Annotated in this window: 48 protein-coding genes (1 of these 48 running past the window's edge); 22 read left to right on the top strand and 26 right to left on the bottom strand. The window is 69.7% G+C overall.

The window, feature by feature from the left end; translation table 11 throughout:
* The 4 genes in view from M3M54_RS14115 to metH are tightly spaced (at most 34 nt apart) and all read left to right on the top strand, a layout consistent with a single transcriptional unit that may run on beyond the window.
* Nucleotides 1-279, top strand: partial view of a metalloregulator ArsR/SmtB family transcription factor gene (locus tag M3M54_RS14115; protein ID WP_249019676.1) — the 3' portion only. Its footprint begins 726 nt before the window's first position; only the last 279 of its 1,005 coding nucleotides appear in the window; its start codon lies beyond the left edge, outside the window; the stop codon is at nt 277-279.
* Nucleotides 279-1,139 carry a methylenetetrahydrofolate reductase gene (locus M3M54_RS14110; RefSeq protein WP_249019675.1) on the top strand — a complete coding sequence of 287 codons (861 nt, stop codon included), beginning with the start codon at nt 279-281 and terminating at the stop codon, nt 1,137-1,139. The genes M3M54_RS14115 and M3M54_RS14110 overlap by 1 nt, the downstream gene beginning before the upstream one ends.
* Entirely contained in the window at nt 1,136-2,230 is a 1,095-nt protein-coding gene (locus M3M54_RS14105; protein ID WP_249019674.1) for a homocysteine S-methyltransferase family protein, read from the top strand. The genes M3M54_RS14110 and M3M54_RS14105 overlap by 4 nt, the downstream gene beginning before the upstream one ends.
* A gap of 34 nt (nt 2,231-2,264) precedes the next feature.
* On the top strand, nt 2,265-4,907 hold the full coding sequence (gene metH / locus M3M54_RS14100; protein WP_249019673.1) for a methionine synthase: 2,643 nt from the start codon (nt 2,265-2,267) through the stop codon (nt 4,905-4,907).
* 69 nt (nt 4,908-4,976) lie between these two features.
* On the opposite strand, the gene M3M54_RS14095 is transcribed toward metH, so the two are convergent.
* On the bottom strand, nt 4,977-6,050 hold the full coding sequence (locus M3M54_RS14095) for a G1 family glutamic endopeptidase (protein WP_249019672.1): 1,074 nt from the start codon (nt 6,048-6,050) through the stop codon (nt 4,977-4,979).
* 91 nt (nt 6,051-6,141) lie between these two features.
* On the opposite strand from M3M54_RS14095, the gene M3M54_RS14090 reads away from it, so the two are divergent.
* Nucleotides 6,142-7,650, top strand: a complete 1,509-nt coding sequence (locus M3M54_RS14090) for a CoA-acylating methylmalonate-semialdehyde dehydrogenase (protein ID WP_249019671.1) — start codon at nt 6,142-6,144, stop codon at nt 7,648-7,650.
* 43 nt (nt 7,651-7,693) lie between these two features.
* On the opposite strand, the gene M3M54_RS14085 is transcribed toward M3M54_RS14090, so the two are convergent.
* The 4 genes from M3M54_RS14085 to M3M54_RS14070 all read right to left on the bottom strand — a co-directional run bounded on the left by M3M54_RS14085 (nt 7,694) and on the right by M3M54_RS14070 (nt 12,994).
* Complete coding sequence (locus M3M54_RS14085; RefSeq protein WP_249019670.1) at nt 7,694-8,638, bottom strand: nitrilase-related carbon-nitrogen hydrolase; 945 nt, start codon at nt 8,636-8,638, stop codon at nt 7,694-7,696.
* A 9-nt stretch (nt 8,639-8,647) separates the two neighbouring features.
* The gene (locus M3M54_RS14080) at nt 8,648-9,622 is read right to left on the bottom strand and encodes an agmatine/peptidylarginine deiminase (RefSeq protein WP_249019669.1); all 975 of its coding nucleotides are present in this window, start codon (nt 9,620-9,622) and stop codon (nt 8,648-8,650) included.
* Nucleotides 9,623-9,721: 99 nt separating this feature from the next.
* Entirely contained in the window at nt 9,722-10,939 is a 1,218-nt protein-coding gene (locus M3M54_RS14075; RefSeq protein WP_249019668.1) for an MFS transporter, read from the bottom strand.
* A gap of 258 nt (nt 10,940-11,197) precedes the next feature.
* On the bottom strand, nt 11,198-12,994 hold the full coding sequence (locus M3M54_RS14070) for an MFS transporter (protein ID WP_249019667.1): 1,797 nt from the start codon (nt 12,992-12,994) through the stop codon (nt 11,198-11,200).
* Between the two features lie 72 nt (nt 12,995-13,066).
* On the opposite strand from M3M54_RS14070, the gene M3M54_RS14065 reads away from it, so the two are divergent.
* From M3M54_RS14065 to M3M54_RS14050, 4 genes are all read left to right on the top strand, one after another.
* Nucleotides 13,067-13,525, top strand: coding sequence for a MarR family winged helix-turn-helix transcriptional regulator (locus M3M54_RS14065; protein WP_249019666.1), 459 nt, complete (start codon nt 13,067-13,069; stop codon nt 13,523-13,525).
* Nucleotides 13,526-13,589: 64 nt separating this feature from the next.
* A complete protein-coding gene (locus M3M54_RS14060; RefSeq protein WP_249019665.1) occupies nt 13,590-14,006 on the top strand; it encodes a MarR family winged helix-turn-helix transcriptional regulator in 417 nt (138 codons plus the stop codon).
* Nucleotides 14,003-15,904: an ABC transporter ATP-binding protein gene (locus M3M54_RS14055; protein ID WP_305883086.1), complete on the top strand. Its 1,902-nt coding sequence runs from the start codon at nt 14,003-14,005 to the stop codon at nt 15,902-15,904. The genes M3M54_RS14060 and M3M54_RS14055 overlap by 4 nt, the downstream gene beginning before the upstream one ends.
* Nucleotides 15,901-17,838, top strand: coding sequence for an ABC transporter ATP-binding protein (locus tag M3M54_RS14050; protein ID WP_305883085.1), 1,938 nt, complete (start codon nt 15,901-15,903; stop codon nt 17,836-17,838). Before M3M54_RS14055 ends, M3M54_RS14050 begins: the two co-directional genes overlap by 4 nt.
* An 18-nt stretch (nt 17,839-17,856) precedes the next feature.
* On the opposite strand, the gene M3M54_RS14045 is transcribed toward M3M54_RS14050, so the two are convergent.
* The 10 genes from M3M54_RS14045 to M3M54_RS14000 form a co-directional block, all read right to left on the bottom strand.
* A complete protein-coding gene (locus M3M54_RS14045; protein WP_249019664.1) occupies nt 17,857-20,121 on the bottom strand; it encodes an EAL domain-containing protein in 2,265 nt (754 codons plus the stop codon).
* 95 nt (nt 20,122-20,216) lie between these two features.
* Entirely contained in the window at nt 20,217-20,465 is a 249-nt protein-coding gene (locus M3M54_RS14040) for a hypothetical protein (protein WP_249019663.1), read from the bottom strand.
* A 98-nt stretch (nt 20,466-20,563) separates the two neighbouring features.
* A complete protein-coding gene (locus M3M54_RS14035) occupies nt 20,564-21,022 on the bottom strand; it encodes a hypothetical protein (protein ID WP_249019662.1) in 459 nt (152 codons plus the stop codon).
* Nucleotides 21,019-22,176 (bottom strand): histidine kinase, encoded by a 1,158-nt coding sequence (locus tag M3M54_RS14030; protein WP_249019661.1) that lies wholly within the window; start codon nt 22,174-22,176, stop codon nt 21,019-21,021. The genes M3M54_RS14035 and M3M54_RS14030 overlap by 4 nt, the downstream gene beginning before the upstream one ends.
* 22 nt (nt 22,177-22,198) lie before the next feature.
* A complete protein-coding gene (kdpB, locus tag M3M54_RS14025; RefSeq protein ID WP_249019660.1) occupies nt 22,199-24,301 on the bottom strand; it encodes a potassium-transporting ATPase subunit KdpB in 2,103 nt (700 codons plus the stop codon).
* A 30-nt stretch (nt 24,302-24,331) separates the two neighbouring features.
* The gene (locus tag M3M54_RS14020) at nt 24,332-24,982 is read right to left on the bottom strand and encodes a potassium-transporting ATPase subunit C (RefSeq protein ID WP_249019659.1); all 651 of its coding nucleotides are present in this window, start codon (nt 24,980-24,982) and stop codon (nt 24,332-24,334) included.
* Between the two features lie 19 nt (nt 24,983-25,001).
* A complete protein-coding gene (gene kdpA, locus M3M54_RS14015) occupies nt 25,002-26,801 on the bottom strand; it encodes a potassium-transporting ATPase subunit KdpA (protein ID WP_249019658.1) in 1,800 nt (599 codons plus the stop codon).
* Nucleotides 26,801-26,905 (bottom strand): potassium-transporting ATPase subunit F, encoded by a 105-nt coding sequence (locus M3M54_RS14010; protein WP_249019657.1) that lies wholly within the window; start codon nt 26,903-26,905, stop codon nt 26,801-26,803. The genes kdpA and M3M54_RS14010 overlap by 1 nt, the downstream gene beginning before the upstream one ends.
* 208 nt (nt 26,906-27,113) lie before the next feature.
* Nucleotides 27,114-27,815 (bottom strand): response regulator transcription factor, encoded by a 702-nt coding sequence (locus M3M54_RS14005; protein WP_249019656.1) that lies wholly within the window; start codon nt 27,813-27,815, stop codon nt 27,114-27,116.
* Entirely contained in the window at nt 27,812-29,173 is a 1,362-nt protein-coding gene (locus M3M54_RS14000) for an ATP-binding protein (RefSeq protein ID WP_249019655.1), read from the bottom strand. Before M3M54_RS14000 ends, M3M54_RS14005 begins: the two co-directional genes overlap by 4 nt.
* 24 nt (nt 29,174-29,197) lie before the next feature.
* Here M3M54_RS14000 and M3M54_RS13995 point away from each other — a divergent pair, with 24 nt between their 5' ends.
* Both M3M54_RS13995 and M3M54_RS13990 read left to right on the top strand, forming a co-directional pair.
* On the top strand, nt 29,198-30,577 hold the full coding sequence (locus M3M54_RS13995; protein WP_249019654.1) for a chorismate-binding protein: 1,380 nt from the start codon (nt 29,198-29,200) through the stop codon (nt 30,575-30,577).
* Between the two features lie 25 nt (nt 30,578-30,602).
* Nucleotides 30,603-31,214 carry an aminotransferase class IV gene (locus M3M54_RS13990; RefSeq protein ID WP_249019653.1) on the top strand — a complete coding sequence of 204 codons (612 nt, stop codon included), beginning with the start codon at nt 30,603-30,605 and terminating at the stop codon, nt 31,212-31,214.
* Between the two features lie 6 nt (nt 31,215-31,220).
* Here the strand turns inward: M3M54_RS13990 and M3M54_RS13985 are convergent, their stop codons facing one another.
* The gene (locus M3M54_RS13985) at nt 31,221-33,281 is read right to left on the bottom strand and encodes a protease pro-enzyme activation domain-containing protein (RefSeq protein ID WP_249019652.1); all 2,061 of its coding nucleotides are present in this window, start codon (nt 33,279-33,281) and stop codon (nt 31,221-31,223) included.
* A gap of 150 nt (nt 33,282-33,431) precedes the next feature.
* Nucleotides 33,432-34,763, bottom strand: coding sequence for a hypothetical protein (locus tag M3M54_RS13980; protein ID WP_249019651.1), 1,332 nt, complete (start codon nt 34,761-34,763; stop codon nt 33,432-33,434).
* A gap of 209 nt (nt 34,764-34,972) precedes the next feature.
* Here M3M54_RS13980 and M3M54_RS13975 point away from each other — a divergent pair, with 209 nt between their 5' ends.
* Nucleotides 34,973-35,233 (top strand): MoaD/ThiS family protein, encoded by a 261-nt coding sequence (locus M3M54_RS13975; protein ID WP_249019650.1) that lies wholly within the window; start codon nt 34,973-34,975, stop codon nt 35,231-35,233.
* Nucleotides 35,234-35,237: 4 nt separating this feature from the next.
* On the top strand, nt 35,238-36,317 hold the full coding sequence (locus tag M3M54_RS13970; RefSeq protein ID WP_249019649.1) for a hypothetical protein: 1,080 nt from the start codon (nt 35,238-35,240) through the stop codon (nt 36,315-36,317).
* A gap of 79 nt (nt 36,318-36,396) precedes the next feature.
* Here M3M54_RS13970 and M3M54_RS13965 read toward each other — a convergent pair whose 3' ends face one another.
* Nucleotides 36,397-37,584, bottom strand: coding sequence for an NAD-dependent epimerase/dehydratase family protein (locus tag M3M54_RS13965; RefSeq protein WP_249019648.1), 1,188 nt, complete (start codon nt 37,582-37,584; stop codon nt 36,397-36,399).
* Between the two features lie 385 nt (nt 37,585-37,969).
* Between M3M54_RS13965 and M3M54_RS13960 the strand changes: the two genes are divergently transcribed.
* Nucleotides 37,970-38,833 (top strand): aldo/keto reductase, encoded by an 864-nt coding sequence (locus tag M3M54_RS13960; RefSeq protein WP_249019647.1) that lies wholly within the window; start codon nt 37,970-37,972, stop codon nt 38,831-38,833.
* A gap of 133 nt (nt 38,834-38,966) precedes the next feature.
* On the opposite strand, the gene M3M54_RS13955 is transcribed toward M3M54_RS13960, so the two are convergent.
* From M3M54_RS13955 to uxaC, 3 genes are all read right to left on the bottom strand, one after another.
* Nucleotides 38,967-39,500: an Hsp20/alpha crystallin family protein gene (locus M3M54_RS13955; protein WP_249019646.1), complete on the bottom strand. Its 534-nt coding sequence runs from the start codon at nt 39,498-39,500 to the stop codon at nt 38,967-38,969.
* A gap of 420 nt (nt 39,501-39,920) precedes the next feature.
* Nucleotides 39,921-40,700, bottom strand: coding sequence for a Crp/Fnr family transcriptional regulator (locus M3M54_RS13950; RefSeq protein ID WP_249019645.1), 780 nt, complete (start codon nt 40,698-40,700; stop codon nt 39,921-39,923).
* 141 nt (nt 40,701-40,841) lie between these two features.
* Nucleotides 40,842-42,254, bottom strand: coding sequence for a glucuronate isomerase (uxaC, locus tag M3M54_RS13945; RefSeq protein ID WP_249019644.1), 1,413 nt, complete (start codon nt 42,252-42,254; stop codon nt 40,842-40,844).
* Between the two features lie 31 nt (nt 42,255-42,285).
* On the opposite strand from uxaC, the gene M3M54_RS13940 reads away from it, so the two are divergent.
* Nucleotides 42,286-43,569, top strand: coding sequence for a mannitol dehydrogenase family protein (locus M3M54_RS13940; RefSeq protein ID WP_249019643.1), 1,284 nt, complete (start codon nt 42,286-42,288; stop codon nt 43,567-43,569).
* Nucleotides 43,570-44,799 carry a D-mannonate dehydratase ManD gene (manD, locus tag M3M54_RS13935; RefSeq protein ID WP_249019642.1) on the top strand — a complete coding sequence of 410 codons (1,230 nt, stop codon included), beginning with the start codon at nt 43,570-43,572 and terminating at the stop codon, nt 44,797-44,799.
* Nucleotides 44,800-44,934: 135 nt separating this feature from the next.
* Here the strand turns inward: manD and M3M54_RS13930 are convergent, their stop codons facing one another.
* On the bottom strand, nt 44,935-45,930 hold the full coding sequence (locus M3M54_RS13930; protein WP_249019641.1) for an SEC-C metal-binding domain-containing protein: 996 nt from the start codon (nt 45,928-45,930) through the stop codon (nt 44,935-44,937).
* Between the two features lie 179 nt (nt 45,931-46,109).
* Between M3M54_RS13930 and M3M54_RS13925 the strand changes: the two genes are divergently transcribed.
* Nucleotides 46,110-47,429 carry a transposase gene (locus M3M54_RS13925; protein ID WP_249019640.1) on the top strand — a complete coding sequence of 440 codons (1,320 nt, stop codon included), beginning with the start codon at nt 46,110-46,112 and terminating at the stop codon, nt 47,427-47,429.
* A gap of 374 nt (nt 47,430-47,803) precedes the next feature.
* Here the strand turns inward: M3M54_RS13925 and M3M54_RS13920 are convergent, their stop codons facing one another.
* Nucleotides 47,804-48,997 carry an IS30 family transposase gene (locus M3M54_RS13920; protein ID WP_249019639.1) on the bottom strand — a complete coding sequence of 398 codons (1,194 nt, stop codon included), beginning with the start codon at nt 48,995-48,997 and terminating at the stop codon, nt 47,804-47,806.
* A gap of 131 nt (nt 48,998-49,128) precedes the next feature.
* On the opposite strand from M3M54_RS13920, the gene M3M54_RS16820 reads away from it, so the two are divergent.
* Both M3M54_RS16820 and M3M54_RS13910 read left to right on the top strand, forming a co-directional pair.
* The gene (locus M3M54_RS16820; protein WP_305883084.1) at nt 49,129-50,019 is read left to right on the top strand and encodes a hypothetical protein; all 891 of its coding nucleotides are present in this window, start codon (nt 49,129-49,131) and stop codon (nt 50,017-50,019) included.
* Between the two features lie 158 nt (nt 50,020-50,177).
* Nucleotides 50,178-50,597 (top strand): cupin domain-containing protein, encoded by a 420-nt coding sequence (locus M3M54_RS13910; protein WP_249019638.1) that lies wholly within the window; start codon nt 50,178-50,180, stop codon nt 50,595-50,597.
* A 9-nt stretch (nt 50,598-50,606) separates the two neighbouring features.
* Here M3M54_RS13910 and M3M54_RS13905 read toward each other — a convergent pair whose 3' ends face one another.
* Nucleotides 50,607-54,074, bottom strand: a complete 3,468-nt coding sequence (locus M3M54_RS13905; protein ID WP_249019637.1) for a DEAD/DEAH box helicase — start codon at nt 54,072-54,074, stop codon at nt 50,607-50,609.
* Nucleotides 54,075-54,235: 161 nt separating this feature from the next.
* Between M3M54_RS13905 and M3M54_RS13900 the strand changes: the two genes are divergently transcribed.
* Nucleotides 54,236-54,652 carry a TIGR03667 family PPOX class F420-dependent oxidoreductase gene (locus tag M3M54_RS13900; protein ID WP_249019636.1) on the top strand — a complete coding sequence of 139 codons (417 nt, stop codon included), beginning with the start codon at nt 54,236-54,238 and terminating at the stop codon, nt 54,650-54,652.
* A 491-nt stretch (nt 54,653-55,143) separates the two neighbouring features.
* Entirely contained in the window at nt 55,144-55,524 is a 381-nt protein-coding gene (locus M3M54_RS13895; protein WP_249019635.1) for a transcriptional regulator, read from the top strand.
* A gap of 188 nt (nt 55,525-55,712) precedes the next feature.
* On the opposite strand, the gene M3M54_RS13890 is transcribed toward M3M54_RS13895, so the two are convergent.
* Nucleotides 55,713-56,090 carry a VOC family protein gene (locus M3M54_RS13890; RefSeq protein ID WP_249019634.1) on the bottom strand — a complete coding sequence of 126 codons (378 nt, stop codon included), beginning with the start codon at nt 56,088-56,090 and terminating at the stop codon, nt 55,713-55,715.
* Nucleotides 56,091-56,432: 342 nt separating this feature from the next.
* Nucleotides 56,433-56,558, bottom strand: a complete 126-nt coding sequence (locus M3M54_RS16740; RefSeq protein WP_256465785.1) for a hypothetical protein — start codon at nt 56,556-56,558, stop codon at nt 56,433-56,435.
* Between the two features lie 178 nt (nt 56,559-56,736).
* Between M3M54_RS16740 and M3M54_RS13885 the strand changes: the two genes are divergently transcribed.
* Nucleotides 56,737-57,399 (top strand): hypothetical protein, encoded by a 663-nt coding sequence (locus M3M54_RS13885; protein WP_249019633.1) that lies wholly within the window; start codon nt 56,737-56,739, stop codon nt 57,397-57,399.
* The last annotated feature ends 49 nt before the right edge of the window (nt 57,400-57,448 follow it).

Raw genomic sequence — 57,448 nt, 5'->3', positions numbered from 1 at the left:
GCACTCGACGCGCCGGGCAGCGCGCTCGCTGACGCCGCCCGGCTGCTGCGCCCGGGCGGCAGGCTGCTAGTCGCCGATTTCGATGCCCACGATCTGGAGGAGCTGCGGTCGCTGCACGGGCACCGGCGGCTCGGCATCTCAACGGCCGAGCTCTCGGGTTGGGCGACCGATGCGGGCCTCATGCTCGAGACAGAACGCGCGCTGCCACCGGGTGGCGACGGCGAGTGCCTGACCGTAAACCTCTGGCTGCTGCGGGCGCAGGAGGCGCCCGGCCGCTGATGACCCGCATCTCCTTTGAGGTCTTCCCGGCGCGCACCGAGGCCGGCGAACGCAACCTCTGGCAGACGCTCGAGCGTCTGAGCCCGCTTGAGCCGGCCTTCGTGTCGGTCACCTGCGGCGCAGGCGGCGGCAGTATCGACGCGACGCTCGGTGTGCTCGAGCGGCTCAACGCAGCCGGGCGGCCGCCCGCGGCCGGCCACATCACCTGCGTGGGGCGCTCCCGCACAGAAACAGACGCGCAGCTCGAACGCTACTGGCAAGCGGGCGTGCGCCACGTGGTGGCGCTGCGCGGCGACCCGCCCTCAGGCCAGGAGCGCTTCGCCGCCCATCCGGACGGCTACCAGAGCGCAACCGACCTGGTCGCCGGCATCAGCGCCGTCCACCCCTTCGAGATCAGCGTCGCCGCCTACCCCGAGCCGCACCCGGAGTCGCAGTCGATCCTGCATGACCTGCGCGTGCTGGCCGCCAAGGCGCAGGCCGGCGCCACTCGCGCGATCACACAGTTCTGCTTCGACACCGCCGCGATCGTCGGGCTGCGAGACCGGATCGCCGCCGCCGACATCCCGCTCACGCTTGCCCCCGGGATCCTTTTGGCGACCGACTTCCAGGCCGTCTCGCGGATGGCTGGCCGCTGCGGCGCGACCCTGCCCCCGTGGTTGGAGGCGCGCTTTGCGGGCCTCGAAGACGAGCCCCACGCGCGCAGCCTGGTGGGCGCGATCGTCGCCGCCGCGCAGGTCGAGCGTCTGCAACATGAGGGGTTTGAGGAGTTCCACTTCTACACGCTCAACCAGAGCGACCTCGCGCTGGCGGTCTGTCGCCTGCTCGGGGCCGGGGCGGCGCCGGCGCGGAGCGCAGCATGACGACCGAGCCGCCCACCAGCGCTTCCACGCACGCGCGCGAAGCCCGGATCGCCGCGCTTGAGCAGGCCGCCACCGAGCGCATCCTGGTGCTCGACGGCGCCTGGGGGGCGCAGATCCAAAAGCACCAGCTGACCGAGGAGGAGTTCCGCGGCGAGCGCCTGGCAGAGCACCCGCAACCGCTCAAGGGCAACAACGACATCCTCTGCCTCACCCGCCCGGCGCTGATCGCCGCGCTGATCGGTGACTACCTGGAGGCAGGCGCGGACATCGTCTCGACCAACACGTTCAGCTCAACCACGATCGCTCAGGCCGACTACGGCACGGGCCACCTGGCCAAGGAGCTGAACCTCGCCGCCGCCACGCTCGCGCGTAGCGCAGCCGACGCCGTCACGGCCCGCGACCCCGCAAAACCGCGCTGGGTGGCGGGCTCGATCGGCCCGACCAACCGAACCCTGTCGATGTCGGCCGACGTCAACGACCCCGGCGCGCGCGCCGTCGACTTCGACCAGGTCTACGACGCCTACCGCGAGCAGGTGGTCGGCCTCTACGAGGGCGGTGTCGACCTCTTCCTGGTGGAGACGATCTTCGACACGCTGAACGCCAAGGCGGCGCTCAAGGCGATCCTCGACCTGCGTGACGAGGGCCACGTCGAGCTGCCGATCTGGATCTCCGGCACGATCACCGACCGCTCCGGCCGCACGCTCTCGGGCCAGACGATCGACGCCTTCTGGATCTCGGTGCGCCACGCCGAGCCCTTCGCGGTCGGCCTCAACTGCGGCTTCGGCGCCGAGCAGCTGCGGCCCTTCCTGGCCCAGCTGGCGGCGGCCGCCGACACCCTGATCGCCGCCTACCCCAACGCCGGCCTGCCCAACGAGCTGGGCGAGTACGAGCAGGGCCCGGAGGCGATGAGCACTCAGCTGCGCGAATGGGCACAGGCGGGGCTCGTCAACATCGTCGGTGGCTGCTGCGGCACCACGCCGGAGCACATCCGCGCCATCGCCCAGGCGGTCGCCGGGATCCCGCCGCGGCCGGTCCCCGAGCTGAAGCCAACGCTGCGACTCTCCGGGCTTGAGCCGTTTGCCGCAACCTGAGCAACCGAGCCACAATCAACGACAAGTGACGCCGATGGCCACCGGTACCCAAACCCTCGCGACCTTCATTCACATCGGTGAGCGGACCAACGTCGCCGGCTCCGCCCGCTTCAAGCGCCTGATCCAGTCAGGCGACTACGGGGCGGCGCTGGCGGTCGCCCGCGAGCAGATCGAAAACGGCGCCCAGATCATCGACGTCAACATGGACGAGGGCCTGCTCGACGGCGAGCAGGCGATGACGACCTTCCTGCGGCTGATCGCCTCCGAGCCCGAGATCGCGCGCGTGCCGATCATGATCGACTCCTCCAAGTGGAGCGTGATCGAGGCGGGGCTCAAGTGCGTGCAGGGCAAGGCGATCGTCAACTCGATCAGCCTCAAGGAGGGCGAGGCACCGTTTATCGACGCGGCCAGGAAGATCCGCCGCTACGGCGCGGCGGTGGTGGTGATGGCCTTTGACGAGCAGGGCCAGGCCGAGACGGTGGAGCGCAAGGTCGCGATCTGCGAGCGCGCCTACGACCTGCTCACCCAGCACGCCGGCTTTGACCCCGAGGACATCATCTTCGACCCCAACATCTTCGCCGTGGCCACGGGGATCCCCGAGCACAACGACTACGCGCTCGCCTTCATCGAGGCGACCTGGCAGATCAAGGAGCGCCTGCCGGGCACGCGCGTCTCGGGCGGGGTCTCGAACGTGTCCTTCTCCTTCCGCGGCAACGAGCCGCTGCGGGAGGCGATCCACGCCGTGTTCCTCTACCACGCGATCGCTGCCGGGATGGACATGGCGATCGTCAACGCCGGCCAGCTGGGGCAGTACGAGGAGATCGACCCGGAGCTGCGCGAACGCATCGAGGACGTGATCCTCAACCGCCGCGAGGACGCCACCGAGCGCCTGCTGGAGGTCGCCGAGCGCTACCGCGACTCAGGCGCGGCAAAGCGCGAGACAGACCACGAGTGGCGCAAGCTACCGGTGCGCGAGCGGCTCGTGCACGCGCTCGTCAATGGGATCAACGAGTTCATCGTCGAGGACGCCGAGCAGGCACGCCTGGAGCTCGGCGAGCCGCTGCGCGTGATCGAGGGGCCGCTGATGGACGGCATGAACGTCGTCGGTGACCTCTTCGGGCAGGGCAAGATGTTCCTGCCGCAGGTCGTCAAGTCAGCGCGCGTGATGAAGCAGGCGGTGGCACACCTCGAGCCCTTCATGGAGGCGCAGCGCACCGACGCGCGCGGCGCCGGGCGCGTGGTGATGGCCACCGTCAAGGGCGACGTGCACGACATCGGCAAGAACATCGTCGGGGTGGTTCTGGGCTGCAACGGCTTTGACGTGATCGACCTGGGCGTGATGGTGCCCGCCCACCAGATCCTCGACACGGCGATTGAGCGCGGGGCTGATGTGATCGGGCTGTCGGGGCTGATCACGCCGTCGCTTGATGAGATGTGCTCGGTCGCGGCCGAGATGGAGCGCCGCGGCATGAGCCTGCCGCTGATGATCGGCGGGGCGACGACCAGCAAGCTGCACACCGCGATCAAGATCGACCCCTGCTACACGCGCGGCCAGGCAGTTTATGTGCCGGACGCCTCGCGTGCGGTCGGTGTCGCAACCGCCCTGGTGGACCCCGAGCAGCGTGCGGTGCTGGCGTCGCAGGTCAAGGCCGAGTACCGCGAGATCGCGCAGCGGCGCGCCAGCGGGCGCGCCGCCGCCAACCGTTTCACGCTCACCCAGGCCCGGGCCAACCGGATGCAGATCGACCTCCAGGCGCACCCGCCGGCCACGCCGGCCCGGCTCGGTGTGCACACCTTCGACGACTACGACCTGGCGGAGCTCGTCCCCTACATCGACTGGACGCCGTTCTTTCGCACCTGGGAGCTCAAGGGCACCTTCCCGAAGATCCTCGATGATCCGGCGGCCGGTGAGACGGCGCGCTCGCTCTACGCCGACGCGCAGGCGATGCTCGAGCGCCTTCTCAGCGAGCGCTGGGTGAGCGCCCGCGCGGTTGTCGGCCTGTGGCCAGCCGCCGCCGACGGCGACGACATCCACGTCTACGCCGACCCTGAGCACAGCACTCGCCTTGCGACCCTGCACACGCTGCGCCAGCAGCTCGCCCGCGACAGCGATCACCCCAACCTGGCGCTGGCTGACTTCATCGCGCCGCTCGACGCGCGCGTCGGTGATCACATCGGCGCCTTCGCGGTGACCACCGGGCACGGCGAGCGCGAGCGTGCGGCCGCCTTCGAGGCCGCCCACGACGACTACAACAAGATCCTCTTCACCGCGCTCTGCGACCGCCTCGCGGAGGCCTTCGCCGAGCGCCTGCACGAGCGCGTGCGCCGCGAGCTGTGGGCCTACGCGCCCGATGAGCGCCTGAGCACAGAGGAGCTGGTCGCCGAGCGCTACGTCGGCATCCGCCCCGCGCCCGGCTACGGCTGCCAGCCCGACCACACCGAGAAGGCGACGATCTTCGCGCTTTTGGCAGCACCCGAGAGCGTCGGCATCGAGCTCACCGAGAGCTTCGCCATGAGCCCCGGCTCCTCGGTCAGCGGCCTCTACTTCGCCCACCCGCAGGCCCGCTACTTCGGTGTCGGCCGGATCGGTTCCGATCAGCTCGAGGACTACGCGGCGCGCAAGCGCTGGAGCCTCGATGGGGCGCGCCGCTGGCTGTCCACGCTGATCGAGGATTGAGGCCCTGCACGTCTCGCGCGCGGCCCGCTGGCCGCGCGCGAGCTGCACGCCGGTGGCTATCTGCCGCGGTCAGAAACCGAGGCTGTTGAGGAGGGCCGCCAGGCCGCCCCCGCCTCCGTAACCACCGCCGCCGTAGCCACCGTAGCCACCGTAGCCACCGAAACCGCCGCCGTAGTAGCCGCCGTAGCCACCGAAACCGCCGCCGTAGTAGCCGCCGTAGCCACCGAAACCGCCGCCGTAGTAGCCACCGCCGTAGCCGTAGGGGTTACCCTCGCCGTAGCCCGAGCCGCCCGAGGATGGCAGGCTGAGCGTGGCCCCGTACCTGACGGTGAAGGCGGTGCCGTTTTTGGTCAGCGACGTGGGCGCGGCACTTGCGCTGGTGCTGAAGCTGCTGAACTGGCCGCCGCCGAAGCCGCCCTGGAAGTAGCCGCCCGGGCCACCACCGAAGAAGGTGCCGGCGGAGGGCGCCAGCTCGACCGCCTCAGCCGTCCAGCGCGAGTCAGTGATCGTGCCGGTATGGCCGGCCGCCGTGGCGTGGGCGTCGCCGAAGGTGGCCTTGGCGAAGTTGGCCAGCGGCAGCGGCGTACAGTTTTCGAGGTTGCCGCCAGCGCAGTGCGATGGCGCCTCGGTGATCCACTCGGCGGTGCCGGTGTCGGGCGTCGTCGTTTTCATCGTCAGCGTCTTCTGCCATCTGCGGTGGGTCGTCTGGTCGATGATCGTGAGGCTCACCCTGTCGCCGTGAACGGCGGTGCGTGCCCAGAGGCTGTTGCCGGGCTGAATCGCCAAAGACAGCTTGACGGGCGCCGAGGGAACCAGCTCATACCAGGCGTAGTAGCGAGTCTGGCCGGCGGCGCTGCAATCGGCCTGGGTGCCGATCTGCTCGAGCGCCGTTGACTGCTGGCCGCCACCGCCAAGCCCGACCCAGTACGCCGAGTAGGTGGGCTGCGAGTTGGCCGTGCAGGACACGCTCGGCTGGCGCCATTGTCCAGAGACGGCAGAGAAACCGCTGGCATCATTCGGGGTGACCACGTAGCCTGCCCAATTCTCGCTGGCACCCTCCTGGGTTGTCGTGGCGAGTGCAGGCGCGGCGAACGCGAGACACGCGAGCGCCGGGATAATTGAGACCAACACTCGTTTCTTCATACGTCTATCGTTCACCGGCTTCATAAGAGACCTTTAGGAGATCGCGAAACGCAGGCGAAAAGAGCGCACCCACAGCCGGAAGGATCAGACCATGACCGCGACCACCACGAAGCTTCTTGACAACTACATCGGCGGTGAGTGGACCGCGCCCAGCGCCGCCACGGGCGAGCTGGATGTGACCAACCCGGCCAATGGCCGGACGCTGGCCAGGGTGCCGCTCTCCGGTCGTGCGGATCTGGACGCGGCCGTGGCGGCGGCCAGGGGGGCGCTGCCGCAGTGGCGTGCGGTATCGGTGATCGCCCGCGCGCGCAAGCTCTTTGAGCTGCGCGAGCGGCTGGTGGCGCGCCAGGAGGACCTGGCGCGGTCGGTGACGACCGAGATGGGCAAGACGATCGCCGACGCCCGCGCTGAGGTGGGGCGCATGATCGAGATGGTCGAGGCGGCGACCGCGGTGCCGACCACGATGCAGGGCCGCACTCTCGAGGATGTCTCGCGCAACATCGACGCCGAGACGGTCCGCCAGCCGGTGGGTGTCTGCGCGATCATCGCGCCGTTCAACTTCCCGGCGATGGTCCCGTTCTGGTTTCTGCCCTTCGCGATCGCCTGCGGCAACACGGTCGTGCTGAAACCATCCGAGCAGGTGCCGCTTACCCAGTCGATCGCGTTTGAGGAGCTGCATGCCCTCGGGCTGCCGGCGGGTGTGGTGAACCTCGTCAACGGCGGGCGCGAGGTGGTCGAGGGGATCCTCGAGCACCCCGGGATCGACGCGGTGTCGTTCGTCGGCTCGGCGCCGGTCGCCAAGCTGGTCTACGAGCGCGCCGCCCAGACCGGCAAGCGGGTGCAGGCGCTCGGCGGCGCCAAGAACCACATGGTGGTGATGCCCGACGCGGTGATCGACAGGACGGTCGAGGGGATCATCGGCTCGGCCTTTGGCGCTGCCGGCCAGCGCTGCATGGCCGGGTCGGTGGTGGTGACCGTCGGTGACGCGCACGGCCAACTGGTCGGGCCGCTGGTCGATGCGGCACGCGCGCTGCACGTGGGTGATGGGCTGGATGAGCGCGTTGAGCTCGGGCCGGTGATCTCCTGCCAGGCGCGTGACCGGATCGCCGGCTACATCGAGCGGGCGCTCGCCGACGGTGCCAAGCTGCTGCTCGACGGCCGTGAGGTGAGCGGCGACGGGCTCGATCCGGCGGGCGCCTACCTTGGCCCGACGATCGTTGACGGCGCCAGCGCGGAGATGGAGATCGCCCGCGAGGAGGTCTTCGGCCCGGTGCTCACGCTGATCCACGTCGCGACCCTCGATGAGGCGATCGCGCTGGTCAACTCGAGCCGCTTCGGCAACGGCACCTCGATCTTCACCGAGTCGGGCGCCTCGGTGCGCCGCTACCGCCACGAGATCCAGGCCGGGATGGTCGGCGTCAACATCGGCGTCGCCGCACCGGTCGCGTTCTTCCCGTTCAGCGGCTGGAAGGACAGCTTCCTCGGCGATCTGCACGCGCACGGCAGCGACGGGGTCGAGTTCTTCACCCGCAAGAAGACGATCACCAGCCGCTACTTCTCATCCGGCCAGGGCTCTGGCAGCTACTTCGTCGAGCGCTGAGCGGCCGGTGGGTCGGGGCGTGCGTCCCGGCCCACCCACCTTGCTAGGTCAGCACCCCGTACGCGTCCGGACGGCGGGTGGTGAGGAACGGGAACAGCTCGAGCCAGTCGCGGCGCTGATCCAGGTCGAGGTCGGCGACCAGCACCGCCGGACGGTCACGCGGCGCCTGCACCAAGATCCGCCCGTAAGGGTCTGAGATGAAGCTCGAGCCATAGAAGGTGAGCGGCCCCTCCACGCCAAAGCGGTTGACCGCCACCATGAACGTGCCGTTGGCGATCCCGTTGGCGACGATCACCTGCTGCCACAGCGGCTCGGTGTCAAAGCCGGGATGGTCGGGCTCTGAGCCGATCGCGGTCGGGTAGACGAGCACCTCCGCGCCCGCCAGCGAGTAGGCGCGCGCGAGCTCGGGAAACCACTGGTCCCAGCAGGTCGGAAGCCCCAGGCGCGCGCCGAGCTCGGGCAGCGCCACGACCGGAAACGCGTCACCGTCACCAGCAGCCGGCCCGGGCCGGAAGTACTTGTCCTCGTAGTAGCCGGCGGTGACGGGGATGTGCAGCTTGCGGGTGCGCTGCACGAGCTCACCAGCCGGCGAGACAAGGATCGCGGTGTTGTAACCGAGACCATCGCCACCTTCGGCCCGCTCATACAGCGACGCGTGCACATAGGCGCCGGTCTGTGCGGCCGCCCGCCTGGCGAAGCTGACAGTCTGGCCATCCTCGAGTGACTCGGGCGCGACATCAAGCGCCGCCGCACCCTCGGGTGTCACCGCAAAATACGGTGAGAGCGTCAGCTCCTGCAGGCACACGATACGGGCGCCGTGGTCGGCTGCCAGCGCGATCCCCTCGGTCAGCATCTGCTCAAGCACGGCGGCGTCCGGGTGCCAGCGCTGCTGAACCAGGCCCAGCCGCAACGGCTCCCGTTCCGGCGGGCGCGTGCGCGCCGGCGAGTCGGGGACGGTGTCACTGATCTTCAGGACATAGTCAGTCATCTTCTCTCCTCAGACCGCGGGCACCTGCTGGGTTATGCAGTGCGGACCGCCGCCACCGTAGGCGAGCGTCGCGCCCGGCACCGGCACGACCGAACGACCGGGGAAGACCCCGCCGATGATCGCAAGCGCCTCCTCATCGAACTCATCGCCGCTCACCGGCACGATCACCGCACCATTGCACACATACAGGTTGAGATACCCGACGACGACCCGCTCACCCGCCACCTCCCGGTAGGGAAGCACGGGCAGCTCGACCGTCTCATAGCCGGCCGCGTGCAGACGCTCGACGTTCTCGGCCAGGCGCTCGTGATTGACGTTCCCGGGCGGGGCCGTCTGCACGAGCACGCGCCGGTCGGGTGTCACGGCCGCGATCAGGTCGACGTGACCGTCGGTGTCACGATCCTCCACCAGCCCCTGGCCGAGCCAGACGACCCGCTGCGCGCCCAGGTGCTCTGCCAGCAGCTCCTCGATCGCCGCCTGTGACAGCGACGGATTGCGGTTTTTTGCAAGCAGGCACTGCTCGGTGGTGATGATCGTGCCGGCGCCGTCGCTCAGCACCGAGCCGCCCTCAAGCACGAGCGGCGCCTCCACGACCTCATCACCGAGCTCGCGGGCGATCAGCGCGCCCACGGCGGCGTCTTGCTCCCAGGGCGTGAACTTCTCGCCCCAGGCGTTGAAGCGAAAGTGCACCGCCAGCCTGCCGCCCTGGTCGTCCACCACGTAGATCGGGCCTGAGTCGCGCAGCCACGAGTCATCGATCGGCAGCTGCACGACCGCGACCCTGCCGGTGCACGCACCGCGGGCGGCGCGCGCGTCCTGCGCCGAGCCGGCGATCATGGTGACGTCCTCGAAGTCGGCGATCGCGTTGGCGACCTCGGCATAGTCGGCCCGCGCGCGCTCGAGCGTCGGCCCCCAGAGCTCGGCGCGGCATGGCCAGCCCATGATCGTCCGCTCGTGCGGCTCCCACTCGCCCGGGTAACGCATGCGCGCCAGCGTAGATCAAACGGGGTGCTCCGGCCTCTGCCGCCGTGGCGCAAGCTGACCGTCGGCGTGGCCGCTCCGCCCGGCGGCAGCCCGCCGGGATCAAGTCAGCGAGCGCGCAGCCACCGCCGGATAGCGGGCCTGAGCCACGATCGCCGTCAGGGCGGTGAGCATCGCGAGCGCTATGGCACCGAGCAGCAGCGTCGCCGCCACGGCGAAACGCTCGAGTTCGGCGAGCACGATCGGTGCGGCGAAGCCGAGGTAAGTCAGCGCGTAGAAGATGGCCGTGATCGAGGCGAGCTCGTCTGGGGGTGCGAGCCTCTGTACCTCGAGCAGGCCGGAGACGAGGCAGAGCCCGTACCCGGCACCGAACAGGATCGCGGCGGGAACCACAAGCAGCCACTCATGCGTGTTCGCGGCGAGGGCGCCGAGCAGCAGCGCCGCGCTGATCGCCGCCAGGCCGGCCACCACGCCACGGACCCCAGGGGTCCCGTCAAGCCGCCGGGCCACGGGCTGGATGAGGATGCCGACGCCGAGGGTTACGCCCGCGATCAGGGCGGCGAAGCCGACGCGAAAGCCCGCCGTTGAATGCGTCACCAGGCCGGGGAGCACCGCGAAGGAGACCGACGGAGCGAGAAAGACCCAGGGCGCAATCGGCGCCACGATCAGCCGGAAGCGCATGTGGCGGACGCTCGCCGGGACGCTCGGCCTGCGGCCACCGTCCGCGTCGCCGACCGTCTCGGGGGCGGTCAGCACGACCGCGAGCGCTAGGGCGATCACGACCAGGTGGGGCAGGTAGGCCGCGCTCAGAGGGTCCGGAGCCCATTGGGCGATCAGACCGGCCACGAGCGGGCCAAGACCGAAGCCGGCTGACAGCGCGATCGCAGAGCGGCGAGCGCCAGCCTGCTCACCCGCGGCCGGGTCGTGCGGCGGCCCGGAGAGCTCCTTGACCCAGGCGGTCCCGGCCGCGAACGCGGCGCCGCTCGCCAGGCCGGCGAGGAAGCGGCCGAGGTAGAGCAGCCCGAGCGCATGGTTCCCCGCGATCAGGGCCAGCGAGGCGAGCAGCGAAACGACCCCAGCGGCGAGGACACTGGTTCGACGACCACGGCGGTCGGAAATCGGCCCGACGATCAGCAGCGCCGGGATCAGACCGAGCGCGTAGACACCAAACAGCGCGTCCGCAGTCGTCTCCGAGACGCCCCGATGGATCTGGTAGGCGAGCAGCAGCGGGGAGAACTGGTTCGCGCCCCACCCCACCCCGAACATGAGACCGGCCACTCGGGCCCAGGGCGGCAGTGGCCGTGGTACCCCTCTGCGCATGCGACGAGCTTAACGGCCGGTTCGCGCGGCCCAGTGTGCGCCGACCAGCCACTCGAGTCGCATACCCGCACCGCTGACAACCAGCCGGCGGCGCTTCAAGGCGACCCCTACGAGCATCCGGCCGGCTCAACCGAACGTTGTGGACCCAGACATCGGACGGGCACAGAAGCCTGGAAATGCTGTTCTGACACGCACGCCGTCTCTCCTTGCAAGCCGCTCGTGCTCGAAGCGCCGGCGGCCCGCCATGAGCGCGGCGGGCTATGCGCGCCCGGCGGGAGTGGCGTCCAGCTCCAGGCCGGCCGGGGCGCCGGGGTGCCGCTCGCCCTCGCCGGCGGGACCGTCGGCGGCCTGCGCCTGGTCGCCGTGGTGGTATATGCCGCCGCGCATGGCGGAGGTGACCGCGGCGATCAGACAGGCGACGATCGCGAACACGAAGGCGGTGTGCAGGCCGTCGCGGAAGGGCCCGGCGATCAGCGCCGGGAAGAAGGAGCGACCGGTCAGGGCCGCGGCGTTGTGGGTGGTCAGGTGGCGCAGCACACCGGCACCGAGCAGGCTGCGCGCCGGGTTGTAGCCGAGGAAGGCGGAGAACAGCACCGACACCGCCGGCACGTGGCCGATCGCCGTGGCCTTGGCGAGTGGTATGCCGTGGGCCCTCAGGCCCGCGGTCAGCGTGTGCGGCAGGTTCGCGGCCAGGCCGGCGATCATCAGCGAGAAGAAGATGCCGACCGAAAGCACCTGGGCGCTGTTCTGGAAGGTCTGGTTCATCGCGCCGCCGGCGCCGCGGTCCTCGGGCGGCAGGCTGTTCATCACCGCGGCGCGGTTGGGGGAGGCGAACATACCGAGTGAGACGCCCATCAGCAGGAGCGCGCCCGCGAACTCCAGATAGTTGAAGTCGATCGGCAAAAGCCACAGCCAGACGAACGTGCCCGCCGTGGCGAGCATCCCGCCGGTGGCAAAGCCGCGCGCGCCGTAGCGATCCGAGAGCATGCCGGAGAGCGGGCCCGCGAATAGCATGCCGATCGTCAACGGCAGCATCGCCAGCCCCGCCTGCAGCGGCGTGCTGGTGAAGCTCACGCCGTGCTCGGGCAGCCAGATCCCCTGCAGCCAGATGATCAGCATGAACATCAGGCCGCCACGCGCGATCGCCGAGAGGAAGGTGGATATCGTGCCGGCGCTGAAGGCGCGGATGCGCAAAAGCGACAGGCGAAACATCGGGTCCTCGGCGCGCAGCTCAATCATCAGGAACGCGACCAGGCACAGCACGCCTGAGCCGGCCAGCGCGAGCACCCGTGGGCTGGTCCAGCCCATCGCGTCCGAGCCGTAGGGCCGGATCCCGTAGGTGATCGAGACCATGATCAGGATCAGCCCGAGCGCGAAGGTGACGTTGCCAGCCCAGTCGATCCTCGCGCCGCGTTGCGTGCGCCCCAACTCGCGCAGGTTCAGGTACGCCCAAACGGTGCCGAACAGCCCGACCGGGACCGAGATCAAAAAGACCAGGCGCCAGTCAATCGGCGCCAGCAACCCGCCCAGCACGAGCCCGACGAACATGCCGCTGACGCCGACGATGTTGTTGATCCCGAGCGCCATGCCGCGCTGATTTGAGGGGAAGGCGTCGGTCACGATCGCCGCCGCGTTGGCCAGCAGGAAGGCTCCGCCGACCCCCTGGAAGAGGCGCAGCACGACCAGGTAGGTGGCGCCGGCCGCGCCGGTCATCCAGTCGATCGTCAGCAGCAGCGACGCGACCGTGTAGACCACGAAGCCGAGGTTGTAGATCTTCACGCGGCCGAACATGTCGCCGAGGCGTCCGAGGCTGACGACCAGCACGCTCGAGACGATCAGGTAGCCGAGCACCATCCACAGCAGGTAGAAGCTGTTGCCCGGTTGCAGCGGGTTCAGGTGGATGCCCCGGAAGATGTCGGGCATCGCGATGATCGTGATCGAGCCGTCGAGCGTCGCCAAAAGCACCGCCAGCGTGGTGTTGGACAGCGCGATCCACTTGTAGTTGCCCGGCACCGGCCCGTCGGTGCGTCTGTTCGATGACAGCCAACGAAGCATCGACGTAAATATACAGGCTACCTGCAGATATGATTTACGTAGCCCTTAGATCCCGTATCCTCAGCAATGACAATGCCCGCCCCGGCACACCCAACCGCAGCCACTCCACAGGACCACATGGTCGCCGAGCGCCTGCCGACCGAGCTACGGATCGTCCTCGGACGCTTGATGCGGCGTTTGCGCGGCGTGCACCGCTTCCCGCTGACGCAGGCCGCGGTGCTCGGCCGCCTGGACCGCGAGGGCGAGCAGAGCATCGGCGCGCTGGCCGCGTACGAGTCGGTGCGACCGCAGTCGATGAGCCAGACGATCTGCGAGCTGGAGGCCGAGGGCCTGGTGCAGCGCCGCGCCGACGCAAGCGACGCCAGGCGCACGCAGGTCGCGATCACCACCCGGGGCCGGGCCGCCGTGGAGGCCGACCGCGCCGCCCGCGAGGGCTGGCTCGGCGAGGCGATCGCGCGCCTCAGCGATGAGGAGCAGCGCACCCTGCAGCAGGCGGTGGAGCTGCTCAAGCGGCTCACAGAAGCCGACTGAGCGCCAGGCGCGCCCGCACGGCGCGCTCGCCGGGAGGGCAAAAGTGGTTCGCTAACCTAACTGTGTGGCTCCCGAATTATCCCTCCCCGCACAGACGGCGCAAACCGAACCGCCCCCCACGCACAACACCCCCGCCCACCCCGGCCACACGCTCGCGCACATCGCCCGCATCGTCGAGCGCGCCGTTGCCACCACCGACCTCTCGCTCTCCCAGTATCGCGTGCTGGCCACCCTCGGCGAGGGCCAGGAGGCCGCCTCACGCCTGGCCGAGAAGCTCGCGGTCAGCCGCCCCAGCATCACCGGCGTGGTCGACGGCCTGGTCGCCCGCGGCCTGGTGCACCGCGAGCACGCAAGCTGTGACCGCCGTCGCATCGACGTCGGGCTGACCGACGCCGGCCGGGCGCTGCTCGCGCGCGCCGACGCGGCCGTGGAGGAACGGCTCGAGCGGATCGGCCAGCTGCTCGAGGAGCTGCCGCGTTGAGCGCCCTCGCCCCAACAGGCCGTCTCGCCCCCGCACCCGAGCCCTCCCGCTACGCGCCGCCGCGCGCCTGGATCGACACCGACCGGCGCAAGAGCTGGCTCCGCCGCGCGCTGCCGATCGTGCTCGCGCACCGGCGCATGCTGATCTCGGCGCTCGTGCTCTCCTTCGTCTCGCTGCTTTTGCAGGTGCAGATCCCGAGCCTGCTCAACGGGGCAATCAACCATGCGGTTGTGAGACACACCACGCCGCTTGCCCACTACGTGCGGATCGTCTTCGCGCTGGCGGTCGCCGCGGGCCTGACCGCCTACCTCTCGCGCCTGCTGCTGATGCGCACCGCCTACGCGATCGAGGCCGACCTGCGCAACATCATCTACACGCACCTGACGCGGCTTGACTTCCAGTTCTACGACCGCGTCCAGTCCGGCCAGCTGATCTCGCGCGCCAACTCCGACATCCGCTCGGTGCAGCGCTACCTGATCTTCGGCCCGAGCATCCTCGTGCAGTGCTCGATCGCCGTGGTCGCCTTCGCCTACATGCTCACGATCAACGTGCCGCTGGCGTTCGTGGCGCTCGCCACGCTCCCACTGGTCTTCCTCATGGGCCTGCGCATGCGCAAAAGCATCTTCCCGGTCTCCTGGCTGATCCAGGCGCGGCTGGCCGAGATCGCGATGACCGTCGATGAGAACGTCAGCGGCGTGCGCGTGGTCAAGTCCTTTGTCGGCGAGCAGCGCGAGCTGCACAAGCTGCAGGGCGCCGCGCGGCGCGTGCGCTGGGCCTACATCAAGGACGCCGACATCCGCGCGCGCTTCACGCCGCTGGTCCAGAACCTGCCCCAGCTCGGGCTCGCCGCGATCCTTCTGTGGGGCGGCTACCTGGTGATCCACCACCACCTCTCAGACGGCGCGATCCTCGCCTTCAGCCTCTACATCGTGATGCTGCAGGCGCCCTTCCAGATGCTCGGCATGCTGGTGATGCTGAGCCAGCGCGCCGCCGCCTCGGCGGTCCGCATCTACGAGGTGCTGGATGAGCAGCCGAGCGTCGTCGACGGCCCGCTGGCCGTCGACCTCCTGGACGCCCGCGGCGCGATCGCCTTCGAGCACGTGCGCTTCGCCTACACCGACGGCGGCCCGGCCGTGCTCGAGGACTTCAACCTGCGCCTTGAGCCCGGCGAGACGGTGGCGATGGTCGGGCGCACCGCGAGCGGCAAGAGCACGGTCGCACGCCTGCTCTCCCGGTTCTACGACGTCGACGCCGGTGCCGTCAAGGTCGATGGCCACGACGTGCGCGCGCTGACGCTCACGAGCCTGCGCCACCAGGTCGGCGTGGTGCTCGACGAGCCCTTCCTGTTCTCCGCCTCGATCCGCGAGAACATCGCCTACGGGCGCCCCGACGCGAGCCTCGAGGAGGTCCGCCAGGCGGCCCGCGCCGCCGGCGCCGAGCGCTTCATCCTGGCGCTGCCAGACGGGTATGACACGGTCGTCGGCGAGCGTGGCTACACGCTTTCGGGCGGACAGCGCCAGCGCATCGCGATCGCCCGCACGCTGCTTGTCAACCCGCCGATCCTCGTGCTCGACGATGCCACAAGCGCCGTTGACGTGCAGGTCGAGCAGGAGATCCACGAGGCGCTGCGCACCCTGATGCAGGGGCGCACGACGCTGATCGTCGCCCACCGGCTGTCCACGATCGCGCTCGCCGACCGGGTGGTGCTGCTCGACGCCGGGCGGATCGTCGCCGACGGCACGCACGCCGAGCTGATGGCCAAATCACCGCTGTATGTCGAGGTGCTGGCGCAGTCCGAGGCGCAGGAGCGCGAGCGGCTCGAGCGCTCCGGCGCCGCCGGGGGCGTGGCGCGGCCCCCGGCGGCGGGCCGAGCGGTGGCCATCGAGGTGCTCCCGTGAGCTTCGGGGGCTTTGGCGGCGGCGCGCCGATGTTCGGCGGCGGCGGGCACGGCGCCTCGCCCGGCGGCGGGCTGCCGTTTGCGGGGATCCCGTCGGAGCTGCAGGAGGGGGTCGACAAGCTGCTTGCGCGAGAACCGGAGCACGCGGACCCGGACGCGGTCTTCAACTACACGGGCGCCGACGAGCGCGATCGCAACCTGACCCTGCGCCAGCTGGTCCTGCGCCACTGGCGGCTTGGGCTCTGGGCGGTCGTGCTGGTCAGCGTGGTCAGCGTGCTGGGCCAGGTGGGACCGCTTTTGATCGAGTACGCGATCGATCACGGCATGCCGCCGCAGGCGCACGGGAGTTTCGCCGTGGTCGCAGCCTGCGCCGGCGTGTTCGCGCTGGCGACGGCGATCAGCGCGCTGGCACAGCGCTCACAGGTGCGCGCCAGCGGCCGGCTGGCGGCGGGTGTGATGTACGACCTGCGCGTCAAGGTCTTCGCGCAGCTGCAGCGTCTCGGCCTTGACTACTACACGCAGGAGAAGGCCGGCGTGGTGATGACGCGCATGACCGCCGACATCGAGAACCTGCAGCAGCTCTTGCAGGACGGCCTGGCGCAGCTGGTCGCGCAGGCGCTGACGATGATCGTGATCACCGCGATCCTGTTCGCCCAGAACGTCGAGCTGACGCTGATCACGCTGGCGCTGATGGTGCCGCTTTTGACCGTCTCCACGATCTGGTTCACACGCGCCTCCCAGCGCGCCTACCTGCGTGTGCGCGACGCGATCGCCGGGGTGCTCGGCGACCTGTCAGAGAGCCTGCAGGGCATGCGCACGGTCGCCGCCTTCAACCGCCAGGCGCGCAACGTGGTCGCGCACCGCAGCGTTGTGGGCGAGTATCAGGACGCCAGCAACCGGACCGCGCAGATCAACGCGATCTACGGGCCCGGCACGCAGCTGCTCGGCTATCTCGGCCAGGGGGCGCTGCTTGCGATCGGCGGCGAGATGGTGCTGCACCATCAGCTGCCGCTCGGTGCGCTGATCGCCTATTTCCTCTATCTGAACCGCTTCTTCGCACCGATCCAGCTGCTCGTGCAGCAGTACACGACCTTCCAACAGGGGCAGGCCTCGGTCGTGAAGCTGCGCACGCTGTTCCGGACCGAGCCCAACACGCCTCAAGCCGCTGACGCGGCCGTGCTTGCGCCGGTGGCCGGCGAGATCCGCTTTGACCACGTGAGCTTCGGCTACTTCCCGGGCCAGGAGGTGCTGCACGACGTCACGCTTGCGATCGCGCCGGGCGAGAGCGTGGCCTTTGTCGGCGAGACCGGCGCCGGCAAGTCGACGATCGCCAAGCTGATCACGCGCTTCTACGATCCCACGGCGGGTAGGGTGCTGATCGACGGGGTTGACCTGCGCACGGTGACACTCGACTCGCTGCGCCGCCAGCTCGGCGTGGTGCCGCAGGAGCCGTTTTTGTTCGCCGGCTCGCTGCGTGAGAACATCGCCTTCGCGCGGCCGGACGCCTCTGACGCGGAGGTCTGGGAGGCGATCGACGCGGTCGGCCTGCACGAGGTGGTGGAGCGGATGCCCGACGGGCTTGACACGGTCGTGCACGAGCGTGGGCAATCGCTGTCCTCGGGCGAGCGCCAGCTGATCGCCCTGGCGCGGGCCTTCCACGCCCGCCCGCGGGTGCTGGTGCTGGACGAGGCGACCTCGAACCTCGACCTGATGTCGGAGACCAAGGTCGAGGCGGCGCTCGACGTGCTGCTCGAGGGGCGCACCGCGGTGCTGATCGCGCACCGCCTGAGCACGGCGATGAAGGCCGACCGGATCGTGGTGGTCGACGGAGGGCGGATCGTGGAGACGGGCTCGCACGAGGAGCTGGTTGCACGCGGCGGGCGCTACGCCGAGATGTATGAAACCTGGAGCGCGCAGCTGGAGCTGGCCGCCTGAGCAGGGAGCTCGCTGGGGCTAGCGCCGCGTGCGCTGCAGGTCGCCGCCAGACTCAAGCAGGACGCTGAACTCCTCAGCGCTCATGGGATGGGAGAAGTGAAACCCCTGGGCCGAGTCACAGCCCAACTCGCGCAGCTGCGTGACCTGCTCGGCGGTCTCCGCGCCCACACCGATCACGCGGAGTCCAAGCGCCCTGCCGGTGGCGATCACCGCCTGGGCGATCGTGGCGTCCGCGTCTACCGTGCCGAGCGCGGTGACGAAGCGCCGCTGCACCTTGATGGTGTCAACCGGCAGCGCCGCCAGCTGGCGCAGCGACGAGTCGCCGGTGCCGAAGTCGTGGACCGCGATGCGTACGCCGCTGCGCTTCAGCAGCCTCAGCACGCTGCGCATCTGCTCGGCCTCGTCACGCAGCACGCTCTCGTCGAGCTCCAGCGCCAGCGTCTGGGGCTCGATGCCGGCTGAGGCGATCGCCTCCGCGAGCGCTTCGGGAAAACGCGGGTTCTGCAGCTGCGCCACGGAGATGTTCACGCCGACGCGGATCGGTGGCCGGTCGGGGTGCAGCTGTTCCCAGCGGGCGGCGTGAGCGAGCGCCTCATCGATCACCCACTGGCCAATTCGGTCGACCAGGCCGCTCTCCTCCGCTACGGTGATGAACTCAGCCGGCGCCAGCTCGCCGCGCGAGGGGTGTTCCCAGCGCAGAAGCGCCTCGACACCGTTGACGCGCTCGGTTCGGATGTCCACCACCGGCTGGTAGACGAGCCGCAGCTCATCGGCTTCGAGCGCGCGACGCAGCTCGCCCTCGATGCGGTCACGGGCCAGCGCACGCATCCGCAGCTCGTCGTCAAAGACGTCGTAGCGGGCACGGCCACGCTGCTTGGCCCGGTACATGGCGGCGTCAGCGTCGCGCAACAGGGCCTCGGCCTGGTGGTGGCCGTCGGCCAGCGCAATCCCGATGCTGGCGGTGATGAACTGCGAGCCCGCCTCGAGCACGAACGGCCGCGCGAAGCTGGCCGCGATCCGCTCCGCGGTCGCGATCGCGGAGCGCTCATTGGCGATCTCCTCAAGCAGCAGCCCGAACTCATCACCGCCGAAGCGCGCCACCGTGTCGGACGGGCGCACGGCCTCGCGCAGCCGCGTGGCCACGGCGACCAGCAGCTCGTCACCGGCCTGGTGTCCGAGCGTGTCATTGACCTGCTTGAAGTGGTCGACGTCGATGAACAAAAGCGCCGCCAGCAGGCCGGAGTGGCGGCGCATGCGCTCCAGCGCCTGCTCGAGGCGATCGGTGAAAAGACCGCGGTTGGGCAGGCCGGTGAGCAGGTCGTGCAGGGCGCGGTGCTCCATCGCGTCCTGGCTCTGCTGGCGCTCGAGCGCCTCGGCAAGGATGTTGGCCAGCGCCACGACGAAGTTCACGTCGTGCTCGGTGAACGCCTGCGGAACCTGGCTGTAGGCGCCCAGCAGGCCCCACACCTGTGGTGCGCCGGCGATCGGCACGGTGACGCTGCTCTTGATGGCGCGCTGCTCCGGCGGCAGCACACGGATCAGGTCCGGCTCATCGTCCAGGTTCTCAACGAGGACCGGAGCGCCGGTCGCCACCGCCGTTGCCCCGGGCGATCCCGCTGTCAGTAGACCGGTGTGCAGCGGCAGTGCCGCGGCGGTGGTGCCGCTCGAGGCGCGCAGCTCGCGCGTGCGTGAGTCGGCGCTGATTCGCCAGGCGAGCGCCGCATCCGCTCCCAGCACGTCGGTCAGCGCGCGGCAGCTCTCCTGCAGCAGCTCGCCGATCTCAACGCCTCGCAGCGCCAGCTCGCCGAGCCGCGCAACGGTCGCCTGCGCGCTGGACTGGCGCTCGAGCTGCTGCTCCACATGCTTCTGGTCGGTGATGTCGAACATCACCCCGTGCCAGAGCAGCGTACCGTCGGGGCCCGGCGCCAGGACAGAGTCCTCGCGCACCCAGACGAAACGGCCATCACGGTGAAGCATCCTGTAGCTGCGTTTGAACCCGTGACGGCGGGGGTCGTCACCCGCAGCGAGCTCGGCCTGCGCCCGGGCGACCGCGGCAGCCTCGGCCGCGAGCTCGGCCTCACGGTCCTCGGGGTGCAGCTGACTCGCCCACATGCCACGCTGGCCGGTCCACTCCTTGACCGTGAAGCCGAGGATCGGCTCGATCCACTCGCTGACATAGATCCAGCGTGAGTGCGGCCCGGTCTCGGACACAAACACGATCGCGGGGACCGTCTTGGCGATCACGCTGTAATCGATTGGCTGCGGCGGCTCGCTGTTGTCCATATATGGGCCTTACTCGGCAATACGGTGCGGCTTGACAAGTCTGGTACACGCCTTGCGCCTGGCCGCGTCGGATTGCTGACCGATGGCGGTGGCCATCAGATGCCCTCGGTAAGCTCGCCCAGCCGGCGCCGTTGCGCGCCCGTGACACCGAAGTTGTCCGCTGCAAGCCATCCTGAAACGTGCCGCGCAACGCGGGCTAGCGCTGCCCGGCGCGCCGGCTCAAGCGGTCTCAGGACCACACGCGCACCGGTCAGGGGTTGTCGCTGCAGAAGCGCGCGCTCCGGGCGCGGCGCGCCGGCAAAGGACACCCGCTCCCCCAGCGGGCGCCCAGAGTTCTGGTCCATCGTGTGAGCTTACCGTCGTGCGCAGGGTTTGTGGGCCCGAGCAGGCAGCATTTCGGCACCGGACGGGCCGCTACGGTTGCGCAGCGGGCACAGCGACGCTAGCCGAGCGCGGGCCGCAGGATCAGCACCTCAGCTGGAACCTCCGACAGGAGCCACGCCAGGTCGTGCTCGGCCAGGCCGTTGCCGGGCTCCCCCGTCGCGGCGATCACCACGCGCTCAAAGGGTTCCTGCGCCAGCAGACGCCCGAGCGCATCACGGTATGTGCGCCCGCGGCTGACACGCGCGTCGACAGCCACGCCCGCTGCGCCTGCCTGCTGCTCTATCACCTCCTGCAGCGGCATGCCCACCGAGCAGGCCGCCGGCAGTGGCGAGTCAAGCGGCAGCGTGCGCGGCACGCGCACGAGGAACGCCGGGACCACCGTCGCGCGCTCAGCGCGGGCGAGGCGCAGGGCGGCGTCGAGCGCCCGCTGCGACAGCCCCTGAGCGGTGAACGGGATCAGGATCCGCCCTTGCGCGGCAGTCTGCGCCTGCTCGCTTCGATTCCTTGGGATCTTCATCTCTCACCTCGTTCCTCGCGCCGACCTCGGTCGGCGACGATCCGCACATCGACACCGGGCAGCAGGTCCATCAGGCGCAGCGGCAGCGCCACGCGCAGGCGAGCCAGGCCGCGTGCCGGGCGTGGCCTGCCCATAAAGATGTAGGTGCAGCGCCGCCTGCGGGCGACGGCGGCGATCGTCTCGACCAGCGTGTCTGACTCTTCGACGATGAAGTGCGCGCCGAGCATCGAGGCGAGCTGCATGAGCGCGCTCAGCGAACGCTCGTGCTCGACGTCGAGCGCCCCCGGCGGGCGCACCCACAGGAGGTCCAGCTCGGCGCCCAGCCGCTGCGCGGAGCGCCAGGCCCGCCGCACGACCCGCTGCGTGCTGGGCTCTGGCTGGACCAGCACCAGCAGCCGCTCGCCGACGGCTTGGCTGGCCGCGGTGTCGAGCAGCTCGGCGCGCGAGCCCGCACCCGCGGCGGCCATCCGGCGCTGGCCGACCTCCTCGGCCACCTGGCGCAGCGCCACCTCACGCAACGCCGTCAGATTCTCGATCCGGAAGAAGTTGTTGAGCGCCGACTCGATCCGCGCCTGCGGGTACACCTTGCCGGCACGCAGACGCTCGAGCAGCTCCTCCGGAGTGAGATCGACGACCACCACCTCATCGGCCCCCGCCAGGACCGCGTCCGGGATCGTCTCCCGGACGCGCACGCCACTCAGCTCGGCGACCTGGTCGTTAAGTGAGTCCAGATGCTGCACGTTGAGCGTCGAGAGCACGTCGATGCCGGCCGCCAGCACGTCCTCGACATCCTCGTAGCGCTTGGCGTGCTCCACACCGGGCGCGTTGGTGTGGGCGAGCTCGTCGATCAGGCACAGCTCGGGCGCGCGCGCGAGCACCGCGGGCAGATCCATCTCGGTGAGCTCGGTGCCGCGGTAGCTGACCGTGCGTCGGCCCAGCATCTCCAACCCCGCGGCCGCGGCCGCGGTCTCCTCACGACCGTGCGTTTCAAGCAGCCCGATCACGACATCCCGGCCCGCGCGAGCCTCCGCGTGCCCCTCGGCGAGCATGCGGACGGTCTTACCGACACCGGGCGCCATGCCGAGGACGACCCGCAGACGCCCACGGGGACGTTCAGCGGAGGATCGTTCGTCGAGGTCACTGGCCACGGGCATGTGCGGCGCGAGCCTGCTGGGCTCACGCCCCCAGCAGGTTGTGGACGATGAGATCGATCAGCTTGATCCCGATGAACGGCGCCGCCAGCCCGCCAAGCCCGTAGATCAGCAGGTTGCGCCGCAGCAGGGCGCTGGCCCCCACCGGCCGGTAGGAGACACCTCGCAGCGAGATCGGGATCAGCAGCGGAATCACGATCGCGTTGAACACGATCGCCGAGATCACCGCCGAGCGCGGGTCGCCAAGGCCCATCACGTTGAGCACGCTGAGCGGCCCCTTGCCGCCGCGCACAGTCGCGTAGGTGGAGATGAAGATCGCCGGCAGGATCGCGAAGTACTTGGCCACATCGTTGGCGATGCTGAAGGTCGTCAGCGCGCCGCGCGTGATCAAAAGCTGTTTGCCGACCTCGACGATCTCGATCAGCTTGGTCGGGTTGGAGTCCAGATCGACCATGTTGCCCGCCTCACGGGCCGCCTGGGTGCCGGTGTTCATCGCGACGCCGACGTCGGCCTGGGCGAGCGCGGGCGCGTCGTTGGTGCCGTCACCGGTCATCGCGACCATGCGCCCGGCGGCCTGCTGTTCGCGGATCAGCTCGAGCTTCTTCTCCGGGGTGGCCTCGGCGAGGAAGTCGTCGACACCGGCCTCCGCGGCGATCTTCTTGGCGGTCAGACGATTGTCGCCGGTGATCATGATCGTGCGGATGCCCATGGCCCGCAGCTGGTCGAAGCGCTGGCGCATCCCCTCCTTGACCGTGTCCTTGAGATAGACGACGCCGAGCACCTGGTTGTCGCGGGCGACCGCCAGCGGCGTGCCGCCCTCGCCGGCGATCCGGTCGAGCGTCTGGCGCAGCTCCGCGGGCGGCTGGCCGCCCTCGGCCGCCACCATCGCGATCACAGCGTCTCCGGCGCCCTTGCGCAGCCGCTGGCCATCTATGTCCACACCGCTCATCCGGGTCTGCGCCGTGAACGGCACGAACTCCGCATGCATCTGCGTGAGGTCGTGCTCACGGATGCCGTAGCGCTTGGCGAGCACCACGATCGAGCGTCCCTCCGGGGTCTCGTCGGCCAGCGAGGCCAGCTGCGCGACCTCCGCCAGCTCCACCTCGCTGACGCCCGGCATCGGCACGAACTCCGACGCGAGCCGGTTGCCGATCGTGATCGTGCCGGTCTTGTCCAGCAGCAGCACGTCCACATCACCGGAGGCTTCGACCGCCCTACCGGATAGCGCCAGTACGTTGCGGCGCACCAGCCGGTCCATGCCGGCGATGCCGATCGCCGATAGGAGCGCCCCGATCGTCGTCGGGATCAGCGCCACCAGCAGGCTGATAAGCGTGGTGTCGGAGATGTTGGTGCCGGCGAACAGGCCAAACGGCCGCAGCGTCGCGACGACGATCATGAAGATCAGCGTCAGCCCGGACAGCAGGATGCCAAGCGCGACCTCGTTGGGCGTCTTGCGCCGCTGCGCACCCTCGACCAGGTTGATCATGCGGTCCAGGAACGACTGGCCCGGCTCCTGCGTGATCTCGACGACGATGCGATCGCTCAGCACGCGTGTGCCGCCGGTGACGGCGCTGCGGTCGCCGCCGGACTCGCGGATCACGGGCGCGGACTCGCCGGTGATCGCCGACTCGTCGACCGAGGCGATGCCCTCGACCACGGTGCCGTCGCCCGGGATCAGCTCACCCGCCACGACCACCACCCGGTCGCCACGGCGCAACTCCTCCGCCCGGCGGGTCGAGCCGTCCTGCATCGTCGCGACCGTCTGCTGGCGCATCGAGCGAAGCGTGTCGGCCTGGGCGCGGCCGCGGCCCTCGGCGAACGCCTCCGCGAGGTTGGCGAAGATGACCGTCAGCCACAGCCAGATGGCGATCGTGAACGTGTACCAGGCCGGGTCGTGCCCGCCCAGCGCCGGCTGGCCGAAGACCTGCGCAATCCAGGTGCCGGAGGTGATCACCGCGCCGAGCTCGACCACGAACATCACCGGGTTTCTGACCTGCACCCGCGGGTCGAGCTTGATGATGCTGTCGCGCAGCGCGCGCCGGGCGATGTCGCCGCGCAGGACCGATACCGCCTGGCGGCGTCCCGGCGAAGGTCCGGCGGCGGGGGCTTGTGCGGTGGTCGTGCTCATGGGTGTGTCCTCTTGTTTTTCAGGTTTCGGTCACAGACGGTCAAGCGCCAGGTTGAGCTCGAGCACGTCAACCGACGGCTCGCCGAGGAAGCCCAGTGAGCGCCCGATCGTGTACTTGGCCACCAGCGCATCCACGGTGCCAAGCGGCAGGTGCCGCACGGCCGCCACGCGATAGGCCTGGATGCGGGCGTTGGCCACCGAGATGTCGGGGTCAACGCCCGAGGCCGAGGTGTCGGCGGCGTCAACCGGTACCTTTGCGGCCGTCAGCCCACCCGGGTAGTAGCGGCCGTTGAGCGCGATGTAGGCGGCGATGTTCGCCGCGATCGCCTTCTCGGTCACGGTGCTGTTGGGCCCGTAGTTGGCAAACGACGTGGCGGCGTCGTTGTCGGCCGGGGTCGTCCCGGACGGCCTGGTCTGGAAGTAGCGCGGGTCAGGGCGCGTGACCAGCACGCCATGCTGATAAAGCGGCTTGCCGTGGCGGTAGACCGGCAGCGCGAAGTTCTGCCCGATCAGCTTGGAGCCGACCAGGCGTCCGTGCACATGCACCAGTTCCCCATTCGCCTGCGAGCGGAAGGCGAGCTGGCCGATCCCGGTCACCACCAGTGGGTAGGCGACCCCGAGCAGCAGCGTGAAGACGAGCATCGCGACAAGCGACCTCACAAGCTCTTTGCGAATCGTCATGGCGTCAGTCTCCCGTTGCCTAGTAGAGGTGTCCGGTCAGGCCCTGCACGATCGGTCCGAGCAGCAGGGCGGGGAAGAAGGTGAGCGCGCCGACGAGCACGATCACACCGATCAAGAGCACCACGAAGGTGGGGTTGTCGGTGCGCATCGTGCCCAGACCAGCCGGGCTCACGCGCTTGTTCACGAGCGTGCCCGCGACCGCCAGCGCGAAGAGGATCGGCGCGTAGCGCGCGAACAGCATCGTGAAGCCGCCGAGCAGGTCGGCGAAGGTGATCCCGTGCGAGCCGACGTTGCCTGCCACCGGCTGCACGAAGCCGCTGTAGCCGGCGAACGCCGAGCCGTTGTTGTTGGCCTGGCTGAGGTAGGCGTAGAGCGTCTCGCTGAACGCCTGCGGTCCGTGTGCGATGGCCGTGTCGATCGACGCTCGCCCGGCGCGGGTGGCGGTCGCAAGCGCCGTTGAGAAGAGCGCCGAAAGCGGCGTGATCAGGATCCCGAGCGCCACCAGCTTGATCTCGCGCGCCTCGACCTTCTTGCCGATGTACTCGGGCGTGCGCCCGACCATCAGCCCGCCGAGGAAGACCGCGAGCAGCACGTAGAGCAGGATCGAGTAGAGCCCCGTGCCGACGCCACCGAAGATCACCTCAGAGGCGCTCAGGTTGGCAAACGGGACCGCGCCGCCGATCCCGGTGAAGGACTCAAGCGCGCTGTTGACAGCCCCGCACGAGGTCACGGTCGTGACCACGTTGAAGAGCGCCGAGCCGGCGATCCCGAAGCGCTGCTCCTTGCCCTCCATGTTCCCGCCCGTGGTGCCGGCGCGCACCGCCGTGTGCAGCCCGGCGACGTGCTGGGCGGGCGAGCCGTGCGCCTCGGCGATGTAGCAGACGGCCGCCGCCCCCAGGAACATCAGCATCATCGTCGCGTAGATCGCATAACCCTGGCGGCGGTTGCCGGTCATGCGCCCGTAGGTGAAGACGAGCGCCGCCGGGATCAGCAGCACCGCCAGCATCTCCACGAAGTTCGTCAGGCCGTTGGAGTTCTCGAACGGGTGCGCGGAGTTGGTGTTGAAGAAGCCGCCGCCGTTGGTGCCAAGCAGCTTGATCGCCTCCTGCGAGGCGACCGGTCCCATCGCCAGGGTCTGCGCTATGTGCGTGATGCCGGTGAAGCTCAGGTAGCGAGAGAAGTTCTCGATCACCCCCTGGGAGAGCAGGATCAGCGCGATGATCAGCGAGATCGGCAACAGCACGTAGAGGACGGTGCGCACCAGGTCCTGCCAGAAGTTGCCGATGCTGTGCGCCTTAGCGCTGTCGCGCTCGCTCGTGGCGACGTGCGTGACGATCCCGCGGATCAGGGCCACGGCCACGGAGATGCCGACGGCGGCGGAGACGAAGTTCTGGACCGCGAGCCCCGCCATCTGGCTGAAGTAGCTCATCGTCGTCTCGCCGCCGTAGTACTGCCAGTTGGTGTTGGTCAGAAACGACGAGACCGTGTTGAAGGCCACGTTCCAGGGCATCGAGTGATACCCCATGGGATTGAGCCCTGTGAAGCTCCACAGCGTCTGCGTGCGCAGGATGAAATACAAAAGCAGCCAGCCGACCAGCGAGAAGGCGATCAGGCTGGTGGCGTAGCGCTTCCAGTCCTGGCCGCGGTCGACGCGCACGCCGATCACCCGGTAGAGCAGGTGCTCGGGGCGCGCAAGCAGCGGGTCCATGAAGGTCCGCTGGCCCGTGTAGACCGCCGCCATGTAGCGTCCGAGCGGCAGCGCCAGGGCGGTCAGCACCAGCGCAAAGACGACGATCAGGCCCCAGCCGTAGACGGTCATCAGAACTTCTCCCCACGCAGCAGCGCGTAGAGCAGGTAGGCGCAGACGAGCACGGAGACCACCAGCCCGAAGAGGTCACCGCCGGAGATGGCCGCGATCAGCATCGCTAGATCCGGTCGATCGCGTAGATCAGCGCGTAGAGCAGCGCGAACATCGCGACCGCGAGCGCAATTGCAAGAGCATCCATGCGCTTGATCTTCCAGCCCGCCCCGTGCCGGATCCGTGCAGGAGCGCACGCGCGGCATACAGGTTCTGTGCAGGCGCCCCTGCCGGCGCCGGCCCGCTGGCCGGCGCCGGCCCTACAGGCTCCGCTCAGGCGGCGAAGCGGTAGCCGACGCGCGGGTCGGTCTTGACGTAGCGTGGCGGCCCGTCGGGCGGCTCGATCTTGCGCCGCAGGTTGGCCACGTGACCGCGCAGCACCTGCGTGTCCTCGCTGTAGGCGCTGCCCCAGACCGTCCGCAAAAGCTCGCGGTGGGTCACCAGGCGGCCGCGGTTGAGCGCCAGCACGCGCAGCAGATCGAACTCGGTGGGGGTCAGGTGCACCTCGACGCCATCACGGCGCACCACCCGCGCGGCGAGGTCGAGCTCCAGCCCGTCAGCCCGGATCACCGGCTCCTCGGGCCCCGAGCCGGCACGCCGCAGCGCCGCCTGCAGCCGTGCGATCAGCTCGCGCGGGCTGAACGGCTTGGTGACGTAGTCGTCCGCGCCCGCCTCAAGCGCCGCCACCTTTGCGTCCTCCTCGCCAACGGCCGAGAGCAGGATGATCGGCACGGCGCTCCACTCGCGCAGCCGCCGGCAGAGCTCCACACCGTCCATGTCGGGCAGCACCAGATCGAGGATCGCGGCGTCCGGGTTGTGCACCGCCGCGAGGTCGAGCGCCTGCTCGGCACTGTCGGCCGGCAGTGCCTCAAAGCCCGCGTCACGCAGGACCACGCGCAGCGCGCGCAGGATCTGGGACTCGTCGTCGCAGACCAACACGCGCGGGCGCTCACCGCTACGCAGCCGCTCGCTCATGCCGGGAAGCTCACCACCAGGCTGGTGCCCTGACCGGGCAGCGACTCGACGCCGATCACGCCACCATTGGCTTCGACGAAGCCCTTGGCGATCGCGAGCCCCAGGCCGGTGCCCTTGAGCGCCCCCGCGTCGCTGCCGCGGTAGAACGGTTCGAAGACCAACTCCTGCTCACCGGCCGGGATACCGGGTCCGCGGTCGCTGACACGCACCACCAGGCGCGAGCCGAGCCGGCGCACGCTGACGTTGACCGGCTGCTCGCCGGCGTAGCGCAGCGCGTTCTCGAGCAGGTTGGCGAACGCCCGCTCGAGCTGCGCGGCATCGGCCACAAGCGTCGGTGTGGCCGGATCCACCGTCAGGTGCACCATGCCAGGGTCAGCGCTCACGGAGTCCTCGGCGGCGAGCAGGACCTCCTCGAGCGAGACCGGCTCGCGCCGTGGCTCGACCCGACCCGCCTGCAGGCGCGAGAGGTCAAAGAGCTTGTCGATCAGCGCCCCCAGACGCGCGCCCTCCTCAACCACCGCGCCGCTCAGCTGCTCGCGCTCCTCGGCACTCAGCGAGCCGGAGCCGAGCGCGTGCCCGGCCGTGACGATCGCGGTCAGCGGCGTGCGCAGATCATGCGAGACGGCCCGCAGCAATGCCGTACCGAGCTCGTTGCTGCGCCGCAGGGCGGCGGCCTCAACCGCCTGCGCGACGGCCGCGTCGCGGTCAAGCGCCACCGCCACGAGCGCCGCGAGAGCTGGAGCGACCTGCGTGCGCAACCGCACCAGCGTCTCCTCGGCCAGATCATCGCCGACGAGCAGGGTTGCGCGCCGGTGACCGGCGGAGTCGGTCAGCGCCAGGGCGAGCTGTCCCGCCGCCGGCTGGCGCTCGCCAAGCTCGATCGCCGCCGCTGAGAGCGCGAGCGCGGAGCGCAGACGCTCGGCGGTGGCCTTCAGCGCCGCCTCGGTGCGCTCCCCAGCGAGCAGCTCGCGCGCGAGCGCCGCCGCAAGGTCCGCCTCGCCTCGGCGGCGCTCCGCCTCGGCGGCGCGGCCGCGCGCGAGCTCGGCCATCGTGGCCACCACGACCGCGACCAGCGCGAAGGCGGCCAGCGCGACCCAGTTGCTCGAGTTGGCAATCGTGAAACGCCCGACCGGTGGCAGATGGAAGAAGTTGAACGCCGCAGCGCTCGCCAGCGAGGCCAGCAGGCCGAGCGCAAAACCCCAGTAGGCGGCGATCAGCAGCACGGCGGGCAGGTAGACGACGCCGAGTGAGACGGTTGGGGCAACCTGCTCGAGCGGATAGATCGCAAGCGTCGCCAGCGCAACCGCGAGCGCGGTCGTGAGCAGACCGCTCCGAGCTGTGAGTCTGCGGTTGAGCATCGCCTGCAACGATAATCCGCAGTGGTGACCCCGACCAGCCAGGCGCAAACGACCGACACGGCCATGACCAGCGCCGAGCTGTGGCGCGAGCGCCTGCCCTGGACCTGCGGCCCGGAGGTGGTCGCGGCCGCACTCGAGGGCGAGCCTCACCTGTGCAGCCTGTCGGGCGTCTGGGCCGGCGGTGGCGCCGTGGTCGCCTGCGAGCCGCTGCGAGTCGCCACACCGCAGGAGGATCCCTTCGCGCTGCTCGACGAGCTGCCCGCGGTCAGCCACGACGGCGCCGATGCCTGGGGGGCGATCGGCGGCGGCTGGTTTGGCTGGCTCGGCTACCGCCTGGCCGCCCTCGTCGAGCACGTGCCGCTCGTGGACGTCCGGCCGGTGCCGCTTGCGGACTTCCACCTCGCCTACTACGACCACCTGCTGCACCGCGACGCCGGCGGGTCGTGGTGGTTTGAGGCGCTCGTCACGCCGGCGCGCACGGCGGCGCTGCAGGAGCGCCTCGAGTTCCTGCGTGCACGCGTCGAGGCGGAGCTTGGGCGGCCCTCGCGGCCAGCGGCCAGTCCCGGCCCGTTGCGGTTGGACAGTGACGCCGCCGCGCACCACCTGCGCGCGGTGGCCGCCTGTCGCGAGCGGATCGCCGCGGGCGAGATCTACCAGGCCAACATCTGCCTGCGGCTCGAGGGTGAGTATCAGGGGAGCGCCAGCGCGCTGTTGCGCAGCGCGCTCGTGCACGGCCGCGTTCCCCAGTACAGCGCGGCCTTCGACACCCCGGCCGGCGGCATCGTCTCGCTCTCCCCCGAGCTGTTCCTGCGCCGCCAGGGCCGGCTCGTGAAAAGCGGCCCGATCAAGGGCACAGCTCACCGTCCCGATGACCCCTCGCGCGCGGTGCTCTCACTCGAGCAGCTGCAGACCTCGGGCAAGGACGCCGCCGAGCACGTGATGATCGTCGATCTGATGCGCAACGACATCGGCCGGGTCTGCGAGTACGGCTCGGTGAGCGCGCCGCGGCGCCCGACCGCCGAGGCGCACCCGGGGCTCTGGCACCTGGTGACGACCGTGCAGGGCCGGCTGCGTGCCGGCACCGGCAACGCGGCGCTCGTCCGCGCTTGCTTTCCGCCGGGCTCGGTGACCGGCGCGCCGAAGGTGCAGTCGCTCAAGGTGATCGCCGAGCTGGAGCGCTCAGGCCGCGAGGTCTACACCGGCGCGATCGGCTACTCGAGCCCACTGGCGGGGCTCGAGCTCAACGTCGCGATCCGCACGTTCGAGCTCGCCCACGGACACATCTGGCTCGGAGTCGGCGGCGGGATCGTCGCCGACTCCGAGCCCCAGGCCGAGCTCGAGGAGGCGCTGATCAAGGCGCGGCCGGTCGCCGCGGCGGTCGGCACGAGCGTGGTCAGCGCGTGAGCGCCGCGCGGGCCCTGGGCGCGCGGTGAGGGTCGCGCCGCCGCGCCGCGCGCTCGACTACGGCGAGCGCCCCGACCCGGCGGCCGGGATCTTCGAGACGCTGCTCGTGCAGGGGCGCACCGTGGCGCGCTACAACGCACACCGCGAGCGGATGAACGCGAGCGCCCAGGCGCTCTACGGGGTGGCGCCAGCCGCCGTGACGCCGCCGCAGGTGCACCGTGGCGACGGCGCCCTGCGCCTCACCTTCGTGCCCGGCGTCGGGCTGAGCGTTCATGAGCGAGCGCTGTTGGGCGACCCGGTCGTGCGTGGTTTTGCGACGTTTGAGCTGCCGGGCGGACTGGGACCGCACAAGTGGGCGGACCGGCGGCTGCTCGACGCGCTCACGCAGGCCGCCGACGGGGCGCTCGTTCTGCTCATCGACACCGACGGCGCCGTGCTCGAGGCGAGTTGGGCCAGCGTGCTGATCGAGGAGCGCGGCCGGCTGATCGCCCCGCTCACCGCCGGCCGCGCGCTGCCCGGGATCGGCCGCTCACGGCTCTCATACGACGAGGAGCCGGTCGATCTCGACCGGCTCCTCGCCTCTGACGCCGTGGTCCTGACCTCGGCGCTACGGGTTCTGCGAATCGCTAACCGCTAGTCAGCCTCACGACCCGGCCTTGGCGAAATCGTTCGCAAGCGTGGTCAGGTTCGGGTAGCCGAGCCCCGCGCCCGGGACGAACGTCGCGCCCGCGGTGCCGGTGTAGTAGATGTTGTCGTTTGAGGGTCCGCTCGCGTTAAGCGACGTGAACGGCGAATTGGCCTGCTGCGCGAACCGGTAGATCATCGGGTTCCAGAAGCCGGTCGGCGGCAGGTGCTTGGACGCCAGATAGGAATCGATCACAGCCGCGGCACCGTTCATCTGCGGCGCGACGAAGCTCGTCCCGCCCCAGCCCGGCTGGGTCGCCGAGGCGATCCCGTCCTGGCCGGCACTGCTCGGCGCGTACAGGATGTAGCCGGTGTACGGGTCGGCGTCGGCCGCCAGGTCCGGCATGGCGCGCCCCGTTGCGGAGCCTGTGGTGAGCCCGGGGTTGGGGTTGAATGTCCATGCCGTGGGCAGGTAGATGCCGAGCTTGTGGTTGTAGCTCGTCGGTGTCAGATACGGGACGGCCGTGAAGCTGGTCGTGCCGTTCACACCGCTCTGGTAGCTCGGCTGGGGCTCTATGACGCTGAAGCCGCCGCCGCTGCCGACGACCTGCTCCTCCGCGGAGGTCTGCAGGCTGATGCTGTTGAGCACAGACACCGGCTGCCAGAGGTAGTCCCAGCCCCAGATCCGCTGGGCGGTTACGTCGACGGATGCCCCCGGCGCGAACGTCTCGCTCCACGGCAGCGTCGTGCCGCCGGCGGCGGTCGTGTAGGGGCTGTCTGACGGGTTGTCCACCGATAGGTTCGTGGGCTGCGTCGAGCCCGAGAACTGACCGTAGGCGTCGTAGGCGCCGCTGTCGCCGGAGGCGATGAAGCTCGCCTGGCCCTGGGCGTCCATCTCGAGCAGCGCCTCGTCAAAGGCCTGCACGTAGCCCGAGGACTCCTGGCCGAGTGCCTGCGCCGCCTGGATCACCGTCTCGGCCTCACCCCAGCTACAGGAGACAGATCCCGCCACGTTCTGGCTGGCGGCGGTGAAGAACGCGTCGATGAACCCCGAGTCGGTGTTCGGCGCGGTGTAGACGACGATGTTCGCGCCCGGGGCAACCGAGCCCGACTGCTCGATGTCCAGGTCGGTCTCGCCGCTGCCGGCGTTGTAGCTCGGGGTGCCCGCACCGCCGTCGACGTTGTCAAAGCTCAGCGTACCCTGGCGATGGACACCGGCGATGTTCTTCCAGAAGTACTGCGGCGCGCCCGGGTCGACGCTCGCCAGCGTGATGATCCCGAGCGTCTGGCCCGAGCCGGTGCTGTGGAGCCCGGTCAGGCCGTACTGCTGCTCGAAGTTGCTGGGCAGGTTGCAGTCGTCCGGCACGCCGGAGGATGCCAGGCAACTGGAGGACGGACTCGGCTTGGCGCCGGCGTGGCTGGTGAGCGCGCGGCTCGTGTGGGCGGCGTTGCTGACCGACGGCGCGTAGTTGCTGAGCCCGAGGATCGCCACCAGGTCGCTGGCGATGTTGCTCGGCAGCGTGGGCAGGCTGCTCGGCGCGTGGAAGGTCTGCGCCTGGACGGTCGTGCCCCCGCCGCCGCCACCGGCGGCGGAGCTCTTGAGCGCCGGGGTGTGGTAGTCAAGCTGCGTGACAGTCAACGCGCTGTCAAACTCGCCGGCCGTACCGGTCGCGACCACGTCGATGTTGTTGGCATACACCGTGGTGCTGATGCCGTAGCCGGCAAGGTAGCTCTGGAGCTCCCCGATCAGCGTCGTTGAGGCGCCGTAGGTGCTCGCGAAGCTCTGCACCGACATGTACGGCGCCGTGAATCCGCTCTGCGCCTGCGTCTCAAGCCCGCTCAGATTGTTCTCCTTGAAGATGAAGGAGACGGTCTCCGGCGTGCTGGCCGGCGTGTTGCCGAGCACCTTCGCACCGCTGATCGCAGCCGCGTTGATCCCGAGCGGGACCGTGCTGCGACCGCTGGCGCCGCTGCTGTGCGGCCGGCTGTGCGGCCTGGCCGCCAGCGCCGGGGCCGCCGCCAGTGCGCCCACACCGCATGCGAGCGCCACCGCGCTCGCACCCTTGAGTACTTTGATCACTGCAATCCTCCCTGAGGTTGCGTTTATGAATCTGGAGGCGAGCCTACGACGTTCTGCGGGCCGACGCGCCGGTTGGGATCTGGAGGCTGTGGATGGCGCGTGGGAGGGCGGGCCGGATTTCCGGCCCGCCCTCCCCAGGACCTGGAGGCGCTAGGAGGCGGCAGGCAGCGAGCTGACCGGAGCCAGGCCGCTGACGGTGAGCGGCAGGCTCGCCGAGACGGCGCCGACGTTCCAGGGCCCGCCGCCGATCTGCACGCGCAGGGCAAGCGCTCCGGGCTGGCCCTCGCGCAGGCTGAAGGCAAACGTGGAGGCCCGGCTCAGGCGACCGACCGCGATGTCAAACCACTGGCCAGCCGCGTTCTGCTGCTGCAGATACAGCCAGTGGCCGGGGTGGCCCGGGGTCACGGTCCCGGTCACCTGAACGCTTGCGCCGACCGTGACGGTCGGGCTTGAAAGCGAGGCGCTGACCACGTCCTGGACCCCGATAAACAGGTTCGCGGTGCGCGCCGCCGGCTTCGAGCCGGCGACGACGTGGTAGACGGTGTTGTGGATCGGCATGACCGTGAACGAGTAGGCGCCCGTGGCGTTGGTCGTGGTGCTCGCGAGCGCCTGCGCGCCGCCGCCGTGCAGCGGACGGGCGTAGAGGGTCACCGGCACGTTCGGCGCGGTCGTGGTGGTCGAGCCGCTCGGATACAGCGTGCCGCTGATCGTGGCGCTCTGCCCGTCGGCGATCGTGGCGGCCGAGCCGGCGATCGTAAACGACGGGTTCTGCTGCTGCTGCACGGTCACGGTCAGGCTGGCCGACTGGCCGGGGAGGTTGCGCGGGTCGTTGGGAAACAGCGCGCGCAGCGTGTAGCTGCCGGGCGACCGGAAGCGGTGGGCGATCGCGTAGTGCGAGTACGCACCGGTGAGGCCTGCCGCGACCGTCCTCCAGCCGTTGCCCGAGGCCGCGTTCTGCTCCTGCAGCAGCACGCGCTGGTGGGGGTGTAACGGGGTGACGGTGCCGTAGAAGGTCACGGTCTGTGCCGTTGAGACGCTGGCGCTGCTGGCGGCCGTTGCGAACGTCACCACGGAGGCGACGTGCTCGTGGAGGGTGCGGCTGTGCGTGCGGTACGGGCCGACGACAAACCAGCTGCGGTTGGTGTTGACGACCCCGTCGGCGCGCACGAACTCATAGAAGCCCGCGGCGTCGGTGCGCGTCACGCTGATCGGTGTGAAGCGCGGCGCGCCAGCCAGGCGATGCAAGAGCGTGATACGGCGGTCGGCGCGGTGGGGCCCGTACAGCCGCCCGTAGATCAGGACACCCTGGCCGGCGGTGATCCGGTTGGGTGTGGCGGCGATCGTCAGGCCGCGGTTGCGCAGCGGCGCGGCGCCGGCGCGGCTCGGCAGCGCCATCAGCACGGCCATGAGGATCAGGAGGAACAGCAGACCCACCCCGATCAAGGTCGTGCGATGGTGGTGGTGCATGTGCCTGTGGTGCATACGTTCCAACTCCCTCCATGCGAGTCGTTCTTCCGTCGCATCCGACGGCTGCCTCTAGAACACAACTACCCGGATCGCGGTGCGCTCCACCTGTTATGTCTGCGTTAGCACAGCTTTACCGCCCGATTAGCCGGTCTGTCAACCGCCGCCGCAGGCTCGTGGGGTGCGCTTTTTCCCGCGCGGCCGCAGCGCGTCGCTAGGATCGCGCGATGGCGGTGGTGAGGGTCCGGGGACCGCTGCGCGCGCTGGCCGGCGGGCGTGGTGAACACGAGCTGGAGGGGCCGACGGTGCTTGAGCTGTTGCGCAGCTTCGAGTCGCGCAACCCCGACACGCGCGGCTGGATCCTCGACGAGCGCGGCCACATCCGCCCGCACATCAACGTCTTCGTGGACGCCGAGCGAGGGGCCGAGCACACGCCCGTCCCGGCCGGCGCCCGCGTCGAGGTCATACCCGCGATCACCGGAGGCTGAAACGATGACGGAGCTGGCAGTCGGGACCAAGAAGGGGCTGTTTCTGCTCGAGGGCGACGCCACGGGCGGCGGTGGCGAGTTTGGGATCAGCGCGCGCGCGTTCGCCGGCGAGCCGGTGGACTACGCGCTGCGCGAGACGCGCAGCGGGCGCCTGTTCGCCGCCACGACCTCGCCGTTCTACGGCCCCAAGCTCTTCTACACCGACGCTGACCCGGCGGGCGAGTGGCAGCAGGCCACGGGCGTCGAGCTGCCCGCGGGCGGCGAGCAGACGCTCGCGCGCATCTGGGTGATCGCCGCCGGCGAGACGCCGGGCACGCTCTACATGGGCGCCGACCCGGGCGTGCTCTTTGAAAGCCACGACAACGGCTCTAGCTGGCAGCTCAACTCAGGGCTCTGGAACGAGCCCTCGCGACCTGACTGGCAGCCCGGTGGCGGCGGCCTGTGCCTGCACTCGATCTGCACCTGGCCGGGTGACCCGCAGCGGCTGGCGGTCGCGATCTCGGCGGCTGGCATGTGGCTCTCAGACGACGGCGGCGCGAGCTGGCGGCGCGGCAACCGGGGCCTGAATCCGCGCTATCTGCCGGAGGCCGACATCGACCCCGAGACCTCGGCGCTGTGCGTGCACCACGTCGAGCGCTCGCGTACGCGTCCCGAGCGCATGTTCATGCAGTTCCACGGCGGCGTCTACCGCTCAGACGACGCCGGCGAGAGCTGGACACCGATCGGTGACGGGCTGCCATCGGACTTCGGCTTCCCGCTGAAGGTCGATCCTGCCGACCCCGAGAGCGCGTACCTGATCCCGCTGGTCGCGGACATGGACCGGGTCATGCCGGACGGTCGGGTGCGGGTATATGAGACCCGGGACGGCGGCGCGAGCTGGACGCCGCGCGGGGACGGGCTGCCGGCGCAGCACGCCTACCTGACGGTGCTGCGCCAGGCGTTTGCCAGCAGAGGCAGCGGACCGGGTCTGGAGCTCTACTTCGGCGCGACCTCGGGCGAGCTCTTCGGCTCCGGCGACGCAGGCGCCAGCTGGCGCACCCTGGCGCAGCGGCTGCCGCCGGTTTTCTCGGTGGCAGCCGCCTGAGCGGCCCACCGGACGGGACCTCGCCCGGTACGGTCGAGCCGGGCGGCCGAGCCAGCGGGCCGGCCGCCCGGGACAGACGCTAGCCGGCGCTGCTGAGCGCGCCCGGCTTGACCCAGCGCGACGTGCAGGGGATCTTCGCGAGATCGCAGCGGTGGGCGTAGGCGCGCGCGATCTCGGTGACCTCGCCGAGCAGATCGTTGCGCAGCGTGGTTGGTTCGAGGCCGAGCTCGAGGAAGTTGTCGTTGGCGACGAACAGCTCGTTCTCGGCGGCCTCCTTGCGCGGGTTGTCGACGTAGTCGATGTCGGCGCCGGTCAGCTCGGAGACGAGCTTGGCCAGGTCGCGCACCCGGTGGGTCTCGGTCATCTGGTTGAAGACCTGGACGCGCTCGCCGCGGGCGGGCGGGTTCTCGATCGCCAGCTGGATACAGCGGACCGTGTCCTGGATGTGGATGAAGGCGCGCGTCTGTCCGCCGGTGCCGTGCACGGTCAGCGGATAGTTGACGGCGGCCTGCATGAGGAAGCGGTTGAGCACGGTGCCGAAGTCGCCGTCGTAGTCGAAGCGGTTGATCAGCCGCGGGTCAAGCCGCGTCTCCTTGGTCTGCGTCCCCCAGACGATCCCCTGGTGCAGGTCGGTGACGCGCACCAGGTCGTTCTTGGCGTAGTAGGCGAACATCAGCTGGTCGAGCGTCTTGGTCAGGTGGTAAACGCTCCCGGGGTTGGCCGGGTAGAGGATCTCCTGCTCGATCTCGGTGCCGTCACCGGTTTCGACCTTGACCGACAGGTAGCCCTCCGGGATCTGCATGCCGGCGGTGCCGTAGCCGTAGACGCCCATCGTGCCCAGGTGGACGATGTGAATATCGAGCTCCGCCTCGACCGTGGCCGCAAGCACGTTGTGGGTGGCGTTGACGTTGTTGTCGACCGTGTAGCGCTTGTGGTCTGAGTCCTTCATCGAGTACGGCGCCGCGCGCTGCTCGGCGAAGTGGACCACGGCGTCGGGGCGGAACTCGCGGAAGAGCTGCAGCAGCCGCGCGTAGTTGTTGGCCACGTCGAGCCGGTGGAAGGGGATCTCATTGCCCGACACCTCATGCCAGGCGGCCAGGCGGGTTCCGATCGGGGTGATCGGCGTGAGCGACTCGGCCTCCAGCTCGACATCCATGTTGCGCCGCGCGAGGTTGTCCACGATCGCCACTTCATGGCCCTGGGCCGAGAGGTGCAGGGAGGTCGGCCAACCGCAGAAGCCGTCTCCACCCAGAATCAAGATGCGCAAGAAAACTCCTTTTGAGTCGTCTGGAAAAGCGGCCGGCGCTACTTCCCCGAGCGTGATCGCACGGGTCGCGTCCAACCGACGTGCGCCACGATCGCTGCCCCAGCCATGGTGAGTAGCTGACAAACATAGCGCCAGAGAGCCGCCGGCGCTCGACTTTGCGCCGCTCAGCCTTACACCAGCCTTACACGTGATTACGCCTGAATCCGGCGCCCTGCGCGGTCGATCAGGCGTGCGGCGGCGCGCCCGGATGACACCCCGGAGCCACGGACGCCGGGTCCGCTCGCCTGCGGCTGCGTACGCTCTCTAGCGGAGCCCATGCGGCGTCGCCGGCGGCTGCTGACCGCGACACCCACCTCCGCCAGAACCGAAACGAACGGAGACCTCTATGACACAGACATTGGCACAGGCGAGCGGCAGCTTCGCGATCGGCGGCGAGCTGACCGTCAACAGGCTCGGTTTCGGCTCGATGCAGCTGACCGGGCCCGGCGTATGGGGTGAGCCGAAGGACCGGGATGAGGCCTTGCGGGTGCTGCGTCGAGCTGTGGAGCTTGGCGTGAACCTGATCGACACCGCCGACGCCTACGGCCCGGTGGTGGCGGAGCGACTGATCCGCGAAGCCCTTCACCCCTACCCCGACGGCATGGTGATCGCGACCAAGGCTGGGCTGACGCGCCAGGGGCCGAACAGGTGGACGCCGGTGGGCCGTCCCGCGTACCTGCGCCAGCAGTGCGAGCTCAGCCTGCGCAACCTCGGCCTGGAGCGCATCGGTCTCTTCCAGCTGCACCGCATCGACCCGGAGGTTCCGCTCGAGGACCAGATCGGCGAGCTCAAGGCGCTGCAGGATGAGGGCAAGATCGCCCACATCGGCCTCTCGGAGGTGAGCGTCGAAGAGCTGCAGGCGGCCGAGCGCGTGGCGCCGATCTCCTCCGTTCAGAACCTCTACAACCTGACCAACCGCAAGGCGGAGCCGCTGCTTGAGTACTGCGAGGAGCACGGGATCGGCTTCATCCCCTGGTTCCCGCTGGCGACCGGCAAGCTGTCGGAGCCCGGGGGCCCGGCGGCCGCGATCGCGCAGCGCACCGGGCACACGCCCTCGCAGCTGGCGCTCGCCTGGCTGCTCGAGCGCTCGCCGGTGATGCTGCCGATTCCCGGCACCTCGTCGGTCGCGCACCTCGATGAGAACATGGCCGCGGCGGCGATAGAGCTGAGCCAGGAGGACTTTGAGGAGCTCGCGCGAGCGGCTTCATAGCGCGCGGTCGCCAGCGCGTCCGCGGGTGCGGACACCGGGGCGCCCGGGCCGGCCGGTCCGGAAAACCCGCTGGGGCCGCGGCTGACAGCCGCGGCCCCGGTCGCCCAACAAACCGGCTGTGCGCTTGCGTGGCTCAGGCGACGCCCACCGGCTCCGGCGTGCTCACGCCAGTGTCGGTCGCGCTGCCCTCGAGCACCTCGTGCGCGCCGTTGCCCTCGGCGCCGGCCACCGAAATGGTGACCTTGCGCGGCTTGATCTGCTCCGGCTTGGGGATGCGGACCTCGAGCACGCCGCGGTCAAAGCTGGCCGCCACCGCCTCGGGGTTGATGCCCTCAGGCAGCGTCAGCGAGCGGGAGAAGCTGCCGTACGCGCGCTCCACGCGGCGGTAGCCACCCTTCTCGTGCTTGTGCTCGATCTTGCGCTCCCCGGAGATCGTCAGCACGTTGGATTCGAGCTCGATGTTGACGTCCTGCTCTGAGAGCCCCGGCAGGTCGGCGCGCAGCACGTAGTGGTCGCCGGTCTCGACGAGATCCATCGGGGGAATCCACTGCCTGGCGTCGCCGGCCTGGGCGCGGACGGGAGTGTCAAACAGTGAGTTGAAGAGTCGGTTCATCTCGCTCTGAATGGTGCCGAGTTCGACTGCCGGCTCCCAGCGGATAAGTGCCATTGCGAACCTCCTGAAACGGTCGTGTAGTGATCTGTTGACGATCATAAAATCTGAGTCGTTATCTGTCAAGTAATTGTAGCTGGACGGACTCGATTTGCTGGATCTCCGGCGCGGTTGTCAGCACGGTTACATCGCCGCCGCTCAACCGCCGCGAACCCCGAACCGCCACGGACCCCCAACCACCCCGAACCCCCAACCACCCCGAACCCCCAACCACCGCGAACCCCCAACCACCCCGAACCCCAACAACCCCTGAGCCCCAAACTGCGCGCGCTAGGCGAGCTTTGTGCATTTCGGGCGCTCCAACCGCCCGAAATGCACAAAACTCCAACTGGCTTGCAGGTTTGGGAGCTGGAGGCGGTCCGGTAGCGCCTCCGTAGCACGCCCGGCCGCACGGCGGGCCGTTGCGAGCGCCCGCGATCAGTCCTGCGAGCGGGCGACCTGAGGCACGGCGTGAGCGGCCGCGCGCGAGCCGGGATCGCGCAGCAGCAGCGTCCCGTCCGCCTCGCGCGCAACCAGGCCCTGCTCGGTCAGCTTCCTGAAGGCGGTGGTGACCGAGGGCCGCTGTGCGCCGAGGATCTCGCTCAGGACCTCGTGCGTGACCCGAAACGGGATGCGCACGCCGCGCGGCGTCACCCTGCCCCAGGACTGCGCCACGAACCACAGGGTCTCCATCAGCCGGTCCTCGACACGGGTCTGGTGGCTGACCGCCATCAGGTAGGCGGCCGCGCGTGCGCGGCGCAGCAGCCGCGAGGAGAAGTTGACGACCAACTGCGGGCGACGGCCGATCAGGGTCGTGACATCGCCGTCCAACACCGCCAGGCGCAGCGGCCGGAACACCCGCCAGTCGAGCGAGTATTCACTCAGGCCGAACAGCGGCTGCTCCCACGGTCGCATGATGTCGCCGGTGCTCAGGAGCTCGGTGGCGACCGCGCGGCCGACGCGCAGGCGCCGTCCGAGAAAGCCCTCGAGCACCAGCAGTCCAAACGATGTCTGCGGGTCGTATGTGGGCGGCACCCAGGTCGGCCCCGCGGCGACCAGCACCGGCGCCACAAGCGCCCTGGTGGCGGCGACCAGGTCGGTTTCGCTGAGCCCGGCGCCGAGGTCGGGGTCCTCTTCAAGGATGTGACAGCGCGCCGGCGGCCCTTCGGGATCAGACTCGTGGATCGCCTCCGTGTCCGCGGCCGGCTCTGAGCCCATCGAACTAGACCCTCCCGCGGCCGTCTGCGCCTGCGACGACCGCCGCGCACGCCTCACCGCTGACCACGTTTCGCCCCATGCCTCTCATTGTGGCTGATGCGCAAACAGAGTCACCAGACCCTCCGGGCGACCGGCCGCCCGTCAGAGCCGGAAGGCGCCGCGCGGGATCTCGTCCACGAGCGCGCGGGCAAGGACCCGCGCCTCGTCTTCGGACAGCTGGTGGTCTGAGACCAGCTCCGCCAGATAGCGCGCGTCCAGCCGGCGGCTCATGTCGTGACGCGCCGGGATCGAGCAGAGCGCGCGCGTGTCATCGACAAACCCCGAGGTCTTGTAGAAGCCGGCGGTCTCCGTGACCGCCGCGCGGAAGCGCCTGACCGCCGCGGGTGCGTCCAGAAACCACCAGGGCGCACCGACATACACGCTCGGATAGAAGCCCGCAAGCGGCGCGATCTCACGCGAGAACGCGGTCTCGTCGACGGTGAAGAGCACGAGGCGGAAGGCCGGGCTGGTGCCGACGGCGTTCAGCAGCTCGCGCAGCGGGCGTGCGAACTCGGTCGCGACCGGGATGTCGTGCCCGGTGTCGGGCCCGAAGCGCTCGTGGGTCGGCCGGTGGTGGTTGCGCAGCACGCCGACGTGCAGCTGCATCACCAGGCCGTCCTGCGCGCCCATCAAACCGAGCTGGTAGAGCATGTTTCGCCGGTAGGCGAGCGCCTCTTCGCCACTGACCTCGCCCGCGAGCGCGCGGCGGTGGATCGCCGCCGCCTGACCATCGCTGAGCGGGGTGGCCCAGGCGTCCAGCACCCCCGTGTCGGTGGCGGTCGCGCCAAGCGCACGGAAGTACTCCCGGCGAGCGCGAAGCGCGTCGAGCAGCCCGGGGTAGCTGCCGCAATCCACCCCCGAGACCTCGGCGAGCGCGTCCAGTCGCCCTGCCCAGCCGGCGTCGGCCGGGTCCATGTAGGCGTCGGCGCGCAGTGTCGGGATCACGCGCACACCAAGCCCCTCGGCCGCAAGCCGCGCGTGCGCCTCGAGCCCGTCGGCAGGGTCATCGGTCGTCGCGAGCACCTCGACGCCGAAGCGCTCAAGCAGCGCCCGCGGCCGAAACTCCGGGCGCGCGAGCTGCTCGGCCAACTGGTCGTAGAGCCGCTCGGCGCTGGCCGGACCGAGCTCGGCCTCCAGCCCGAAGACCCGCGCGAGTGTGTCCTCGAACCAGTACCGCACGGGCGTCCCGGCAAAGCGCCTCCAGTTCTCAGCGAGCGTCCGCCACACCGCACGGGGTGCCGCCGCCCCGCTGGGCGGCGGCGACTTTCCTGAAGCCCCCACCCCGAGCGCCTCCAGTGGAACGCCTGAGCCGTGCAGCAGGCGCGTGACGTAGTGGTCGGGGGTGATGAGCAGCGCCGCCGGGTCGGAGAACGGCTCGTCGTCGGCAAGCATGCGCGCGTTCACATGGCCGTGCGGAGAGATGATCGGCGCCTGCGCCACCGCCTGGTAAAGCTCGCGGGCGCGCTCCCTGACACCGGGCTCCGGGCTGAGCAGACGGTCAGGGTGAGGGGACATGCGTGTCAGCCTAGCCATATCGTTTGGCACCGTGCCCACCCAACGACTTGACCGCACAAGCTGGCCGGCACCGGCCCGGCCGGTGCGGATCGTGCATCTGGGGCTTGGCGCCTTCAGCCGCTCGCACCTGGCGGCGTATACGGCCAGCGCCGAGCTGGCCGGCGGCTGGGGCATCAGCGGCTTCACCGGCCGCAGCCCGCGCCTGGCCGCGCCGCTCGCGCCGCAGCAGGGACTCTACGCACTGGTTGAGCGGGGCCCGGCCGCGGATAACGTCAGCGTCGTGGACGCGGTCGTGGAGGTGCACGGCGCTGGCGAGCTTGCGGCGCTCACGGCCGCGCTTGCCTCGGCCGAGACGGCGGTGGTGACGTTGACGGTGACCGAGGCCGGCTACCGGCCGCCGGCGGCGGCAGAGCGCGCCGCCGCCGGCGCTGGGCGGGGACTGCCGACGGTTGGCGAGCGCCTGGCGGCGGGGCTGGTCGCGCGCCGCAACGCGGACGCCGGTCCGCTCGCCCTCGTGAGCCTGGACAACCTCGCCGCCAACGGCACGGTCCTGCGGGAGCTCGTTCTGGGCGAGCTTGCGCGGATCGACCCGCAGGCGGCCGAGTGGGCGCAGCGCCAGGTGTCGTTTGTGAGCACCTCGGTTGACCGGATCACGCCACGCACGACCGACGAGGACCGAGAGCTGGTGGAGCGCGAACTGGGGTTGCGCGACGAGGCGCCGGTGGTCTGCGAGCCGTTCAGCGACTGGGTGCTGTGCGGGGCGTTTCCGGCCGGGCGGCCACGGTGGGAGGATGCCGGCGCGCGCTTCGTGGACGAGATCGGACCGTGGGAGGCGCGCAAGCTGTGGCTTTTGAACGGCGGCCACTGCCTGCTTGCCTACCTGGGCCTCGGGCGCGGACACGAAACGGTGGCGCAGGCGGTCGGCGACCGGGAGCTGGCGGCGGCGCTGGAGCGCTACTGGGACCTGGCCGCGTCGCTGCTGGCCGGCGGCGAGCTGCTCGAGCTGGACGCGTATCGGGCGGCGCTGCGGGAGCGCTTTGCCAACGCCCGGATCGGCTACCCGCTGACGCAGATCGCCTCTGACGGGTTGGAGAAGCTGCGCAACCGGGTGGTGCCGGTGATCGTGGCCGCGCGGGCGGCCGGTGCTGACGCCAGCCCTGCGCTTGCGATCGTGCAGGCGTGGGCCGACTGGCTGATCGGCGACCCAGCACGGGCGGCAAGCGATCAGAATGGTGGGGCGCTGCGCCCGGCGCTCGCCGCCGCCGGCGGCGAGCAGGCAAAGCGTGCACTGTTTGAGCTACTGGAGATCTTCTGAATGAGAATCGCTGCTGCCGATGTCGTGGTGACGAGCCCGACCCGCAACTTCGTGACGTTGAAGCTGACCACCGACGACGGTGTCACGGGGCTCGGTGACGCGACGCTGAACGGCCGTGAGCTGGCGGTCGCGGCCTACCTGCGCGAGCATGTGGCGGCGCTTCTGATCGGCCGCGACCCGGCCCGGATCGAGGACACGTGGCAGTACCTCTACCGCGGTGCCTACTGGCGGCGCGGGCCGGTGACGATGGCCGCGATCGCCGCCGTGGACATGGCGCTGTGGGACATCAAGGGCAAGGTCTGCGGCGTGCCTGTTTACCAGCTGTTGGGCGGCGCCTCGCGGGAGGGGCTGCTGGCCTACGGCCACGCCTCTGGCACCTCGTTTGAGTCGCTTGGCGAGTCGATCAACATGCACCTGGAGAAGGGCTACCGCGCGATCCGGGTGCAGTCGTCGATCCCAGGGGTGCACGCCGTCTACGGGGTCGCCGCCCAGGCGCAGGCGTCCGGTGAGCGCTACGACTACGAGCCCGCCGGCCGCGGCGCAGCACCGGCGCAGGAGGACTGGGACAGCGCCGCGTACCTGCGTCACGTCCCGAAGGTCTTTGACTATGTCCGCCGGGAGTTCGGGCCGGAGCTGCCGCTGCTGCACGACGCACACCACCGCCTGCGTCCGATCGAGGCCGCCAAGCTCGGCAAGAGCCTCGAGCCCCACAACCTCTTCTGGCTCGAGGACTGCACCCCGGCGGAGAGCCAGCAGGCGCTGCGGCTGGTGCGCCAGCACACGGTCACGCCGCTTGCGATCGGCGAGGTCTTCAACACGGTCTGGGACTTCCAGCAGCTGATCTCAGAGCAGTTGATCGATTACGTCCGTGCCGCCTCAACGCACTTCGGTGGGATCACGCCGCTGCGCAAGCTGATGGACTTCGCCGCCCAGTACCAGATCCGCTCCGGCTTCCACGGCCCCACCGACGTCTCCCCCGTCGGGCTGGCCGCACAGCTGCACCTCGGGCTTGCGATCCACAACTTCGGCATCCAGGAGTACATGCCCCACAGCGAGCAGACCGACGTGGTGTTCCGCCAGAGCATGAGCTTCACCGACGGCATGCTGCACCCCGGCGAGACTCCCGGCCTGGGTGTCACGCTCGACGAGGAAGCCGCCGCCCGTTACCCATACCAGCCCGCCTACCTGCCGATCAGCAGGCTCAAGGACGGCACCATGCACGACTGGTGAGCGCCCGTCACGCCGAGTGCGCGTTGATCTGGTAGCGTCGCGCGCCATCACCATTAAAACGGAATTAGGAGTTTCCTCGAGTTTCGGGCTTTTCGAGGTCGCTGGGTGAGGGTTGGCGCAGTCCGATGTGCGGTGTCAGCTGGCGCGTAGACAGCACTTCTTGTACTTGCGTTCGCTTCCGCACCAGCAGGGCTGGTTGCGCTCTGGTGGCCAGGGATGTGTTGTGGTTGTTTTGAGGAGTTCGGTGGCGTAGCTCGCGCGGGTGTCTGATTGCTCGGGATCGCGGTCGTGCTCGGCGGACCAGGCGAGGTAGCTGTCGATCGTGATTGGCACAAGCGCGAGCCGCGCGACGCCCTGGGCTCTGAGCTGTCGGAGGAGCAGTTCGAGCCGGGCGCAGTATGCGTCGTAGGGTCCGTGCTCGTAGTCCTCGGCGAAGCTTGGCCAGGTCTCGAGCGCTCGCTGGTACTCCTGGGCCGGGAACCAGGCAAGACCGACCGACGCGTGCTTTGGCGGGACCGTCCGCGTGCTCTGGTCTCGGTAGAACGCGTCAACGCGTGCTCGTTCGGCTCGTTCTTCGCGATCGACGAGTTCTTCAGCTTGGAGTTGCAGTTCGTCGGGTGGTTGGCTGAGCGCGTCGAGGGTTTCGGCTCGCTCGCTGGTGAGCATCCAGAGCATGTCGCTGTCGACGTTGGTGGCGAGCGCGAGCGTGAGGCCTTTGGTCTGCCACGGCAACGCCTTGTTGTGCAGTCCGACGTCCGCGTAGGCGAGGCCCGCTGTTTGGTGCAGCCACGGGTTGCCGGGGTCCTCGCGCTCGGCGTTTAGCCAGGCGATATCGGCCTGGTCTGTGTGTCCTGCGTGCAGCAGCAGATCGGCGATCAGTGCTTGTGCGCTGGGGTGCTCATCAAGGTCGCCGTCCCATCCAGCGGCGACGGCTTGGCGCATCGCGTCGACCGCTTCGTCGAACCGGCCGAGCTGCTGGTAGGCATACGCTAGCTCGTCGAGGTACTCCGCGCGGTGCCGCTGCGTCTCGGTTAGTTCGAGCGCGCGCGCGATCAAGCGAACGCGCGCCGTGTTGTCATCACGCTCGCGGGCGACATCGAGTTCCCGCTCGATCGCTGCGAGGTCAGACACAAGCGGAAGGCTAGCCTGCGCGTCAGGCGCGGCGACCTTGGCGCCGCGCGACGGATCATCCCGCGCCTGGAGCACGGCAAGGAGAAGGTCGCGGCGACCCGAATCTGGTGCGCGACAAGCCGATCTGGCCACGAGACGCTGACACGTTCCCGCGGCCCTTTGCACCAGGAGTCGCCGCTATGCCAAGTTCGCTCGCCGGGCTGTTGTCCCTGCTCGCGCCATCCTTCACGCAACCAACGTTTCAGACGTTCAGCATGCTGGTGGTCGGGATGGTCGGCCGGGTGCGGGACTGCACCGTGACGGGGATGCTGCAGTCCGCCGGGCTCGCGGGCGAGTGGCATCACAGCCGCGCGCACGACTTCTTCGCCCGCCGACGCTGGGAGCCTGACGAGCTCGGCGTTCGGCTGTTGGACTTCCTCATCACGATGTTCGTCAAGCCCGACGGCCCGATCCGGTTCGCCGTTGATGACACGCTCTTCGGCCGCTCCGGACGCAAGGTGTTCGGCGCGCACTACCTCCACGACGGCGCGCAACCCGAGGGATCCGGGCAGCGGACCAGATGGGGGAACTGCTGGGTCGTGCTCGTGCTCGTCGTGGAGCTTCCGTGCCTCGACGGCCGGCAGGTTGGGCTGCCGGTCCTGTTCCGGCTGTTCCGCCCGAAGGACGAGCAGCATCCGGACCGCCCGTCACAACCCGAGCTCGCGAGGCGGCTGATCGACATGATCCTGAAGCGTTTCCCGGGCCGGGTCGTGGAGCTGGTGATGGACGGCGCGTACGCCAGCAAGGCGTGGCAAGGGCTACCAGACCGCGTGACGCTCACGACCAGAATGCGCTCCAACGCGGCCGTGTTCGCGTTCGCGCCGGAACCAACCGGCAAGCGGGGACGCCCAGCGCTGAAGGGCGCCCGGCTCGCGAGTCTCGCCAAGCTCGCCGCCGCTGCGGCGTTCACGCCGGTCACGGTCACCACCCCCGGCGGCCGCGAGCGGACCGCGCACATCCACGCGTTCACGTGCCTGTGGTACGGGCCGTTACACACACGGGCGGTAAAGGTGATCCTGATCCGCAACCCCGGCACCAGCGAAGGGTTCGACATCGCACTCGCGTCAACCGACACGACCGCGACCGCCGCGGTGCTGATCGCCCGCTACGACAGCCGCTGGACGATCGAGACCTGCCATCAAGAAGCGAAAGCACACGGCGTCGGCGACCCGCGCAACCGCGTCCAGAAAGCCGTCGAGCGGACCGTCCCGTTCGGGTTCCTCACCCAGACGATCACGATCGCCTGGTACCAACTGCACGGCAACCCCGAAGCCGACCTCAAAGCCCGACGGCGCGCCGCCCCGTGGTACCGCCAGAAAACCAGCGTCAGCTACACCGACATGCTCGCCACGCTCCGCCGCGAGCTGATCCGACACGAATACTGGGCACAAGCACCCCAGACAACCACCGAACCACAAATCACGCCCGCCCTGTCACCGTCAGCCCAAGCCGCCGCCTGAGATCACGAAAGTCGAGAGTTTCATGTGGGGCGCTTTAAGAAGCACGCCTGGACACGGCGAGTTCCAGTCAACGTCGCAACAGTAGACAGGTCAACCCTACCGGTTGGGGTCACGGAGCGCTACAGACCGGGGTGCCGTGGCGGGGTGGGAGCAGGAGCCCCGGAGGGGCGATGGCTCTCACCCCGCCACGGGCGCGGCCGGCACCCCCGGGGGCACGGCACACCGGCGGCCTGCCGCACAGCGACGGTCTGGGGACATCGTGCGCGAGCACGCACGATGCTGCGCATGTCAGGACCCGGCCGCACTGGCGGTGATCGCGGCTGGCGAACACGCCGTCAACACGCTATGGGCGGGCGAGATGCTGCGCCCGGCGTCTATGCGGCGAGCTGCTCAAGCTCCATGTCCAACAGCTGTGCTGGGGTGTGCCACCCCAGCGTTCTGCGTGGCCGAGCGTTTATCTCTGCTGCGACACGCTCAAGCTCCTGCGGGCCGTGCTGTGAGAGGTCGCTGCCCTTCGGGAAGTAGTCACGCAAAACACCGTTCATGTTCTCGTTGGATGCCCGCTGCCAAGGGCTGTGAGCCTCACAGAAGAACACGCTTGTGCCGGTGCTGGCGCTGAGCTGCTCATGGCCTGCCATCTCGGTTCCTTGATCCCAGGTCAGCGACCGGCGCAGCGCCTCAGGCAGCACGGCGAGCTTGTGCTCAAGCGCCGTGTTCAGCGCCTGGGCGCCCTGCCCGCCGTCCAGGTGCAACAACACCACAAACCTCGTTTTGCGCTCAACCAGCGTGCCGATCGCACTGCGGTTGTACGCGCCCTTGATCAGATCACCCTCCCAATGCCCGGCGACATCACGGCTTTCAACCTCGCTCGGACGTTCGGTGATCATCCGCATGCTCTCAGGCCTTTGACGACGCTGATCAGGGCGCAGGCGCCGCTTACGCCGCCGTCTACGGCACGGACGCGTGATATCCACCAACGGGTCATAGATCGCCTGATAGATCGACTCTGTGCACAACTGCCGAGCGCGCTCACCCGGAAACCTCGTGTGCAGCTCGTGGGAGACCTGCTCCGGACTGAAACGCCTGCCAAGCAGCCCCAGAACCGTGTCGTGCAGCACCGTATCGGTAGCGACGCGACGCTGCCGCGCACGACCAAGCCGCCCGCCGGCGAGACGTTGCGCGCCATGCGGGCGATAGGAACCATCCTCACCGCCATTACGGGACAGTTCACGGCTGACCGTCGAGGCGCAGCGCCCGATCCGGCGGGCGATCTCACGCACACCCAGCCCCTCACCACGCAAATCGGCGATCTGCACCCGCTCCTCCTCGCTCAAATACCGGTCGCTGCGCGCCTTTGGCTCAATGATCTTCACCGGCGGATAGTGCCGGACACGGCCGATGGCATCCCGCGCCGTGTCGCCGTTACGCCAGTGCCTACCCGAGCTGCGGTCAACCCCGACACGCCGGCACGCCTCCCTGTTGCTCACCCCCTGCGCGATCAGCACAGCCCACTGCGCCCGCTGCGCCGTCAGCGGCGGACGCCCTCGCGGCCTTCCCGTCCCAGCCATCGCAACCCCCAAACCGTGGTGGTGTTGCGACGATCACTCGAATCCGCCCACTGATTTTGTGCGCCATCTCGGCCATCGCCGCCGGCGCCATACCGGCGCTCGCGTCGAGCAGTAGCCGCCACGGTAAGCCGGTGGCGAGGACGGCGGGCGCCGGCTCGACCAGCGTCGCGTACGACTACGACCGCGGCCCCGCGGGACCCAGGGGTGCCCGCGGGCTCCGGGGCCCACGCGGGTTCCGGGGCCCTCGCGGCCTGCATGGCGTGCACGGCCTGCACGGCCTGCACGGCCTCCAGGGCGGGACCGGACCCGCAGGTCCGCAGGGACCGCAGGGCACGAGCGGACCGCAGGGCGCAACCGGACCGCAGGGCGCAACCGGACCGCAGGGCGCAACCGGACCGCAGGGCGCAACCGGACCGCAGGGCGCAACCGGACCGCAGGGCGCAACCGGACCGCAGGGCGCAACCGGACCGCAGGGCGCAACCGGACCACAGGGCCCCCCCGGCCAGGCCGTATTCGCGGAGGAGGAAACCGCGCTGTACAGCGGCCTCAACACCCAGCTCACCGGGTACAACCTCGTTGACGTGCCGATCTACCCCTACCAGGGCGGGGCCGTCGACTCCGCGAGCAACGAGGTCAACCTGGTGACACCCATCAGCCTGCCAGCTGGCAAATACATCGTCACGGCCAGCGCGCAGTTCTACCGCTACGTAAACCAGAACTACGACGGCGACTCAAGCGCCAGCTACAACGAGTGGGGCGACATGATGCTGTACCTCGGCAGCTCGCAGAGCACAGCGACGCGGGTCGTCTCGAGCTACAGCAACGCGATTCCCCAGGCCCCCGACGGTACGATTGCCGCGCAGGACAGCGGCACGTTTCCGATCACGGTGCCGAGTGGTGGGGCGACGCTCTACCTGGAGGGCGCGGTCCAGACCAACGACCCGACCGCAACCGGGGTTCCTGCCCCGAGCGGCGACGTGCGTCAGGCCGGAGCATCGATCATTGTCTACAACGTGAACTGATCAGCCGCCAGCGTCGGGCTGGCGACGCGCATCACTGACACCTCCGGGGCCGTCCTCGCCACGAGGACGGCCCCTGGACCAGTGCCCTGACACGTATGATCGGCCCCCCGCACGCAGGCAAACAGCCCGCGCGGACCGACACTGGAGGTAGCGAAGGCATGGAGATCACACGCTCGAGCATCGAGACCACGAAGGGGCCGGCCGACTGGTTCACCGGCGACGTCTACCTCGACGCGGTCGCGGCGCCGGGAGCGGGCTCGGCGGTCGCTGCGGCGCTCGTGCACTTCACCCCCGGTGCGCGCACGGCCTGGCACACCCACCCGCACGGCCAGACGATCTTCATCACCGAGGGGGTTGGGCGCTGCCAGCGCGAGGGCGGGCCGGTTGAGACGATCCGCCCCGGCGACCGTGTGTTCTTCGCGCCGGGCGAGCGCCACTGGCACGGCGCGGCGCCGGACCGGCTGATGGTGCACCTGGCGATCCAGCAGGCTGACGCGGCAGGCGCCACGGTCAGCTGGGGCACGCACGTCAGCGACGCGGAGTACGAGCCCGACGCGGAGGACCAGCCCGAGCGCTAGTCGCCCAGCTCAGCCGAGCAGGCCGCGGACGTCCTCGGCGGTGATCTCGCCGGCGAACACATCGCCGTCATCCATCACACCCTTGAACAGCGCCGCCTTGCGCTGCGCGAGCGCCAGCACCTTCTCTTCGATCGTCTCCTCGGAGATCATCCGGTAGACCATCACCTGCCTGGTCTGGCCGATGCGGTGAATACGGTCAATCGCCTGGTTCTCGGTCGCCGGGTTCCACCACGGGTCAAGCAAAAAGCAGTAGTCGGCCTCGGTCAGGTTGAGGCCAAAGCCGCCGGCCTTGAGGCTGATCAGAAACACCGGATCATCGCCACCCCGGAAGCGCTCTATCACCTTCCCGCGCGCGCGGGTGCTGCCGTCCAGGTAGCAGCAGCCGAGCCCCTCGGCCTCGAGCCGTGCCCGCGCGAGCGACAGAAAGCCGGTGAACTGGCTGAAGACGAGCGCCCGGTGGCCGCCGTCGCGCACCTCAGCCAGCTGCTCGACCAGCGCGTCGAGCTTCGCGCTTGCGACCTTCATGTGCTTCTCCTCGACCAGCCCGGCGTGCAGCGCCAGGCGCCGCATGCGCGTGATCGCGGTCAGCACGGTGAAGCGGTTTGAGTCAAAGTCCTCGAGCAGCCCGAGGATCCGCTGGCGCTCGCGCTGCATGTGCGTGTCGTAGAGCTTGCGGTGGCGCGGCGTGAGCTTGACCGACAGGACCTGCTCCTGCTTGGCTGGCAGCTCGGCGGCCACGAGCTCCTTGGTGCGGCGCTTGACCAGCGGGCGGATCCGCTGGCGCAGCCGCGCGAGGCGCTCGGCGTCGCCATGGCGCTCGATCGGCCGAGCGTAGAGCTCGTCGAAGGCGGCCGGGTCGGGGAACAGCCCCGGTGCGGTGATCGACAGAAGCGCCCACAGCTCGCCGAGGTGGTTCTCCATCGGCGTGCCGGTGATCGCCAGCTTGAACGGGGCGCGCAGCCGCCTTGCCGCAAGGTGTGTCTTGGCGTTGTGGTTCTTGACAGCCTGGGCCTCGTCGAGGATCACCGCCGCCCACTCCACGGTCGTGTAGTGCGCCTCGTCCAGGCGCAGGAGCGTGTAGGTGGTCACGACCACGTCGGCGCCAGCGGACAGCTGCGCGATGGTCGTGCCGGCGCGGGCCAGCGTGTCGGTCAGCGCCCTTACGCGCAGCTGCGGGGCGAAGTGAGCGGCCTCGCTGACCCAGTTGGGCACGACGCTGGTGGGCGCGATCACCAGCACCGGGCTGGTCCGCCCGCCGGCCAGCGGGCCGGCGGGCGAGGTGGAGCGCTCACGGGCATGCAGGATCAGCGCCAGCGCCTGGAGGGTCTTGCCGAGCCCCATGTCGTCGGCGAGGATGCCGCCGAGGCCGAGCTCCCAGAGGGCGGCCAGCCAGCGGAAGCCGTCGAGCTGGTAGGGGCGCAGCGTCGCCTTGAGGCCCTCGGGTACCGGGAGCTGAGCGAGGTCGTCTAGGCCGCTGAGCGCCTCCACCTGCCGCCGCCACGCCTCGGCCTGCTCGCGCACCACGCCGATCGCCACAAGCTCCTCCCAGAGACCGGCCTGATACCGGCTGATGCGCAGCGCATCGGGCCGGCGGGCGTCCTGTAGGAAGCGGGCCTCCTCGATCAGCTGACGCAGCGTGGCAAGCTCGGGGGCCAGCAGCGAGAAGTGCGCGCCGTCGTCCAGCAGCATCCGTTCCTCGCCGCGTGCCAGGGCGGCGAAGAGCGGCGCGAACTGAAGCTCGCGGCCCTCTACGGAGATGGTCACGTTGAGGTCAAACCAGTCGTGCTCGCCGTCGATCGCGGCTGTCGCGACAGCGATCTGCAGCTGGTCGTCGACGTCGCGGTAGGCCACCGGTGAGCCGCTGCACTCGAGCCCCACAGCCGCGATCTCTTCAAGCGCCGGCAACGCCTCGGTGACGAAGCGCACCGTGTCCAGGCCCCGCAGCGGCGGTGTGTGGGCGGCGGGCCGGCCGTCGGCGTCGAGCAGGCCGAGCGCGGCGAGCCCCTCGCCAGCCGAGAGGTCGAGTGAGTCGAGGATCGCGCGCTCGCGCTGTGTGTCGCGCAGGCCCGGCAGCGTGTCAGCGCCGCCCAGCTCGAAGCAGACACGCTCCTCGCCGACGGTGTAGACCCAGTTCCAGGCGAGCTCGGTGACGTGGTCGGCGCCGTGGTGGGCGCGCAGAATCAGCTCCGGCGCTGAGATCTCGGGGAGGGCAAAGGACCCGTCGGAGGAGACGACGGGCGCGACGCTGCGCAGCGCCGGGGCGATCTGGGTCGCAAAACGCGGTAGGTCGCCGGCGGGGATCGTGAGCTCGCTTGCCTCGAGCAGCATCCGCTGAAGCTGGTCGGGCGTCTCCCTGGCCAGCCGCAGGAGCCGCACCGGCACGCCGATATCCTGCGGCCGCTGCGCGCGGCTTGTGCGCCCGGTGGCGCGGGTGGCGTCCGCTCGCGCCAGCACCAGGCCGTGGCCGTCCTGACCGAGGAAGAGCACCGGCTCGAACTCTCCGATATCTCCGGCACCGTCGATCCGCAGGGCCGGGCGCAGGCGCCGCGCGCCGTCGGCGGTCGCGGTCACGTCAAGCACCAGCTCGGCGCGGCGGTAGCGCGGCACCTCGCCCAGCCGCGGCGCGGCGTGGACCGTGACCATGCCGATCCTGTCGGCGCGGTCAAGCAGCGACCACAGCTGACTGGCGTCCCAGTCGCTCAGGTCGAGCGTGCGCTCGCGCTCGCCGTAGCCGTAGTAGTAGCGCGAGCTGGTGGCCATCCGCGCGCGGTGCACCGACTGGAACTCGCGCGCCAGCTCGAGGTGGTCCTCGCGATAGTTGCCCTGGCGCAGATGCCAGGGCTCCAGCGACCCCCAGGAGAGCGAGCCGTTGACCCACCCGCCGCGCGCGCCGGGTCGCATCAGGCGCGCCTGCAGGCGCAGGGCACCGGGGCTCGAGCCATAGGCGGTGGACACCAGCGCGAACTCGATGGCGAGCGGATCACCTGTGGCGCGGGCGGTCGGTGTGGGGATCAGAGCCCGTAGCGGCGCCTCCCAGCTCGGCGGCGGCGGTGGCGTCGGTGGCGGCGACGGGTTTGCGGGTGCCTGGGGCTGGTGGGCGCCGCTGTGGCGTGCAGGCGTCGTGCGCTGGCCGCGCGCTTCGCGTGCGCTCCGCGAGTCGGGCTCGCCCACGACGCTGAGCACGAGCGCCGCCACGTGCTTGCAGTTCCAGCCGACCGGGCAGGAGCACTCGCCCTCCTCAAAGACGAGCGGCGCATCGTCCTCGTCGTCACGACGCGAGAACTGGGCCCACGTTTCGTAGATCGCACCGTTGCCGACCACGCGGGCATCCAGCATGAGGGTCTCCTCGTCCCAGCTGGGTGAGAGCACACGGTGCGCGCGGGCGTATGCCTGACCGCGTTTGAAGGCGGCGGCGCCGCACTCCTCCTGCAGCTCGGCCAAGTCGATCTCGATCCGGGTTTCAGCCACGGTCGCCATGGCAGCTGAGGCTACGCGCCGAGCTGGACGTATGGACGCTGGTCGGCTTGCAAGAGCGCGCAGATGACCGCAATTTACGGAGTCCCTGCGCGCCGGAGCCGGGACCAGCACCGCGCCACTGCGGCCAGACGCGACGGCTCGCGTGGGATAAGCTCCCTGCCATGATCGACTTCGGTGGAGAGCATGGCGCGCGCGCCCTGGCTCACCTGCGCCAGGATCCAGTCATATGGCTCACCACGGTGTCCCCGAGCGGCGCGCCGCTGCCGATGCCCGTGTGGTTCGTGTTCGACGGCCAGGAGTCGCTGCTCGTCTACAGCATCAACGGCACCCGGGTGCGCAACGTCGGAGCAAACCCGCTGGTGGCGCTCAGCTGCCCAAGCGACTCCGAGGGCACCGACGTGGTCGTCTTCTCCGGCGAGGCGAGTTTCGACCCGGACGCCCCTCCCGCCGATCAGAATGCCGCCTACCTCGAGAAGTACGAGCAGCGGATCGGCGGCCTGGAGATGACCCCGGCGAGCTTCGCGGAGACCTACGACACACCGATCCGCATCCGCCTCACCCGCCTGCGCGGTCAGTGAGGCCCGCTGTGCGCAGGCGAGCCACCAGATCGGCGCGGCATCCGCGAGTCGTAGGGTGCCGGCAGCTGCAGGCCGCATCGGTAGGCACACGACGCAACGGCCAGTCGTGCCACACCGCCGGCCGGCCTCATGCTCGCCGTGAGCCTCTTCTGCGGAGCGCTGACCGTCACGCCCTCGCGCAGAGGACCGGGACACGTCGTGACCAGCGTCGCACTGGCGTGACTTGTCGTCGAGTTGCCCAGGTTGTCGGCTCGTAACAATTGGCGCGCGTTGCGTTCGGCGCCAAGACGCAAATGGAACCTCAGCGAAGTTGCGCTCATCGCTGCCGCGGTGCTTGTCGGTGGCCTCCTCGGCCCGCACCTGCTGGCCAGCCCCAACAGTTCGACATTCATCAGCTGGGGACTTGGCGGGGCCGTGGCCGGCACCGTCGCGGCGTGTCTGTTCAGCGCCAGCACCTCCTATCGACATCACAGCGCCCGAGCGTGGCCGTCATGAGCAAAGCAGCGTTTGACGAGTCGATCCACGCGCCGTTGCGTCTACGCAAATGCGCGATGCTCGCGCCCGTGCAGTCGCTGCCGTTCGCCAACATCCGCGACAGCCTGGAGATCTCCGACTCGGTACTCAGCAAGCACCTCTCAGCGCTCGCCGAAGCCGGATACATAGAGCTCTCCCGCGTGCGCGCGAACTCGAGGTCCCGGCGGCAGGTCACGCTCACCAAGCCCGGACACACCGCTCTGCACGGACACCTGGCAGCCCTGCAAGCGATCGCCGCCACCGCCGAGCCGGGCAAGGGTACCGAGCCGTCGGGCACCGCCAGCCCGAAGCGCTCCCGGCCCCAAACGCAAGCCAGCGTAGCCCTCCGACCCGCGTGAGCAGCGGGCACACGCCACCCGCGAGCACCGAAACGCCGCGCCGAGACTGCGGCCACGGGCGTTCCGCGCGAGGCCTGCCGGAGACCCGGTATGCAAGCGACGTGCGCGGACATCGATGCAGGCGACGGTCCCGCTCGCGCTCTGGCTGCTACGACTGCGGTCCTCGGTATCGCCACCGCACGCGCAGTTCAGCGCTCGTCATGGCGTTCAACCGCAGTCACGTTGCCCGCGTCGTCTGTGACATACAGACCTTTGGAGAGATCCACCAGAACCAGGGTGTTGCCGAATGGGTCAAGGACGACGGCCACTCGGCCGACTGGGATGTCGGCCGCTTCGGATATAACCTGCCCACCCGCCGCCACAATGACAGCAACCGCCTGGACGACATCAGCAACGAGCCAGTCTGGCTCATACCCAAGTTCGGTGCTCAGGACAATCTCGGTCTCGCTGTCGGCCATGGCCAAGGCAGCCTGACCGATGGCATCGTTGCGCCAGCGCAAACGATGCCCGAGACCATCGCGGTAGAACCGCAGACCCGCGTCAAGATCCGGGACAGGAATGGTCACCGCATCAACCTTCTGAAACAGACACCGCGCCATCCACCCAGTCTTTCAGGTCTCACGCCCCACCGCTTGACACACCGAGTCGCTTGCAAGCCTGAGAGCCCCCCGGCCAGCCACGGCGTCGCCAACGCCCAGGACGCACTGGCCGACGCCGAGACCTCGCGTGCCAACCACGTCCTGAACGCCCTCGTCGGACCGATCGCTGCCGTCTCGCCCGTGAATACCCTCGTCATGACTCCCCTGGAGGGCCGCAACAAACTGGTGTTGCTGCTCCGGGTCGCCCCAGCGGTCCGCCAACCGCTCGCCAAGGCGGCTGGCGAGGCGCCTCGGTCACACTCGTGGGTGTCATTCTGGCGCAGGAACAGCAAGCGCGGCGGTCATCGGAATCTCCGAGGCCCTCACGGGAGCATGCACACCGTCGATGTCGACGGGCTCACCGGCCGTCATCACCGGCCTCGTCGTGGCGCTCACGAGCTTCGCAACTCTGATCCCCTCGCGCCACAAGCCGGGAGACGAGGCGACGTGACCTCACGATCGAGTGAGGCGTGGTTGTCCGTACGATGAGGGCTGTGGCAACAATGCAATCAGCGCCTCCAGCGTCCACGGTGGGCCGGGCGCCAGCGGGCGCCCGGCCATCGGCCCGATCGTGATGGGCGACCACCTGATCGTCTTTCACTCTGCGGTGCGGGCTTGCGCAGGCTACAGCCGCCATGAGGCGCCATCGATCCTGTTGGGCGGCTCCTCGCTGGCGAGCGAAACCGAACACGGTCGCGCGATCGCCGCGCAGCTGACACGCCGCCACGAAACGCTCGAGCAGGCGATAGACGCCGGGGTGTTCGGACTTGCCGCCGCCGGGTTGCCCAAGAGCATCCAGCGGCAGGCGCGAGCGGCGTGTGAGGACTATTTCTACAGCCGGCTTGACCTGCCACCAAACCACAATTTGAGCGGACCCCGAGAGTCGATCGAGACGCTCGAGCTGATGCCCGAGCCGATGTACCGCGCGCTTGAGCAGATCGTCGGCCTCGTCGTCGACGGCGAGTACGAGGAGCTATGCGCTGCGTCTGATGGTCGGCTGAGGGTCGAGGACCTGCGCCGCCGCGTCGAGGACGACTGCCCCGAGTCCCTGGTACTGGCGCCACGCGAGAGCTACCAGGTCGAGGCGATCACCCGCTCAGATGATCCCGACCTGCCGGGGTGGACGTACTTCCTTGACCTATGGACCGACAACGGCCCGGCCCGCCTGCACATCGAGGGCGAGCTCGAGGAGTCAGGCGAGCGATTCACGGCAACACTGAAGGACATCCTGCCCTGACGCGCCGCCGGACTGGCCGTTAAACGCGGAAAGCCCACCCGTAAGTGGA

Origin of the sequence: Conexibacter sp. S30A1 (genome assembly GCF_023330665.1) — a bacterium.
In the GTDB taxonomy this organism is placed as follows: Bacteria; Actinomycetota; Thermoleophilia; order Solirubrobacterales; family Solirubrobacteraceae; genus Palsa-465.
Note: the sequence above shows the minus strand (reverse complement) of the source record. Positions and strands in the feature narration are given on the sequence as shown.

Excerpts from the sequence above, each read along its gene's own strand:
- M3M54_RS14110 (WP_249019675.1), top strand. The coding sequence starts at position 279 with ATGACCCGCATCTCCTTTGAGGTCTTCCCGGCGCGCACCGAGGCCGGC.
- M3M54_RS14105 (WP_249019674.1), top strand. The coding sequence starts at position 1,136 with ATGACGACCGAGCCGCCCACCAGCGCTTCCACGCACGCGCGCGAAGCC.
- metH (WP_249019673.1), top strand. The coding sequence starts at position 2,265 with ATGGCCACCGGTACCCAAACCCTCGCGACCTTCATTCACATCGGTGAG.
- M3M54_RS14095 (WP_249019672.1), bottom strand. The coding sequence starts at position 6,050 with ATGAAGAAACGAGTGTTGGTCTCAATTATCCCGGCGCTCGCGTGTCTC.
- M3M54_RS14090 (WP_249019671.1), top strand. The coding sequence starts at position 6,142 with ATGACCGCGACCACCACGAAGCTTCTTGACAACTACATCGGCGGTGAG.
- M3M54_RS14085 (WP_249019670.1), bottom strand. The coding sequence starts at position 8,638 with ATGACTGACTATGTCCTGAAGATCAGTGACACCGTCCCCGACTCGCCG.
- M3M54_RS14080 (WP_249019669.1), bottom strand. The coding sequence starts at position 9,622 with ATGCGTTACCCGGGCGAGTGGGAGCCGCACGAGCGGACGATCATGGGC.
- M3M54_RS14075 (WP_249019668.1), bottom strand. The coding sequence starts at position 10,939 with ATGCGCAGAGGGGTACCACGGCCACTGCCGCCCTGGGCCCGAGTGGCC.
- M3M54_RS14070 (WP_249019667.1), bottom strand. The coding sequence starts at position 12,994 with ATGCTTCGTTGGCTGTCATCGAACAGACGCACCGACGGGCCGGTGCCG.
- M3M54_RS14065 (WP_249019666.1), top strand. The coding sequence starts at position 13,067 with ATGCCCGCCCCGGCACACCCAACCGCAGCCACTCCACAGGACCACATG.
- M3M54_RS14045 (WP_249019664.1), bottom strand. The coding sequence starts at position 20,121 with ATGGACAACAGCGAGCCGCCGCAGCCAATCGATTACAGCGTGATCGCC.
- M3M54_RS14040 (WP_249019663.1), bottom strand. The coding sequence starts at position 20,465 with ATGGACCAGAACTCTGGGCGCCCGCTGGGGGAGCGGGTGTCCTTTGCC.
- M3M54_RS14035 (WP_249019662.1), bottom strand. The coding sequence starts at position 21,022 with ATGAAGATCCCAAGGAATCGAAGCGAGCAGGCGCAGACTGCCGCGCAA.
- M3M54_RS14030 (WP_249019661.1), bottom strand. The coding sequence starts at position 22,176 with ATGCCCGTGGCCAGTGACCTCGACGAACGATCCTCCGCTGAACGTCCC.
- kdpB (WP_249019660.1), bottom strand. The coding sequence starts at position 24,301 with ATGAGCACGACCACCGCACAAGCCCCCGCCGCCGGACCTTCGCCGGGA.
- M3M54_RS14020 (WP_249019659.1), bottom strand. The coding sequence starts at position 24,982 with ATGACGATTCGCAAAGAGCTTGTGAGGTCGCTTGTCGCGATGCTCGTC.
- kdpA (WP_249019658.1), bottom strand. The coding sequence starts at position 26,801 with ATGACCGTCTACGGCTGGGGCCTGATCGTCGTCTTTGCGCTGGTGCTG.
- M3M54_RS14010 (WP_249019657.1), bottom strand. The coding sequence starts at position 26,905 with ATGCTGATCGCGGCCATCTCCGGCGGTGACCTCTTCGGGCTGGTGGTC.
- M3M54_RS14005 (WP_249019656.1), bottom strand. The coding sequence starts at position 27,815 with ATGAGCGAGCGGCTGCGTAGCGGTGAGCGCCCGCGCGTGTTGGTCTGC.
- M3M54_RS14000 (WP_249019655.1), bottom strand. The coding sequence starts at position 29,173 with ATGCTCAACCGCAGACTCACAGCTCGGAGCGGTCTGCTCACGACCGCG.
- M3M54_RS13980 (WP_249019651.1), bottom strand. The coding sequence starts at position 34,763 with ATGCACCACAGGCACATGCACCACCACCATCGCACGACCTTGATCGGG.
- M3M54_RS13975 (WP_249019650.1), top strand. The coding sequence starts at position 34,973 with ATGGCGGTGGTGAGGGTCCGGGGACCGCTGCGCGCGCTGGCCGGCGGG.
- M3M54_RS13970 (WP_249019649.1), top strand. The coding sequence starts at position 35,238 with ATGACGGAGCTGGCAGTCGGGACCAAGAAGGGGCTGTTTCTGCTCGAG.
- M3M54_RS13960 (WP_249019647.1), top strand. The coding sequence starts at position 37,970 with ATGACACAGACATTGGCACAGGCGAGCGGCAGCTTCGCGATCGGCGGC.
- M3M54_RS13955 (WP_249019646.1), bottom strand. The coding sequence starts at position 39,500 with ATGGCACTTATCCGCTGGGAGCCGGCAGTCGAACTCGGCACCATTCAG.
- M3M54_RS13950 (WP_249019645.1), bottom strand. The coding sequence starts at position 40,700 with ATGGGCTCAGAGCCGGCCGCGGACACGGAGGCGATCCACGAGTCTGAT.
- uxaC (WP_249019644.1), bottom strand. The coding sequence starts at position 42,254 with ATGTCCCCTCACCCTGACCGTCTGCTCAGCCCGGAGCCCGGTGTCAGG.
- manD (WP_249019642.1), top strand. The coding sequence starts at position 43,570 with ATGAGAATCGCTGCTGCCGATGTCGTGGTGACGAGCCCGACCCGCAAC.
- M3M54_RS13925 (WP_249019640.1), top strand. The coding sequence starts at position 46,110 with ATGCCAAGTTCGCTCGCCGGGCTGTTGTCCCTGCTCGCGCCATCCTTC.
- M3M54_RS13920 (WP_249019639.1), bottom strand. The coding sequence starts at position 48,997 with ATGGCTGGGACGGGAAGGCCGCGAGGGCGTCCGCCGCTGACGGCGCAG.
- M3M54_RS13910 (WP_249019638.1), top strand. The coding sequence starts at position 50,178 with ATGGAGATCACACGCTCGAGCATCGAGACCACGAAGGGGCCGGCCGAC.
- M3M54_RS13905 (WP_249019637.1), bottom strand. The coding sequence starts at position 54,074 with ATGGCGACCGTGGCTGAAACCCGGATCGAGATCGACTTGGCCGAGCTG.
- M3M54_RS13900 (WP_249019636.1), top strand. The coding sequence starts at position 54,236 with ATGATCGACTTCGGTGGAGAGCATGGCGCGCGCGCCCTGGCTCACCTG.
- M3M54_RS13895 (WP_249019635.1), top strand. The coding sequence starts at position 55,144 with ATGAGCAAAGCAGCGTTTGACGAGTCGATCCACGCGCCGTTGCGTCTA.
- M3M54_RS13885 (WP_249019633.1), top strand. The coding sequence starts at position 56,737 with ATGGGCGACCACCTGATCGTCTTTCACTCTGCGGTGCGGGCTTGCGCA.